This is a genomic window from Methylomonas koyamae, assembly GCF_006483455.1.
GTDB lineage: Bacteria > Pseudomonadota > Gammaproteobacteria > Methylococcales > Methylomonadaceae > Methylomonas > Methylomonas koyamae_B.
Genome location: NZ_PPPU01000034.1, coordinates 1 through 56,974, shown reverse-complemented (window position 1 = coordinate 56,974; position 56,974 = coordinate 1). Strand labels below are relative to the sequence as shown.

Below are 56,974 nucleotides of genomic sequence, written 5' to 3'. Positions count from 1 at the left end.
TGGACGGGGACCAGTATTTGATTCCCCGCCGCGACGGTAAGATTCTGGTAGGCAGCACAGTCGAACAGGCCGGTTTCGACAAAACCACCACGGAACAGGCTCGCGAACAACTCTATCGGTTCGCCACGCAACTGCTGCCAACCCTGCAGCAGTTCCCGGTCAGTCACCATTGGGCCGGCCTGCGCCCCGGCAGCCCGCAGGGCATCCCATTTATTGGCCGACATCCGGACATCGAAAATCTTTACATCAATGCCGGTCATTTCCGCAATGGTCTGGTCATGGGGCCGGCATCCGCCAAATTACTGGCCGATCTGGTTCTGCAACGGCCAACCGACCTGGATCCTTCTCCTTATTCGTTAAAACCTGCTACCGCATCATGAACCTATATCCCTACCTGCGCCCGCTATTGTTTTCGCTTGACCCGGAGACCGCCCATCATGTCACCCTAGACTTGCTCAAACTGGCGAAACAAACCGGCCTATCCACGCTAAGCCGGGCGAAATCGAGCAGCAAGCCGGTCGAGGTAATGGGCTTGAATTTTAAAAATCCGCTCGGACTGGCGGCCGGTCTGGATAAAAACGGCGACTATATCGACGCGTTGGCCGATTTGGGCTTTGGCTTTATCGAAATCGGCACGGTCACACCGCGCCCGCAACCGGGGAACCCCAAGCCACGGCTGTTTCGGCTCCCGGAACATGAAGCCATCATTAACCGGATGGGGTTTAACAATTTCGGCATCGACCATTTGCTGGCACAAGTCGGCAAATGCCAGTATCGCGGAATATTGGGTATCAATATCGGCAAGAACGCCGATACGCCCTTGGAAAACGCCACCGAAGACTATTTGATCGGCTTAAGAAAAAGCTATGCCGCGGCCAGCTATATCACCATCAACATTTCCTCACCCAACACCAAGAACTTGCGGCAATTACAGCAAGGCGACGAGATCAAACAATTATTGAGCGCTCTGAAAGAAGAACAATTAAAGCTGCAGACCGCGCAGGGTAAATACACGCCTATCGCCGTGAAGATAGCCCCCGATTTAACTGACGAGGAAATAAGCCATATTGCAGGCTTACTAATCGAATTTGCGATTGACGGTGTGATCGCCACCAACACCACCATCGCCCGCGACCACATTAAAGGCCATAAGCACGCCGACGAAACCGGCGGCTTGAGCGGCGCACCGGTCAGGGAAAGTTCGACGCGCGTCGTTAAAGGCCTGGCGGCGGAATTAGGCGGAAAACTGCCGATTATCGCCGCCGGCGGAATTTTGAGCGGTGAAGATGCCCAGGCGAAATTAGCCGCTGGCGCCAGCTTGGTGCAGATTTACAGCGGCTTGATTTACAAAGGGCCGCAACTGATCGAAGAGATATTGAACACCATCTAATCCGCTAGCCCCCTGACCTTATCAAACCCATCTATTTGAGGCTGTCGTAAAAGTCAAAATTTAGGTTGGGTTAGCGTAGCGTAACCCAACAAAATCAAAACGTTGGACTTCATAGCATGAAGCATAACCTACCTTTTACGCCCCCCTCTATTTGGCGCGGTCACTCGATCATTCATCGTCTTCGGCGCTTTCAGGGCTCGCTAGCCGATGCCAACTCGCCGCGAATCACCTTGCAGATGCATTTTCGAAGGCGCTCACCGACGCATCCATCGCCCAGCCGCCACCGAAAGCCCGATACAACGACACCATCGCCACGCCGATCGCCGTTTCGGCTTTGGCCCGCTCGTCGCTGACGGCCAGCTTGCTGCGCTGCGCATCCAGAACGGCCAGATAATTGCCTGCACCGCGCTGATACAGCGCATCGACCAGCCGGTAAGCTTTCTCCGCCGAGGCTTCCGCTTCAGTCAATCGGCCTAAGCTATCGGTTGCGGAACGATGGGCGACGAAGGCGTTTTCCACGTCTTCCAGGGCCAGCAAAAAAGTCTTCTCGTAACTGGCTGCGACTTGATCCAGCCGCGCATCCGCGGCGGCAATATGGGCGCGGATGCGGCCGGCGTTGAATATCGGCGCGGAAAGCCCCGAGCCCAAGGCATAGACGCTATCGGCCAGACTCGGAAAACCGCCGACCGCAATCGCGCCGAGGCCTCCGCTGGCCGACAGCACCAGCTTCGGATAAAGATCGGCTCGCGCCGAACCCAGGCTGGCCGCCGCGGCGCTGACTTCGGTTTGCGCCAATCGCAAATCGGGCCGTTGCGCCAATAGGTCGGCCGGTAACAGGTTGGGCACGGTCGGCGCTTGTTTCGGCAACGGGCCGGCGACGGCCAGCCGCTTTTCCAGGTTTTCCGGCGGCTCGCCCAGCAACACGCCCAAGCGATGGATGAGCTTTTGCCCGGCGTTGACCAGTTGCGGAAGTATCGCTTCGGTACCCTGCAACAACGTCTGCTGACGGGCAACATCCGCTTCGTTAGCCAGGCCGGCTTTATGAAATACCTGTAAAGTCCTCAGCCGTTCGCGCTGCAAGGCTATATTGTTTTGCAGAATGCCGGTACGTTGCTGCACGCCGCGCAGTTCCAGATAGTTGGTCGCCACTTGCGCCAGCAGACCGACTTGCGCCACATGCAAGCCTTCCTTGCTGCCTTCGGCTTGCGAGGCAGCGGCTTCCGCTTCCAAATGCCGACCACCGAACAAGTCGATTTCCCAGCGTGCCACCAATCCGCCGCTGACGGCATCGGCGGTCGGCGTGATCAATTTGATGCCTTGCCCGCTCGGCACGCCGACGATACGGTCGATGCGTTTTTCCCGGCCGCCGGAGAGTGAGAAATCCAGACTGGGATACAAGGCCGCTTCGGCGACGGTCACCATCGCGTTGGCTTCGCGAACGCGAGCGGCGGCGATTCTCAGATCGTGGTTGGCGGTTAAGGCTTGGTCTATCAATTCATTCAGCAAGGAATCATTGAAACCTTGCCACCAAGTCTTTAGATCAACCGCTTCGGAGGCTTGGGCGCTGGGCGCGTGTTGCCAGGTTGCCGGGCTGCTGAGCGCCACTTGGTCGCCCACGCGGGTTGGCGTGCAGGCAATTAGACTAACCAGGGACAGAAGGGTTAGCGGTGTTAAAACTCTATTATTCATTGCAAAACTCCGTGGTCGCATCGCGTGGTACCCGCGAGGATGATCCTAAAAGCGGGGGTTATTCCTTCTCCCCTTGGGAGAAGGTTAGGATGTGGGTATAAAAACAAAGCTTTATCCCCTCACCCCAACCCCTCTCCCTCGAGGAGAGGGGCTTTTAGGTCCTCAGCGGAAGAGAGAGCTTTGGCATCTCCACGCTCCACCCTAAACCAAGCCGCATACAACGCCGGCAGGAAAAACACCGTCAACGCGGTCGCCACCGTCAGTCCACCCATAATGGCGATGGCCTGCGGGCCGAAGAAATCGTTGCGCGATAACGGTATCATCGCCAGTATGGCTGCCGCCGCGGTTAGCATAATCGGCCGAAAACGCCGCACCGTGGATTCGACGATGGCCGACCAGGTGTCTAGTCCCGACTGTTCGTCTTGATCGATCTGGTCGACCAGAATCACCGAATTGCGCATGATCATGCCGGCCAGCGCCAGGATGCCGAGCAAGGCCACGAAGCCGAACGGCGCCCGGAACAACAGCAAGGCGAAGGCCGCGCCGATCACTCCCAGCGGCGCGGTGCTGAACACCATGAAAGTCCTGGACAGATTCTGCAACTGCATCATCAACAAGATCAGCGTGACAATCAGCACCAGCGGAATCCAGATCAGAATCGACTTCTGCGCGGTCACCGCATCTTCCTTGGAACCGCCGGTTTCGATGAAATAGCCGGCCGGCAGGCTATCCTGGATTGGTTTAAGTTTCGGGACGATTTGTGCTGCCACGTCCGGGGCCATCTTGCCGTCGGCCACATCGGCGCGCACCGAAATAGCCGGGAAGCGGTTACGCCGCCAGCGCACGCCGTCCTCGAACACGGTTTCGAACTTGACGAACTGCGACAGCGATACCGACTTGCCATTAGCCGTGCGAACCGCGACATCCGGCATTTCGTCGGCGGCAGTGCGCAGTTCGGGGCTGGCCCGCCAGACGATGTCGATTAATTTATCCTGCTCGCGCAACTGACCGACCGGGATGCCGGCGTAATGTGCCTGCAAGGCTTGCGACAGGCTGGCCGTCGACACGCCGAGGGCGCGGGCCTTGTCCTGATCCAGGACCAAACGGAACGAAGGCATGCGGTCGTGCCAGTCGTCGTTGACGTCCACGGTGCCGGGATGGTTACGCACTACGTCGGCCACCCGCTCGGCGATGCCGCGCACGATGTTGGGGTTTTCGCCAAGCACCCTGAACGCCAAGGGATAATCCATCGGCGGCCCAACATTAAGCCGCTTCACTCGGCCCCTGACATTCGGAAAATCCGTCTCAAGCATCTGCCGGATGCGTTGCATCACCCGTTCGCGTGCCTGGTTATCCTTGGTCATCACCACCAATTCGGCCAGATTGGTATTCGCCAGTTGCTGCACGATCAACATGAAAAATCTCGGGGTGCCGCTGCCGATATAGCTGGCGACATGTTCCACATCTTCGTCCTTGGCTAATAGCACTTCCATGCGCTTGGCGGCGGCTTCGGTTTGTTCGAAGGAGCTGCCCTCCGGCAGCCACAGGTCGACGATGACTTCAGGCCGGTTGGACAGCGGAAAGAACTGTTCGGGGACATGGGCCAACGCCACCACTCCGAGGCCGAACAAGGCCAGCGTGGCGATAATCACTTTCTTGCGGTGCGCGACACAGGCATCCACCCAGCGGCGCAGCCGGTTGTAGAACGGCGTATCGAACAAGTCGTGAGCCGCTTGGTTGCCGTTTGCATGCACCTTGAGTATCAAAAAGCCCAAATACGGAGTGAACACCACCGCGCCTATCCAGGACAGTATCAGGGAAATGCCGACCACCTGGAAAATCGCCACGGTGTATTCGCCGGCGGAGGATTGCGCCAGACCCACCGGCAAGAAACCGGCGATGGTGATCAAGGTGCCGGTCAGCATCGGAAAGGCGGTGGCGGTGTAAGCATAGGTCGCGGCGCGCATCCGGTCCCAACCTTCTTCCAGCTTGCGGGCCATCATCTCGACGGCAATCATCGCATCGTCCACCAGCAAGCCTAGCGCCAGAATCAAAGCACCCAAGGAAATGCGTTGCAAATCGATGCCGCACAGCAGCATGACCAGCAAGGTGGCGGCCAGCACCAGCGGCACGGTCAGCGCCACCACGGAACCGGTACGCCAACCCAGGCTCAAGAAACTCACCACCAACACCGTGGCCAACGCTTCGAAGAAGGTACGGCCGAATTCCGCCATCTGATTTTTCACCACACGGCCTTGATTGGCGACCGTTTCCACGTCCATGCCTAACGGTAACTCGCTGTTTATACGGGTCAGCGTCTCCTCCAAGGCTTTTTCCAGGTCGATCACGTTGCCTTTCTTGTTCATCGTCACGCCGAGACCAAGCGCCGGCTTGCCGTTGAAACGCATCTTGAATTCCGCCGGATCGACATAGCCGCGCGTCACCCTAGCAAAGTCGCTAACCTTGAAGGTGCGATTGGCGATGCGCACCGCCATATTGGCGACACTGTCTTCCGAGTCGAACGCGCCGGTCAGGCGTATCGGCAGGTTGCGCTGCGGAGAAAACACCGTGCCGGCCGGTGTCATGCCGTTCTGCGCCTGCAAGGCCTGGGCAACCGCCGCCGTCTCCAGGCCCAACTCGGCCAGCTTTTTATCGGAAAATTCGACGAATATCTTTTCATCCTGCACGCCGATCAAATCGACCTTCTCGACATCCTTGACCCGCAACAGCTGTTGGCGGACCGAATCGGCAGCCAATTTCAGCTCGGCATAGCTAAAGCCCTCACCGGAGAAGGCGTAGATCAAGCTATAGGTATCGCCGAATTCGTCGTTGAAAAACGGCCCGATGCTGCCAGGCGGCAGCGTCATGCGGATGTCGTCGACCTTCTTGCGCACTTGATACCAAAGCTCGGGAATGTCCTTGGGCGGCGTATCTTCGCGCGGCGTGACGAAAATCACCGATTCGCCGGGTTTGGAATAACTGCGCAAGTAATCCAGGTCAGGCAGTTCCTGGATTTTCTTTTCCAGCCTGTCGGTCAACTGCTGTTCCACTTCCAGCGCGGTGGCGCCGGGATAAAGGGTCTTGACCACCATGATGCGAAAGGTGAACGGCGGATCTTCCTGCTGGCCCAGTTTGTAATAAGCGAATAGGCCGCCGAGCACCACCAGTGCGAGCATAAAGCCGGTGAAGGAGCGGTGTTTAAGTACCCACTCGCTGAGGTTGAAGGCTTTCATAGCGATCCCTCTGTAGCGCCATGCGTACCCAATGCATTTTCTGCCGGCAAGCGGACGGCCTGCCCTTCGGCGAGACGCTGGACGCCGGCGCTGACCAGCAATTGGCCGGCGGCGAGTCCCTCGACGGCAATGCGTTCGCCGGCCAGCGTTTCGCCCAGCTTAACCGGCACGGATTTGACGGTAGCCGACTGCTCGTCGACCTGCCAGACTAGAGGATGATCCGGTTGATTTTGCCGGGTATAGATTGCAGAAAGTGGGATGGCGATGCCGGAAACAGTATTCGCCGCGAGTTGAACGGTCGCCGTCATGCCCAATTGCGCGGCTTCCAGGCCTTCGAGCAAGGTGGCCTTGGCGCGGTAGGTGCGGCTGGACGGATCGGCGGCCGAGGCGATCTCGCGAATTTTGGCCTTGATCCGCCGGTTGTCGTCGGACCACAAAGACACATTAACGTCTTGTTGACGCCGGATTTCCGACAAGCGATGCTCGGGAACGTCGAAATGAACTTCCTTTTCGTCGAGCTGGGCCAGCGTTACCACGGCCTGACCGGCGGCCAGCACTTGTCCGGCTTCGACAGCCAACGCCGTGACCACGCCGTCGCGGTCGGCATGCAGCTCGGTATAGGATAGCTGGTTAAGCGCCTCGCCCAATTGCGCTTCCAGCGCCGCCGTCCGCTCTCGCGCTGCGGTATAAGCGGTTTCATGCCGCTCGAACTCCGGCGGACTGATGACTTGCTGAGCCAACAGCTCGCGGTATCTAACAAGATCGTCGCGCAAGAAATTGCTGTCGGCCTGAGCGGAAGCCAGCTGAGCCTTAAGGCTTTGAACGGCGAGGTGGTAATCATTGCCATCCAGTATTGCCAGCAGCTGACCTTTCCGCACCCGGTCGCCGACATCAACTTTGCGCTCCAGCAGTTTCCCAGCCACCCGGAAGGATAACGGTGTCTCGATTCTCGCCCTGACTTCCCCGGCAAAATTTCTAGCGCTGGTTGCGACATGGTCCTGGATTCGAAACACCTTCACCGGCCGGGAAACCGCTTGAGCTGGTTTGTCCTGATCGCCGCATCCAGAGGCGACCATCAGAGGCAACAACACGGCCAACAACCGGCTTTTGTTTGTGTATCGGGACTGAAACCAGTCAAGTGGAATCGGCATAAACGGTATGTTGGGTTTCGGCATGTTGCTTCCTCCTTCGGTAAAAGGTTCGGTAATATTCGAAATAGTCATTCGATGTTGATTGCAATCAGTATCTCGGCGGCCAGCTTGGCGTAATTCCCCGCAACGGAATTTCGCTGCAATTGCTCGGATACAATGGCGCCTTGGAATAAGACGCAGAGTTGTCCGGCCAACCTTTCCGGAAACTGCGCCCCGGCTTGTCCGGCTAGATCGGTCATGTAACTTCGAAACTTGCGGTAAAACGCCGCGGATACTTGATGTACCGGATGACTTTGATCGGGAAACTCCACAGATGCCTTAATCAATGGGCAACCTTGAAAGTCAGGACTAACCAGCCATCCAGCATGAACATCGAAAATGGCGATTAGCTTGTCTTTTGGCGTCCGAGCGTTAACCTCGATTTGCTCGACAAACCAAGACCAAAATTCGCTATCGCTGTTTTGCAGATAAGCGACAATCAACGCCTCTTTGGAGGAGAAATGCTTGTACAGACTCATCTTGTTGATGTTCGCTGATTTGACAATCGTATCTACGCCAGTGGCTCTAATACCTTGGGTTGAAAACAGCTCTTTCGCCGCCAACAAGATTCGTGTACGCACATTTGCGGGTTTAGTCGACATAGTCATGCTTGAAATAAGTTTTGCCTCGGCAAAACAAAGCAATCTGACTGGGAGCGGCCGCTTCCTTGCATCGAAACGTCGCTCCCCTGGTTTTCAGTTCAGCTCAGGATTCAGAACTAGTTGGCGATCATGCTGGCGTTGAAGCCGTCGACAAACGCGTGCTCTTCGGGCCCTGGATTGGCCCTAAGCGCACGAACAGCCTCGACGACCACTTCCGGGGCTTCAGTTGCCAAGCCCTGCATGGTTTCGGCGATAAACACATCGACCGGCATGGCGCGAGGGTCGCCGCGCTTTTGGATAATATCGGTGTCCACCCAGGGCGGCGCGATTTCCTGCACACTCACATTGGTGCCGCGCAACAAGAAGCGTTGTGACAGCGCGTAGGAATGCAGCGCGGCCTTGGTGGCGGAATAGATCGCGCTGGGCGCCATCGGCACGAAAGCCAGGATAGATGAGTTGTAGATGATGGTGGCGCGCGACTGACGTTTCAGATGCTCGATCAACGCCGAGGTCAGTAAGACGGGCCCGAGCAGGTTGGTATCGATCAGGCGGCGCGACGCCGCTTCGTCGATTCGACCCGCCGCATCGTCGAAGGTCATGATGCCGGCATTGTTGATTAACACATTGAGTGCCGGATAACGGGCTATCAGAGTTTGCGCCACGGCATTGATGCTGGTCGGGTCGGCGACGTCCAGTTCGATGGCATCCATGCCGGGATTGGCCGCGACGACCTCATCAAGCCAAGCCTTGCGGCGTCCGGCAATGATGACTTTGTTGCCCAGCTTGTGGAAGGCCTCGGCTAGACCGCGACCGATGCCGGAAGCGCCGCCAGTGATGAGGATGGTATTGTCGTTCAGTTTCATGTTGTGTCCTTTGGCTTGGTGTAAAAGGGGTAATGCATTTATGCGCGGTCGAATCGCATCACGAGCCACGCCTATCGAATATCAATAAGGTTGATGTCGCCGAGGCATAGAGCCGGCCTCTGCTGTCGGTAAGTCGAGCTTCGGCAAATGCCGCTTGCCGAGCCAGGCTCAGAACGCTGCCTTCCGCCCGCAGTAGTCCTGTTTTTTTGGTCATCGCCCTGTGATAGGCAATTTTCAATTCCAGAGTCGTGTAGGTCTGTTTCTCGGTGAGCTGGGAGTGGACGGCGCAGCCGCAGGCAGAGTCCAACAAAGCGGCCGCATAGCCGCCATGAACGGTGCCCAGAGGGTTGTATGCATGCTCGCCCGGCTTGCCGGCAAATACGGCTTTGCCGAGGTCGACCTCCACCAGCTCGAAATCCAGCGACACCATGATTCCAGGCTTCAGCCCCGAGGCCATTAAGGCGCGCAGCTGGTCTAGGCCATTGAGCCCGGCACCGATTTTGTTTACGAGACTCATCGTACTGTCACCCTGCGACGAATTCCGAATACGCGGTAACCGGCTTGTTGCAGGGCCTTGGCCGTTACCAGCCCGATGCCCGAAGATGCGCCGGTGACCAGGGCTAGAGCATTGTCTTTATTGCTCATATCGAATCTCTTTTTGAGGGTGGATAGTCTGTCGACTAAGTGTTACTATCATTTTGAAAGCAATGTTACTATCAAAATGAAACCAAGTCACTACTAAAAATGTATGAACGATAAAAATAATTGCGCCGACCCTTGTCCGATCGCTCGCTGCCTAGCTTTTCTTGGCGACACCTGGAGTTTATTGATACTGCGGGACGCCCATTTCGGCCTAACCCGCTTCGACCAATTTCGGAAAAGCCTCGGTATAGCGCCGACGATACTGACCCGGCGCTTGGCGACGTTAACTGAGGAAGGATTATTGGAAAAACGGCTTTATTCGGAGCGACCGCCGCGCGAGGAGTATGTATTGACAGCCGCTGGCCGCGACTTTCTGCCGGTGCTTATGATGATTGGCGCCTGGGGGAGCCAGTATCGCGGCGACGGTCCGTTGGTGCGTATCCAGGATGTTCAAACGGGAGAGTATATTAAACCGGTGACCATCGACGAGGTGACGGGGGCAAAGATAGGCACGCGGCCGTTACGCTTTGTGTTGCCGGACGAAGGCTGATCAATTCACCCGGCACCCCCTTTTTAACAGATACAATAGCTGGCAATTTCTAAGGCGCATGTCGTCAGTCGTAGTGAGTCAGAAACGAAGTTCCACATGATTACGTTGTATCAATTTCCCAGAGCCTGGAACATTCCCAACCCCAGCCAGTTTTGCGTCAAGCTGGAAACCTATCTGCGCATGGCCGGCATCGAATACCGGATTGCCGAAACGTTGCCCCTCTTTGCGCCCTTCGGCAAGCTGCCCTTCATAGAAGACAACGGTCAAAAGCTTGCCGATAGCCGGCTGATTATCGGCTATCTGCGAGAGCATTACGGCGATAGCCTGGATGGGCATTTGTCGGCCGAGCAAAGTGCGCAAGCGCTGGCCTGGCAACGTTTATTGGAAGAACATTTGTACTGGGTGTGCATGTACAGCCGTTGGCAATACGGAGCGGAAAATTGGCACATCAATAAACAGGCGATCTTCCAAGGTTTACAGCAACCCTGGGCGGATGTGGTGGCCGCACTCTATCGGCTGCGGATTCGGGGGCAACTACGCGGCCAAGGCATTGGCCGGCTACCTGCCGCACATATTTTCGAATTGGGCCGGCACGATCTAGCGGCTGTGTCCGCCGCGCTTCAAAACAAGATGTTTTTACTGGGCGATCGGCCCTCTAGCGTCGATGCCTCGGCCTTCGGCGTATTGATCAATCTATTGGCCTGCCCGGTCAGTTCGCCGGTCAAGGATTATGCCTTAACCCAATCCGCCTTAGTCGATTATTGTCGGCGCATTCAAGAACGCTATTTTCCCGAATTGGGCGAACCTAAGTTTGGCGATTGATGGTCCAGCGTGGCGCAAGCCGCACGGATTTCTTCTCGTAGCCAGCGATTGGCAAACTCCTGGTCTTGCAGCGGATGCCAGACCATTACCGTGTCGTAATGCGGTAAATCCAGCGGCAAGGGCACCAATTGTAAAGGCAAAGTCTGAGCAAATTGTTCGGCCGTGCGTTTGGGAAAAGCCATGACCATGTCCGTTTGCGCCACAATCATCGACGCGGATAAAAAATGCGACACGGTCAGCGCCACACGCCGCTCACGGCCATGTTCCGCCAACCAGCTGTCTACCTGCCCGGTACTGGCGCCGGTTCTGGACACCAGAATATGCGGTAGGTCTATATAGTCTTCCAGCGTTAATGCCGCATTCACTCGCGGGTGGCCGATGCGCGCCACGCAGACCATGAAATCATCGAACAGCCGTTCGCAATGTAGATGCTTGGAGGGATTCAACATCACTTCAAAACCCAGTATCAGGTCTATCTCACCTTGCTCCAGCGCATGCGAAGGAAAATGGCTGCTGGTACGTTTGAAATGAATATCCACGCCCGGTGCCTGTTGAGCAATGCGAGGCGCCAGTATGGGTAAAAGCAAGGCTTCCACGTAATCCGTCGCCGCAATGGTAAAAGAGCGCCGACAAGTGGCGGGATCGAACGGCGCCGGCGCGCGAATCAAACCTTCCACATCTTTGAGTACCGCCGCTACCGGAGCCACCAGGGACAACGCGCGTAGTGTCGGCGTCATGCCCGCCGGGGTTTTCACCAGCAACGGATCTTCCAGTTGTTGCCGCAAGCGTTGCAGCACGTGGCTCATTGCCGACTGGCTAATGAACATTTTGTCCGCCGCCCGCGACACGTTGCGTTCCTTCATCAGCAGATCGAAGGCGATCAATAGATTCAAATCAAACGTTCTTAAGTCCGCCATGGCTGGGTTTCCGGGATGTAAAGGCGGGCTATGTTACCGAAATGCCGGGGGCGTTTGGCATCAATTATTTTCATAGGCGCATGAATACAAAGCATTTTACCGCCTGCGGTCTCAGGCATAAATTTATCCCCGACGCAGCCACCGGCGCTTAGTTTTCCCCCCCAAGGAATTTACAAGCCAACGCGGTGGCCCGTCTCCTTACTCTCAATCGTGCAGCAAGCGCGGAGTTTTGGCGGAATGCTGATTGAGAAAAACAAGGTGGTTAGCAAGATCACCAAAACTTACTCAAATATCAGGAGAATCATCATGCCTTTGTGGAAAGTCTATCATCCTACCAATGCGTTCAGTGCCGAAGACAAACAAGAATTGGCTGAGCAAATCACTAACGTCTATGCGGGCGTACCCATCCCAAGATTTTACGCCGTGGTCATTTTCGAAGAAGTGGCGAAAGGTAATTGCTTCGTCGGTGGCGTACGTAATGACAAGTTCGTTCGATTCAAGATCGACCAAATCGCCCGGACATTGCCTGGGCCTATCATACGAGAATGGTGGATGCGAACGCTTGACGAAGTCATTGCGCCTTTTGTGAAAGAGCGCGGATTCGATTGGGAAATTTCAATTGACGAAACCCCATTCGATCTTTGGTCGCTACAAGGCGAATTACCCCCGCCCTTCGAATCGATAGCCGAAAAACGTTGGGTTGCGGAAAACAAGGCCAGTCCTTACACATACCAAGAAAAACTACCCGCAGGCCACTTTTTACTGTCTCCAGGCGTAACCGGTTAGTTAATACGAGTGCCCCGTTCATGGTGAACCGGGCACTTTTTCCAAAATCATCGATACACGTTTCTGATCGCGCTATCGGTCTGGCTTTATGCCTCTTAGCAAGGCGGTATCGACTAAAACGAGATAGAAATATGGCTTATCAATCCATCAACCCCTCATCCGGCGAATTACTAGCAGCTTATCCTGAACTATCCGATTCTGATCTTGAGCTTGCCATTGCGAAAGCCGATCAAGCCTATCGGGAGGCGTGGCGCCGTTATTCGGTCGATGAACGCGCTAAGGTTCTGACGAAAGCAGCATCGATCCTGCTGGAAAGGAAAGAAGAGTACGCGCAATATTTGACGTTAGAAATGGGTAAGCTCATTGGCGAGGCATACGCAGAAGTAGACATTACCGCCGGGATACTCCAGTACTACGCCAAAAATGCGAAAAAGTATCTTGCACCGAAAGCCTTGCCGGAAGCACCGACCGCCCAAGTATCGATCGAACCAATAGGGGTAATTCTGGGCATAGAGCCCTGGAATTTTCCTTATTACCAAGTTGCGCGCGTTGCTGGCCCGCAATTGATGGCCGGCAACGTCTTATTGCTGAAACATGCGGAAAACGTCCCGCAGTCGGCACTGGCTTTAGCCAGGCTATTCGAAGACGCCGGCACTCCGGCCGGTGTGTACACGAATCTATTCGCGACTATCGAACAAATCGGCCGCGTCATCGACGATCCGCGGGTGCGTGGCGTCACCGTAACCGGTAGCGAAACTGCTGGCGCCGCGGTGGCGGGACGCGCTGGGCGAGCATTGAAAAAAGTCGTAGCGGAAATGGGTGGGAGCGACCCGCTACTGGTATTGGAAGACGCTCCGCTTGAGTCCACGCTCGATAGCGCCTTGTTCGGGCGCATGTTCAACTGCGGCCAATGCTGCGTTGGCTCGAAACGCTTTATTGTGGTGGGGCAAGCGCGCGGCAAGGCGTTTCTGGACGGTTTTGTCGAACGCATGTCGTCCTTGCACGCCGGCGATCCACTGCATCCGGCCACGACGTTGGCGCCACTATCCTCGGGAAAAGCGCTGAAGCTGCTGCTCGATCAGATTGCTCAGGCCCAAGCCGGCGGTGCCAACGTCGTACTTGGCGGTAAAAGAATCGACAGACCAGGCTACTTTCTTGAGCCTACGGTCATCACCGAAATAGACGCAAATAATCCGATCTATCAACAAGAACTGTTTGGCCCGGTCGCCGCCATTTACGTGGTTGATAGCGAAGCGCAAGCCATTGCTTTGGCCAACGCAACCTCGTTTGGACTCGGTGCATCCATTTTTACCGCCGATGTCGAACGCGGCCGAGCCGTCGCGGTGGAAATTGAAAGCGGCATGGTTTTCATCAACCAGCCCGCCTGGACGGCTCCGGAACTGCCGTTTGGCGGCATCAAAAACTCGGGGTTTGGCCGCGAGTTATCGGAGCGCGGTTTTTACGAGTTTGTAAACGAAAAATTGGTCAATGTCGCACCGCCCGGCGCTTCGCCGTGGGGGCCGGTCATCCCATCTTAAATAAACCCCATATGTTGGAGAGCTAAAGGAGATGCCTTAATCCGCCAGGCACCAAGAATGCGGAATTTGGTATCTCCAGGCCTGACTTCATTCAAGATAACTTCTAAACCATTACATGAAAAAGCCAAGGCTTTCAAAATTTAACGATCAGCAAATCCAGCACGGAAATAGTGATGATTGCTCCCAGCTGAAAATCCAGTCCAAATTGATATCAAACCGGGAAAAACATGTGACGATGATTTTATCGGGCCCCTTGTTTCCAGTATTGGTTAAATTGGCATTGCCGACGGTTGGTGTCATGTTTCTGTCCGCAATAGTTAGCGTTGCAGAAACTTATTTTGTCAGTTCATTAGGGGTGGATTCGATTGCGGGCGCATCATTGGTGATACCGCTGGTTATGTTGATGATAATGATGTCGAATGGAGGCATAGGCGGGGGAGTATCTTCCGCAGTCGCTCGAGCCATCGGTGCCAGTGATATAGAAAGTGCGGAACGATTGGCCTATCACGCTACCTTGATAGGTATCGCATTTGGCGGGCTATTTACCCTTGTGCTACTGGTATTTGGCCGCCCGATTTACGCATCGCTGGGTGGAACCGGAGATGCCTTACAACAAGCACTGCTTTATTCGGACATACTGTTTGGTTCGGCCACCATTAACTGGGTTTATATATTGCTGCAGTCTGCTTTACGCGGGGCAGGCAATGTCAAAGTGCCTGCGTTGATAACGCTGGGAAATGTCCTAGCCTGTCTATTACTATCGCCCGTATTGATATTGGGACTATTGGGTACGCCGAAGTTAGGAATTGCAGGTGCGGGCTATGCCCAACTGATTTGCAATGCTGCCTCACTGCTTTTAATTATTGGTTACATGCGCTCGTCAAGCAGTATTTTACGGTTACGGCGGCACCGAATTCGTTATCACTATTTCAAGCAAATTTTGGCCGTCGGCTTGCCGTCATCACTCAGTGCTATTTTTTCCAACTTGTCGGTCACTGCGATTACCTCGGTGGTCGGTGTTTTTGGCGTACCGGCCTTGGCTGGCTATGGCATTGCCTCGCGTATGGAGTATTTGCTAATACCGGTCATGTTTGGGTTTGGTACAGCGGTATTGACGATAGTGGGTACCAACATCGGTGCCGGCAATATCAAAAGAGCAAGGCAAGCGGCGTTACTCAATGCCCTGTTTGTTGGCGCTATGGTTGAACTGGTCGGTTTGTCCTTGGCATACCATCCAGGCATTTGGATGAACTTGTTCACTAGCTCGACGGATGTTCTGTTCGTTGGTGAAAAGTACCTAAAAGCAGTCGGACCGGTGTACGGTATGATTGCTTTTGTATTTGCGTTTTATTTTGCCGGGCAAGGTGCGGGCAAAGTGTTCTGGCCCATAACGGCAATTTTTACGCGCTTTGCATTCGCTGCATGCGGTTCCATCATTGTATTTCTTTATCACCAGAACATGGATGTCCTTTTCTCCATTATAGCGATTGGAGCATTGATCTCAGGCATGCTAAGCACAGTAAGCTTTTTAATGTTTTCTGAGAGATCTAAGCAGATTGAAGTCCAAAGGTACGAAAACGTGCGTTAGCTGTTCGTGTAGCCCTAAGGATTTACATCCTCGGACTCTCACGCCACCGTACCTGAATCTCTTGATTTATAAGGCACTGCTGCTTTCAAAGGCTAAGATTATTCGCCGGCAATCGCCATTTGCTCCAGCAAAATCGAACCGACTCTGATGTTGCCGCGCATATCCACGTCGTTGCCGATCGCCACGATATTTCGCAGCATGGACTTTAAATTGCCAGCAATGGTGATTTCTTGGACGGGGTATTGGATAACGCCATTTTCGACCCAAAACCCGGAAGCGCCGCGGGAATAATCGCCGGTCACCCGATTCACGCCCTGCCCCATCAACTCCGTTACCAACAAACCGGTCCCGAGCTGTTTCAGCATGCCGGCAAAATCGTTGCTGCCCGGCTCGACCGTCAGGTTATGTACACCGCCGGCATTGCCGGTGGTTTGCATACCCAGCTTGCGCGCCGAATAGCTACTGAGTATGTAAGATTGCAAAATACCGCTACTGACGATGTCTCGAGCCCGGGTCGCGACACCTTCCGCGTCGTAGCTCGCGCTTCCCAACGCCCGCTTTAACAACGGCTGCTCGTGTATCCGCACAAACTCCGGCAGAATTTGCTTTCCGAGGCTGTCCAATAAAAAAGATGACTTCCGGTACAGACTACCGCCGCTGATCGCGCCCAGCAACGCTCCGATCAAACTGGAGGCCATTTCCGGCGCAAACAACACCGGACATTGCCGGGTGCCGAGAGGCCGGGCGTCTAACCGCGCTAGGGTACGTTGCGCGGCTTTTCCGCCGACTTGTGCGGCAGCTTCCAGATCACTCGGGTTACGCGCCACACTATACCAATAGTCTCGTTGCATGGCGTCGCCGCTGCCGGCGAGTACCGAGCAACTCAAGGAGTGCCGGCTGGACTGGTAACCCTGCAAAAAACCCAATGAATTGCCGAACACCCGTGTGCCCTGATGGGTATTGACTGAAGCCCCCTCGGAGTTGCTGATCACAGAGCTATAACTGCGCGCCGCGTTTTCGCACTCGATCGCCAGCTCGATAGCTTGCTCGGCATTGAGCTGCCACGGATGGTTTAAATCGAGATCGGGAAATTCCGTAGCCAACCGCTCGGGATCGGGCAGGCCGGCAAACTCGTCTTCGCTGGCGTAGTGGGCGATACTGCACGCCGCCTTGACGGTTTCCTTCAACGATTCGCCGGAAATGTCATTGGTACTGGCAGAGCCCTTCCTTTTGCCGAAATACACGGTGACGCCAATGCCTTGATCGCAGTGGTACTCCACGGTTTCCACTTCCCCGAGTCGAGCCGACACCGACAGCCCATTGTCCACGCTGAATGCCGCTTCTGCGGCAGTGGCTCCCTGTAGTTTGGCTTCGTCCAACAATTGTTGAACCACATTTTTCAAACGATTGATTTCTTCCTGATTTTGCACGGCAAATCTCTTGTTTAGTCGTTACGCGCACAAGCCGAATGGCTGCACCCTGTATTTCAGACGCTGGTACCGCCAACCGTTAAGCCGTCGATTTTCAACGTCGGCTGGCCGACGCCGACCGGAACGCTTTGGCCGTCCTTGCCGCAAGTGCCGACGCCGCTATCCAGCGCCATGTCGTTGCCGACCATGGACACTTTGGTCAATACGTCGGGACCGTTGCCGATCAGCGTCGCCCCTTTCACCGGCCGGGTGATTTTGCCGTTTTCGATCAGGTACGCTTCGCTGGCCGAGAACACGAACTTGCCGGAAGTGATATCCACTTGGCCGCCGCCGAAGTTGCGCGCGTACAGGCCTTTTTTCACCGAGGCGATAATCTCTTCCGGATCGCTCTGTCCTGGCAGCATGTAAGTGTTGGTCATGCGCGGCATCGGCAGATGGGCATAGGATTCGCGGCGGCCGTTACCGGTCGGCGCCACCCCCATCAACCGGGCATTCAACTTATCCTGCATGTAGCCTTTCAGAATGCCCTTCTCGATCAACACGGTATTTTCAGTCGGCGTCCCTTCGTCGTCGATGTTCAACGAACCGCGCCGACCTTGCAACGTGCCGTCGTCCACCACGGTACACAGATCGGAAGCCACCCGCTCGCCGACTCGGCCACTGAAAGCCGAAGTCCCCTTGCGATTGAAGTCCCCCTCCAAGCCATGACCGATGGCCTCGTGCAACAAAATCCCCGGCCAGCCTGAACCCAGAACCACCGTCATATTACCCGCGGGGGCTTCCTCAGCCTGCAAGTTGACTTGCGCCTGACGGACCGCTTCTTTGCCGTATTCCAGGCCGCGGTCGCTCTCCAGAAAATAGGAATAGTCGCAGCGGCCGCCGCCGCCCATACTGCCTTGCTCGCGCCGACCGTTTTCGGCCATGATCACCGTGACATTCATTCGCACCAGCGGCCGAATGTCGGCCGCCAACGAGCCGTCTTGATTCGCGATCAACACGTGGTCATAGGCAGCAATCAGACTGACCATGACTTCTTCGATGCGCGAATCCAACTTTCGGGTTTCCCGATCGACGCGCATCAACAGTTCGATTTTTTGCCGATCGTCCAAAGACTTTAAAGGATTCACGGGGCGGTACAGACACGGCGCTGCGCGAAAGGTATCCACCTTGCGCTGCGCCTGTTGACCATGGCGGACAATGGCTTTCACGTTATTGGCCGCTTCCAGCAAAATCGGCAACTCGATCCGGTCGCTGTAGGCAAATCCGGTTTTATCGCCGCTGACGGCGCGCACCCCGGCGCCGTGCTCGATCGAATGACTGCCTTCCTTGATGATCCCGCCCTCCAAAGACCAGGATTCGAAGTGGCTAGACTGAAAATAGATATCGGCGGCATCGACCGGCGCGCTCAGCAACGCGGACATAACTCGATCGATATCCTGAGTTTGCAGGCCGTTGCCGGCCAAAATGGATTGCTTGACTTGTTCTAATGGCATCAGATAGCTCGAAACGGGATGGTAAAGCGCGTCCGGCTACATCACGAAAAACGACGCGATGTAAGCGACGAGCAATGCGGTTAGTGCGAGGGTCACTTTGTTACGCGTCGTGAGCGACAACCAATACAGTTGCAACTCGGTTTTGCGCCGGACCCAGATATTCAGTAGCCGTTGCTTTAAAAAAGCGTGTAACCGCGGAAGAGTCTTCCACAATTTGTAAAATCCGAAACCGAAAATTGAGAGCAGGATGTAAAACGTGACGACCTGACTGCCGTGGCGATCGGATTCGAACAAATATTCGACAATTTCGCCGATATCCAAAATGTGAAAAACCAACTCGACCGCTTCTTCTATTCCCAACTCGACGTATTCGAAAGCCACGTGCAGACCTTCGAACAGCAGATGCATCAATTCCCCCAGCAATTCCAGCGTCACGTCGTACATGACCAGCGCCAAAACGATGCAACCGACGATGATCAGGTCGAGATTCTTCTTCAACATGGCTAATTCCGCTACGCGCCGGTCTCGGGTACTGTCCACTCGACTTTCCAACGTCCTGCGCCGTCGGCCAGAACCCGGTCCAACCAAGGCAGCAGCGTTTCTGCCTGACTTGCCAACAACCACGGCGGATTGATAAACAGCATGCCAGACCCCGTCATTCCTCTTCCAGCACCGTCTTCTGCAACACAATGTTCGATGCGTAACTGTTTGGGAATACCGCTTCCGGCCAGTTTACCGATGAAAGCTTCGGTTGCGGCCCGCTCGATAACGGGATACCAGACCGCAAAGATTCCGGTGGCGAAATGCCGATGGCCACTGACCAGAGCAGCGACCACTTTTTTATATTCGTCTCTCATCTCGTAACTGGGGTCGATCAAAATCAATCCGCGGCGCTGAATCGGCGGCAGCTTTTTCGGCAACATTTGCAGGCCGTCTTCCTTACTGACGCTTACCTGTTTGTCCCCGGCGAACAATTGCTGCAACGCGGCAACGTCCGAGCCGTGCAATTCCGACAATAATAACCGATCTTGGGGGCGGGCCAAGCGCTTAACCAATTGCGGGGAACCGGGATAACGCGCCAATTGCCTGCCGGTATTTTCGGCGCGCACCGCCGCCAGATAATCGTGCAACTCGGCGGGAGGCTCAGGCTCGCGCCACACCTTGGAGATACCTTGCCGATACTCGCCGGTCTTTTCGGCGAATTCCGATTTAAAAGAGTACTTGCCGGCGCCGGCGTGAGTATCGATGTAGACAAAAGGCTTGGACTTTTGTTTTAACGCCGCAACGGTCAAGGCCAGCAGGCTATGTTTTAAAACATCGGCAAAATTGCCGGCGTGAAAACCGTGTCGGTAACTGAGCATATTTGGATATCCGTGGTGCCGGCGGCTGCCGTATACGTTTAATTGAATTTGGCCCTGAAGATAAAAAACACTGCCCCGAGCAAACACAATCCGGCCCAGAGATAGTCCAGTTTCAACGGCTCCTTCATGTAGTACACCGAGAACGGCACGAACACGCTCAACGCGATCACCTCCTGCATAATCTTCAACTGGCCCAGGCTAAGCGAGCTATAGCCGATGCGATTCGCCGGAACTTGCAACAGGTACTCGAACAAAGCCACGCCCCAGCTCAGCAGCGCCGCCACCAACCAAGGCTGGCCATTCAAATCCTTCAAGTGCGCGTACCAGGCAAAAGTCATAAACACGTTACTGCAAACGAGAAGGCCGGCGGAAATCAGCACGGCATTCATGAAACGGCCGATCGGTAGCATTTCTTAAAATCGTCGACGGCTTGTATCCGCGACCGGCGGATCGCCGCCCCGATCTGTTCGCCTTGCAGCCCTTGCCGCAAGGCCGCTCCAGTATCTACTCCGGCAGCCGCCGCGGCGGCGCCACGAATGTATTCGGCTTGAGGATAACTGCGGTCTTCGAAACCGCTGCGTCCTCTGGCATCCGCCTCGCAGGCCGACAAAAACTCGTCGAGCCGATTTCCCGGTTTGAAGGCAGCTATCGCCTGCAACATATCGGTCAAGGTATCCGAACGTAGTTCCAGAGCCCTATGGCAATGCGTGTGGTATTCCATGACTTGCATGCTCAAACTTTTGAAGGGTTTGGGAACCCGCAAACGTTCGCAAAAGCGCTCCAACACCCGCAAACCTTTTTTTTCGTGACCGTGGTGACTGGGCCAATGCTCTCTGGGCGTCAAAGCCTTGCCCAAATCGTGCAACAGCGCAGCCAAACGCACCTCGGCTTTCGCAGACAGACGAACGGCTTGCTCCAGCACCATTAAGGCATGTACACCGGTATCGATTTCCGGATGGTATTTTTCCGGTTGCGGTACACCGAACAGGGCATCGATTTCGGGGAACACAACGCCCAGTGCACCGCAGTCCCGCAAAACTTGAAAAAACGCCTGAGGCGTACGCTCCAACAGTGCTTTATGCAGCTCCGCCCAGACCCGCTCCGACACTAAGTAATCAGCCTCGCCGGCAGCAACCATATGCTTCATCAACATCATGGTTTCGTCAGCCACGCGAAATCCCAAATGCGCGTAGCGTGCGGCAAAGCGTGCCGCACGTAAAATCCGAACGGGATCTTCACTGAACGCGGGAGATACATGCCGCAACAGCTTTTGTTCTAAATCAAGCCGGCCGCAAAACGGATCGATCAGTACGCCATCGTCGCCGATTGCCATCGCGTTGATCGTCAAATCGCGCCGCTGCAGATCTTCTTCCAAGGTCACGTCAGGATCGGCGTGCACGGCAAAGCCTTTATAACCCATGCCGGTTTTGCGCTCGGTCCTGGCCAAAGCATATTCTTCGTGGGTTTCCGGATGCAAAAATACCGGAAAGTCTTTTCCTACCGGCCGAAAACCGCACGCCACCATCGCCTCGGCCGTTTCGCCGACCACCAGCCAATCGCGCTCCTCGACCGGATAATCCAGTAAACGATCACGCACCGCGCCGCCGACCAGATATGTTTTCATACCCAACAAATCCGCACTAAAAAAACGCACAGTATAAATGAGTCGCCAGCATAGCGTCCGGCTTATTCCACCTGCGGAAATCTCTGAAAACGCCACCGAGAGTGATTCAGCCCTAGCCTCATACGCCGACTTTCGCTGAGGTGTTAAGCTCCCCAACCAGCCCGGACCTTTTTTCTACACCAGCGAATCAAATACGCGAGCCCCGACTCAGCCCAACGGGTAAAACCTTACCGCCGGATACGGCTTCCAAGGCATTGCAAGCGGCGTAACCAACCGGGAACTTTTCGGAACGAAAACAGCTCGGAATCGTGCCGATAGTCTCGAATCCGCTTGGTTGCGCAAAGAAAAACTTCATCGTATACTTCGGTGCAGCTTTCTCGACCAAGCTATCGCACACAACAACAAAACCTCTGGAGGGTATACAAATGAAATGGGAAACACCAGCTTACAACGACATGCGTTTCGGTTTTGAAGTTACCATGTACATCTACAACCGTTAATTATTACGGTTGACCACAGAAAGGGGCAAATTCCTGCCCCTTTTTTTTGCCTGGCGTTTTTCAATCCCGTATCATGCGGCGCTCGTTCATCAATCCGAATCCGACATGAAAATCAGAGTTCTCGGCGCCGGCGCCGGCGGCGGCTTCCCGCAATGGAATTGCAATTGCGACAATTGCGGCCGTTACCGCAGAGGCGAATTCAACGGCAAGGCCCGCACCCAATCCTCGATCGCGATCAGCACCGACAACCGCAACTGGCTGCTGTTCAATACTTCGCCCGACATTCGCGCCCAACTGGAAGCGTTTCCGGCGATTCAGCCCAAACAAGGCATTCGCGATACCGGCATTAAGGCCGTCCTGCTGATCGACAGCCAGATCGACCACACCACCGGCATGCTGATGCTGCGCGAAGGCAAGCCCTTGAACGTATATTGCACCGAGATGGTTCGACAAGATTTAACGACCGGCTTTCCGCTGTTCACGATGCTGAAAGATTACTGCACCGTCAATCACCATCCGATTGCCTGCGACGAAACGCCGTTCGAAATTCCCGGCATCGACGACATCCGCATCTACGCCCACGCGTTAAAAAGCAAGGCGCCGCCCTATTCGCCCCACCGCCACGATCCGCACGACGGCGACAATATTGGCGTCATCGTCGAGCAAATCTCGACCGGTAAAAAGCTGTATTACTCGCCTGGCCTCGGCGAAATCGAGCCGCATGTGTTCAAGGCCATGCAAAACGTTAACTGCCTGATGGTGGACGGCACCTTCTGGACCGACGACGAAATGGTCACGCGCGGCATCAGCCAGAAACGCGCCCGCGAAATCGGTCATTTGCCGCAATCCGGCCCCGGCGGCATGATTGAAGTGTTGAACGGCGTGCCGAACGCTCGTAAGATTTTGATTCATATCAATAACACCAACCCGATTCTCGACGAAGATTCGCCGGAGCGTAAGACGCTGGCTGCCAACGGCATCGAAGTGGCTTACGACGGCTTGGAAATCGACTTATAACAAAGGTGTGACATGACTGCTGAAAATCAACCCTGGAGCCGCGACGAATTCGAAGCCAAATTGCGCGGCATGGAAAAGTACTACCACATTCATCATCCGATGCATGTGCTGATGAACGACGGCAAGCTGACCAAGGAACAACTCCAGGGCTGGGTCGCCAATCGCTTTTATTATCAGGTGATGATTCCGATCAAGGACGCCAACATCATGGCCAATTGCCCGGACCGCGAAACCCGCGCCAAATGGGTACAGCGTATTCTGGACCACGACGGCCACCCCGGCGATGCCGGCGGCATTGAGGCCTGGATACAACTTGGTATCGCAGTGGGTTTGAGTCGCGAGGACATTACATCACTGAAACATGTGTTGCCCGGCGTGCGTTTTGCCGTGGACGCCTACGTCAATTTCGCCCGCCGCGCCGAATGGCACGAAGCCGCCAGCTCGTCGCTGACGGAACTATTCGCGCCGAAAATCCATCAACAGCGGCTGGACAACTGGCCGGACGTCTATCCGTGGGTCGAACCGGAAGGTTATGCTTACTTCCGTAAGCGCTTGACCGAAGCCCGCCGTGACGTCGAGCATGGCCTGGAGTTGACGCTGGACTGGTACAAGACCCGCGAGCAACAAGAGCGTATGCTGGACATCCTGAAATTCAAGCTTGACGTGTTATGGACCATGGCCGACGCGATGTATCTGGCCTACGTCGCCGACATGCCGCCCTATTTCAATATCGAGCAATAACATGCAAACCGCCGAGCGACTACGTTTCAGTGCCGAAGATTACCTGGCTTGGGAAGCAACCCAGGCCGCGAAGCATGAATTCGTCGCCGGCGAGGTGTTTGCCATGGTCGGCGCGCGGCAGGATCATGTTGTCGTTGCCGGCAACATTTTCGCCGCGTTGAAACAACGTTTGCGCGGCACGCCATGTCGGCCTTACGTCGCTGATCTGAAATTAAAGGTCGAAGCGGCAGACGCATTTTTCTACCCCGACGTGATGGTGTCCTGTCACCCCGGCGACTTGGGTAACCAACACTATATTTCCAACCCATCGCTAATCGTCGAAGTGTTGTCCGACTCCACCGCCGACTACGACCGCGGCGGCAAGTTCGTCGCCTACCGCAAGCTGGATTCGCTGAAGGAATACCTGATCGTCGATATCGAAGCCCGCCGCGTGGAATGCTTCCGCCGCACTGCCGACAATGACTGGCTGTTGCACGATTACGTCGGCGAAGCCGATTGCGAATTGATCAGCCTTGGCGTGAGCCTGCCAATGGCGGAAATTTTTGAAGACATCGAAGCCGCGTAAACCGGCAATCACCTTTTCCAAATCCGAAGCCCAATGACGATCAACCCCGACCAAATCCTGCAATTCTCGCCGCTGCACCGCCTGCAATGGGAAGAAGCCCAGCAAAAATACGTGATTCTTTACCCGGAAGGCATGGTCGAACTGAACCAAAGCTCGGCGGAAATCCTCAAGCTGTGCGACGGCGTCCATAACTCGGCACAAATCGTCGCCGAACTGGAAGCCAAATTCGAAACCAGCGGCTTGAGCAACGACATCCACAACTTTCTGAACATCGCCCTGCAAAATGGCTGGATCAAACAAGGCTGACATTACCCCGCCGCGCTGGCTGCTGGCGGAACTGAGCTACAAATGCCCGCTGCAATGCCCGTATTGCTCTAATCCGCTGGACTACGCCAAATATCCTGAAGAACTAAGCACCGACGACTGGAAGCGGGTACTCAGTCAAGCCCGAAAAATGGGCGCGGTGCAACTGGGCTTTTCCGGCGGCGAGCCGCTCACCCGCCAAGACTTGGTAGAGCTGGTGGGCCATGCCCGCGAGCTGGGTTATTACTCCAATCTGATCACCTCCGGCTACGGCCTGACCGAACAGAAAATCGTCGATTTGAAACAGGCCGGCCTCGATCACATCCAGATCAGCATCCAGGCCAGCACCCAGGAACTGAACGACCACATCGCCGGCACCGCGACCTACGAGCAAAAACAGGAAGTCGCACGTTTAATCAAGAAACACGGCTACCCGATGGTGTTGTGCGTGGTGATTCACCGCGAAAACATCCACCAAATGCCGCAAATTCTGGAAATGGCCGAAAACCTCGGCGCCGATTATCTGGAACTGGCCAATACCCAATACTACGGCTGGGCCCACATCAACCGCGATGCGCTGCTGCCGACCAGAGAACAGTTCGAGGAAGCCGAGAAAATTGCCCAGGCCTATAAAGAAAAAGTCGCCGGCAAAATGAAGATTTATTACGTGGTGCCGGATTACTACGAAGACCGTCCGAAAGCCTGCATGAACGGCTGGGGCACGACGTTTCTGACCATCGCTCCGGACGGCACCGCGCTGCCCTGCCATTCCGCTCGCGAATTGCCGGGACTGGACTGCCCCAACGTCAAGGATTACAGCATCGAACAAATCTGGAACGAATCGAAAACCTTTAATTTCTTCCGCGGCACCGAATGGATGCAGGAGCCTTGCCGCAGCTGCGACGAAAAACACAAGGATTTCGGCGGTTGCCGCTGTCAGGCCTATTTGTTTAATGGCGACATGTACAGCACCGATCCGGTTTGCTCCAAATCGCCAGAGCGGCATCGCATAGACGAAGCAATCGCCTCAGCCCGCGCCGCGTCGTTGCCCGGCAACGAAAAGCCGCTGGTGTTCCGTAATTCCAAAAACTCGCGGCAGTTTTAATAGCCCAAGATTGCTCAGCCGATGCCCAGCTCAGGTTTCGGCCGAGCCGGAGGAGGCCACATCCTGAAATTGCATCTTGTGCAATTTCGCATAGGCGCCGTCCTCCCTCGCCAGCAAATCCCGATGGGAGCCTTGTTCGACAATTCGCCCCTTATCCATCACCAATATCACATCGGCATTTTCGATAGTCGACAGACGGTGCGCTACCACTAAGGTCGTCCGGCCTTGCATCACCCGATTTAATGCCGCTTGAATATAGCGTTCCGATTCGGTATCCAGCGCCGAGGTGGCTTCGTCCAGAATCAGAATCGGCGCATCCTTCAACAAAGCGCGGGCGAGCGCCAGACGCTGGCGCTGGCCGCCGGACAATTTCACGCCGTTCTCGCCGATCTCGGTATCCAGGCCCTGCGGCATGCGGGCAATGAAATCCATCGCATAGGCATCGATTGCCGCCTGTTCGACTTTCTGCCGGTCAGCACCCTGCAGACCGCCATAGGCTATGTTGTTGGCAACAGAGGCATTAAACAACGTGACGTTCTGAGTCACCAGCGCGATTTGCCGACGCAGGCTGTCCAACCGATACCGCTTCAGTTCGACGCCGTCGATCAGAATTTCGCCTTCCACATAATCGTAAAAACGCGGCAACAGATTGATCAACGTGCTTTTACCGCCGCCGGAAGCACCCACCAAGGCCACGGTCTGTCCGGGCTCAATGGTCAGATCGATGCCATTCAGAGCAGGCGTGTCGCTGCCGGGATAACGAAAACTTAAATTCCGAAATTCGATTCGACCTTGGCAGCGATCGATCTCTACATCGCCCTCATCAATCTCCGCCGGCTCGTCCAGCACCTCGAACAACGACTCGGCGGCGGCGATGCCGCGCAGGATTTCGGAATTGGCGTCACTCAATTGGCGGATCGGTTTAGGCAACAAAAAGGCCGCAGTAAAGAAACCAACGAACTCACCAGGGCTGGATGACTTCATCATGATCAAGGCCAGATACATCATGCCGGCCAAGGCAAAGGAAATCACCAATTGCATCAACGGATTGTTCAGCGAAATCGTCATCATCAACTTGCGGTGCTGGGCCCGGTTTTCCAGACTCGCGGCTTTAAAGCGCTGCCGCTCGTAAGGCTCGCCGACAAAGCTTTTGACGATGCGGTTGCCGGCCACGGTTTCCGAGGTTATTTGGGTCAAGTCGCCGACGGTATCTTGCATATTGCGGCTCAAACGTTTTAAGCGTTTACCTACATAGCGCACCATCGTCGCCACCACCGGCGCCAGCGCCAGGAACACCAGCGACAATTGCCAATTGGTATAAGCCAGATAAGCCAGCAGTCCCAGCGCGGTAAAGCCCTCCCGCACGAAGGAACGGATCGAATCGGACGTCGCTCTGGTCACTTCGCCGATGTTATTGGTGATCCGCGAAATCATATAGCCGCTGTTGTGGCTATCGAAATACTGGACCGACAGGCGCGTATATTGGTTGAAGATTTCGCAGCGCAATTTATGAATCAGATTGCCGGAGATCCTTGCTAGATAGTAGTTCCCCAAAAAAGAGCCGATGCCGCGTACCAGAAACAGCACCACAAACGCCAGCGGCAAATATTGGATGCTCGAACGGTCCGGAGCACCGAAGCTGTCTATGATGCGTTGAATGATCATCACCACAGCCGGCTCGGTACCGGCATAAATCGCAAAGCCAACTGCCACCAGCAAAAACAAGCGCCAGTAGGGCAGCACGAACTTCAGCAAGCGCCGGTAAACCTGGCTATCGGTCATCGTGCGTTGCGAATTTTGTAACGTGTCCAATATATTTACCTTTAAAATGTGCGCTTATGTCGATCAACCAGCGCTCAATGCCAAACCAAAAGCCGCTCAATATACATCCGAAACGCATTTTAGTAATAACCTTGCGTTACTTGGGCGACACTTTACTGGTTACCCCGCTGATTGGCGCTTTGAAACAAGCCTATACGGATGCCGAAATCGACGTATTGCTGCCCGCCGCCAACGCCGGCATGCTGGAAGGCAACCCGGATATCCGCCAATTGATCCGACTGCCGAGCAAACCTAGCCTGGGCCAATTCGTAAAACTGCTGTTCAGCGTCCGCCGCAACTATGATTTGGCGATCTCCACCCAAGCCGGCGACCGCCCGACCTTGATCGCGCGTGCCGCGGGCAAGACGGCGCTCGGTTTTGTGCCGGACGAAGCAGGTAAAGCTTGGTGGAAAAATCTGTTGCTGGACCGAACGCTGGTATTCGGCGCCGATTACGATCATGCCGTATTGGAAAACCTGCGCTTCTGCAGGGTGTTGAACATCGAACCCAGCTACCGGTTAACCCCGCCGCGCAGTTCAAAGCCAATGCCGCATCCGCCAACAAAACCTTACGTCGTACTGCACACTATGCCGCAATGGCGCTACAAGCAGTGGCACCGCGACGGTTGGCTTAGCCTAATGGAATTTTTGAATCGGTCAGGCTACCAAGTGGTACTGACCGGTAGCGGACAACCGGCCGAATTGGAAAGCTTGCGTGAACTGCAACAACACTTGGCCTTCCCTGTAACCAATATGGCCGGCCAACTGTCCCTGGCTCAGTTGGCGGAATTGATCGCGCAAGCGGCGCTGTTTATCGGGCCGGATACCGGTATCACCCATCTCGCTGCCGCCACCGGCACCCAAACCATCGCTTTATACGGCCCGACCGACCCGAAAAAATGGGCACCGTGGCCATATGGCTATGCCGGACCAACCAGCCCGTTTGCCAAGGTTGGCAGCAAACGCATCGCTAACGTTTACTTGTTGCAGGGATTTTCCGAGCGCAACTGCGTCCCATGCCAACTGGAGGGGTGCGACCGCCACCGCAATAGCCACAGCGCATGCCTGGACCGGCTGCCGGCAGATAAAGTCATCGACACCGTTGCCGGGGTTTTGAGGCAAAACCGCCCGAGCATATAAGATGCCAGGCGTTGCCGTTTGGCCTCCATTTACCGTACCAATCGGATAAACTTTATTCACAACCATGTAAAGTTTGATTGCAACAATCGACCCTACAGATAATCACAGTGACCAGATTCAATAAAATATTAGTCGTATGCCCGGCAGGTGCCGTGACCGGCGGACCTGAAGCTTTACACCAGTTGGTCGATCACATGAACCGGCTTGGCTTGCCGGCGTACATTACTTATTTGCCGTTCGATAAGGCGGCAAGCACACCGGAGCCCTACATGCGATATACGGCCCCGGTAGCGAATTACGAAGATGCGGCCGGCAACCTGATTATTTTTCCGGAGGTTTATCCGCAATTGGCCGATAAAGTACGCCATGCCAAAGCGGCAATCTGGTGGTTGTCGCTGGAAAACTTTCTGGAACGGCGCCATATCTGGCCACTACACGATAAGGTGCGTTATATAAAACGCGTATTTCAAGGACGACGGCCACTAAGGGGGGCAAAATCCTTGAAGCATATGATCCATTTCTCGCAGACCCAACACGCAACCGAATATCTCAATCAGTGCGGCATCGAACCGATACCGTTGATCGACTCCATCAACGAAGATTTTTTGAACGATAACCATCTGGCGTACGCCAGCACCAAACGGGACATCATCCTGTACAACCCGAATAAAGGTAAGAAGGTAACGGATAAATTGATTGCGGCGAATCCGCAATGGCAATTCGTCCCACTCAAAGGACTTGACCGCGAGCAATTGTCACAACAGTTGTATGCGGCGAAACTCTACATCGACTTCGGTCACCATCCGGGCCGAGACCGGATGCCGAGGGAAGCGGCTATGCACGGCTGCTGCCTGATCACCGGCGTCCTAGGATCGGCCGGTAACGATGTCGACCTGCCAATCCCCAGGCGCTATAAATTGGATAGCTCTGAAGCTGGATTCGTGGCGGAATTTTCAAAATTGGCCACAGACATATTGGCCGATTTTACAACTCATAACCGCAACTTCGACAGCTATCGCGCATACTTAAAAAGCGAACCCAATATTTTTCGAAAGCAAATAGCCGACTATTTTTTAGAAAAACAAGAATAACTTTCCAGACGGCCCGATATTGCGGATACCGAGTTTGATACCATAAATATGCGCCACACCGAACCGAGTTCACCGAATTCTGACTCAGCAGAACAACAACAAAAGGCCAGGTCTTGGATAATATATACAGCGTAATGCAAAAACCAATGCGAAAAATCGATATAACTCGCAACCAGTTTATCGAAAATCCCATGCTATCTTGGTTCGATTGGCCGGTTATCGTATTAACCGCCAGCAGCATCATTGCTTATTTATCGGTCCGAAGCTGGACCAATATTACAGTTTTCCTATTGTTAATCCCTGCGCTTGTTTTTTTTAAGAAGGCATGGAACGGCGCCAACAGCGAAAAACAAATAAACTCGATATTACCGTTCGTTGTCGTTATGACATTACCGATGCTGGCAATATTCATCAGCCAAACATTAAGACAAGAATGGGCGCTTAAACCCTACGACGGCCCGTTCCGGATATTGCTTTGCATTCCGGTATTGTTCTATTTTTTACATATAAAACTTAACTTTTCCAAAATCGTTACTCTTTCTGCGCCAATCGCATTATTCATTTTGATTCCGGTCGTTTATTCTCACCCGGAGGTATTGGAACGCTGGATCGGCAGATTCGCCACGCCGGCTGTAGACCCCACCGAATTCGGTACCTATACCTTGGTTTTGACAGCCTTTTGTTTGTTCAGCATAGAAACCCAAACCGATAACCTTAGCCCCAAACTCTTGGTGTACCAAATTACCGGAACCCTGGCCGGCATTTATCTGCTTCTGGGTTCCGGCACACGCGGCAGCTGGATTGCAATACCGCCTTTACTGGTTTTATGGGTGGTTTTAAACCGGAAGAATTTACCGCGTAAAACTCTGTGTTATCTGGGGTTTCTGACCGTTACCGGGTTCGCCGGTATTTGTTTATTAAAGCCTTATACTCTCGACAGAATATTCAGCGGCATTTACGAACTGAGCTCCTGGCTCAACGGCAGCAACACCGAAACCTCAACCGGCTTGCGACTGACGATGTGGCAAATAACCTGGGAGCTCTTCAAACATAATCCCTTAAAGGGATATGGCGACCACAATTTTCAAGCGTATCTCCATGCGCCTTGGATAGGAGCGTTTGCCAGCAACGAAGCGACCGAGACCATGCTTTATAACGGTCCACATAACGAACTACTGGCAAATTTAGTGCGCTCGGGAGTGATGGGCGGGATTTCCGTAGTGGGTTTATTCTTGGTTCCTCTTACAATTTTCTGGCGAAACAGACACATGGAAAAGTCAAAATTTGCCAGCCACTTAGGCTTGGCGTACGTCGGCAGCCTGATTTTATGCAGTATCAGCAGCGAAGTGCTGACCTTTAAATACACCAGTTCCTTTTACGGCCTGATCATCGCCGGAATTTCGGCGCAAATCATATCGGCCCAAACCCAAACCCCGCGCGATTAACATTTGCCCGCTCCCTATCATTCGAACGCATGAAACCCGATAAATACGCCATCACTTTCGCCTGCTACAACCAAATCGACTATACACGCCAATGCATCGACAGCATGGTCAGACACGGCTTGGATCTAAAACGCTTGGTGATCGTGGATAACGGGTCCAGCGACGGCACGTGCGATTATCTGAGCACACTGGATCTCGGCGGATTGATCCTGAACAAGTCCAACCTCGGCTGCGGCGTGGCCTGGAACCAGGGCGCCCTGGCGCTACAGGCGGAATGGACCGTAGTGATGAATAACGATGTGCTGGTCAGCGCCAATTGGCTGGAAAACCTGATCGAAACCGCCGAGCAAAATCGGCTGAAAATCATTTCACCGGCACTGGTGGAAGGCAAGCTGGATTACGACTTCGACGAGTTTGCCGGCCATGCCTCGCTAAAAATGGTCAATGCGCTGCGTCTGAGCGGAAAACATGCCGTCTGTTTGGCAATACACGATTCAGTCTGGCGGGAAATCGGCTATTTTCAACCGGTACCAAAATTACTCGGCTACGAAGATACGCTGTTTTTCCACGAGGCAGAGAAAGCCGGCATTGCTTGTGCGATCACCGGCGCATCCTGGCTACACCATTACGGGTCGGTAACCCAAACCGCGATGAAGCAGGAGCGGGGCTTATCCGACAAACAAGGCTTGGGCAACCGCTACAATTACCGTCTGCTGCAGCAAAGCTGGCTGGAACGGAAATTAAAGAAAATGGCCCGTATCCGCCAAGCCAATCAATGGCGTGACAGCGAACTGGCGCAATTCGGCATGACCATGCATGGCATTCGGCTCAACGGCGACTTTAACTGGCAATAGCGTGGCATTGACCAAAATTCGCTACCAAGCCTTAGACCTCAGTTCGAAGCACCATCAATAGAATTTTACGGCCACGTTATGACAGAAACATCCGCCAATCACGTTCAAACCGGGCCTCGTTCGAAGCTGAGCGTCTACATCATCGCCTATAACGAGGCCGACAAAATCGCCGCCGCGGTGGAAAGCGTGCTGTGGGCGGACGAAGTGCTGGTACTCGACTCCAATAGCAGTGACGGCACTGCAACAATAGCCGCCGACTTGGGCGCAACGGTGCAACAAATCCCGTTCACGACCTTCGGCAAATTGCGTAACGATGCGATTGCGGCCTGCAGCCACGACTGGGTGTTCAGCCTAGACGCCGACGAACGCTGCACACCGGAGGCAAGGGCCGAAATCGAGCGCCTGTTATCCGCACCCGAGGCAGACGCTTACTACGTACCGCGCCGCAATTGGTTCATGGGCCGTTGGATCGAGCATTGCGGCTGGTATCCGGATTATCGGCAACCGCAGTTGTTCCGCAAGCAAGCCATGGTTTTCGACGATCATGCCGAAGTTCACGAAGGCTTCACGGTAAACGGCAAAATTGGCTATTTCAATTCGGCGATCATCCAGGTGCCGTTTCTGAATCTGGAACAACTAATACACAAGATGCAGCGCTATTCGACACTAGGGGCACGCAAATTGGAACGTGCGGGTAAACACCCGACTATGACGACGGCTCTGTTGCACGGCTTATGGGCGTTCTTTCGAATTTACGTCTTAAAACTCGGCTTTCTCGACGGCTGGGCCGGATTCGTCTTGGCACTGGGCAATTTCGAGGGCACCTTTTACCGCTACGCAAAAGCAGCTACCGCGACAATGAATTGGACGCCTGACGAGCGATAAACCAAGCCATGTCGCAAGCCCCGCAATTGATTTCCGTCATCGTCACCACCTACAACCGGCCTCCTGCTTTGCTTGCTTGTTTGCGCAGCCTGCAAGACCAATTGGATAGAAATTTCGAAGTCCTAGTCGCGGATGATGGGTCTGGCGAAGCCACCCGCCAGCTAATCGAGCGGGAAGGTAAGGCCAGCCCGATACCGATCCGCCACATCTGGCATGAAGACAAGGGCTTCCGCGCCGGCACCATTCGCAATAAGGCGGCGGCTAATGCCAACGGTGACTATCTAATATTTATGGACGGCGATTGCATCGCCTTTCCGAGTTTTATCGCACGACACCGGCTGCTGGCCGAAACCGGGTATTTCGTGCCCGGCAACCGATTGCTCATCAACGCCCAGGGTACCGAAGATGCCTTGAACGGCAACGCGGCGTTACACATCAAGCCATTGGTCTTTTTCATCGGCTTATGGCTCAAACGGCAACTAAACCGCTTGCTACCCTTGATCAACCTGCCGTTGCACGCTTGGCGTTACCTCAATCCATACGGTTGGGAAAAAGCCATGACCTGCAACCTTGCGTTGTGGAAGTCCGATTTTCTGGCCGTTAACGGTTTCGATGAAAAGTTCGAAGGGTGGGGATATGAAGATTCCGATTTGGTGATTCGCTTGATTCACTTCGGCTGCAAACGCAAGGAGGGCCGCTTTGCCGTGCCGGTGCTACACCTTTGGCATCCCTACAACGACAGAAGCCAGCACGACCAAAATTATCGGCGGCTGTTGGAACGAGTTGCCGATCCGCGAATCATTCTTGCCGAACGCGGCGTCAGGCAACATTTGGAAGAAATAAACGATAGCCGTTAACGCTTACTACCACCGTGCAGGCGCATCAACAACAAAGCCTCATCTCGGGTCAGGCCGCAATCTCTGACTAATTCGTCTATCTCGGCCCCACGGCGAATTTTTTGGATGACATCTTCGTACCCTTGAGCTGAAGCAGGCTCATCCTGGACGGAATGGTGCTGATACGGCGCAGCAGGAGCCGGTCTGTTCACTCGATCCGCAATCGTGTCAAGCCGATTGTCGTTGGCCGCCAACCTACGGTCTACCGCGACGGCAGCCGAACACAAACCCGCCAGATCCTCGTTGCTGCGCTGCAAACGCTCTTGCAAAAGCTTGAGCTCCTGCTCCAGCCGTTTTTGGTTACCGATCAGGCGCAGTAACACTGCCAAGGTAACCAACACGCTTGCCGCCAAACCCCAAACTAAGTAATCGGTCATTACACTATTTCGTCTATGTGCTCGGCGGGACCTTGGTTCGCATCGTTTTGGCCGCGCTCTGCCTTTGCGCGCGGCGGCCGTTTATCCGGGTTACGCTTGTCGCGCGGCTCTCGTTCCACTTTCAAGGGCGCAGTTACCGGCGGATAAGCTGTTATCGGCGCGATCTCTGTCATAAAGCCCTCCCACCCTATTCAGCCGGTAGCTTCCTACTAAAACATATCCAACTCAGCCTTCTCGTCGTCACTAAGGAATTTGTTTAAATCCACCAAGATCAACAGCTGGTTATCGCGACTGGTCACACCTTGAATATACTTTGAGCTTTCTTCGTTACCGACGTTAGGGGCGGTTTCGATTTCCGATGCGCGCATTTCTACCACTTCGGCCACGCTGTCCACCAAGATACCGATAATATGCCGATCGGTTTCGATAATCACCACCCGGGAGGCATCGTCAGTCTCTTTCGACGGCAAACCGAACCGGTTGCGGGTGTCGATCACGGTAACCACGTTGCCGCGCAAATTGATAATTCCCAGAACGTAGGAAGGAGCACCCGGTACCGGCGCAATCTCGGTAATCCGCAATACCTCCTGAACCTGCATCACATTGATACCGTACTTTTCGTCGCCCAGACAAAAAGTCACCCATTGCATCACTGGATCGCCTTGTTTTCTATCTTCACTCATCTTGTTCATCCAAAGGCAGTTAAATTATTTTCGATGTGGCACCAATTGTTTAACATCGACAATTGCTGTCAGTTCATCTATTACCGTACCGATTAACCACGGCTTTTTTTGCCTGGCCGTGCGCCAACGAACACCGTCCGGCTTGACTCTACCGATAGACAATATTTCGTCGCAGATCAAACCCCATCTCTTGTCCTGCGTAATCAAGATGCGGCTAGCGGGAGAATCTTCGAAATTTCGCATCCTGGCGCGGCTTTTACCGAAGATTAACTGGCTGGTATCCAACACGCCGATACGGCTGTCGTGTTCGTCGACCAACCCCAGGAACCAGGAAGGCTGGCCGGGAATTTGGCTGGGTCTGCGATCGATTTTGATCGTTCGAGCCAATTCAACCAGTGGAGTAGCCAATATCAGCTGGTCGACTTTGAAAAACAACGCTTGAAACTCGTACTGCGACCAATCCGGCATTACCGACAACGCTTGAAGTTTAGCCGGATTTTCAGTGGCGACAAGCGTGGTGCTAGGTCGAACCTTTTGCGTCGCAACCACTTTTTCCAATGGCCGCACCACCGGCTGCGGCAGCGTCACCCCGGCAAGTGGTTTGGAAGACGGCGTTGCGACGATTACCGGTTTTTCTGTGGGCTTAGCTAGCGCCTCAAGCTCAAAATTTGCGTCCGCATCGGGTACGTCGTCGAGTAGGGTCTGCAGATATACGTCAAGCGCAAGTTGCTGTTTGACGATACTGGGAGGAGATTTTTGCTTCATGAACGCGGCGCCAAGGTTTTGTCTCCACTTTTCTCAAGCAATAACAATTCCAACAATTCGGTATAGGCTTCGGCTGCCCGCGCATTTTTATCCAACAGCGGCAGCGGCGCCCCCGCTTGGCTGGCATCCCTGACCTTGGTGTCCACTGGGATCACCGACCGCCAAGCATTTTCCGGATATTGCTGGTACAACGCTGCCAAGCTATCGCGGGCGGCCTTGGTCCGCTTATCGAACATGGTCGGCACAATGGTGAACTTGGGCGGAGTTTTACGCGAGTGAAACACCATTTTGATGGTATGCACCATCCGATCCAAACCTTTAAGCGCCAAAAATTCGGCCAACACCGGAATCACCAGATGGTCGCAAGCCGCCAAGGCGTTGATCATCAGCACACCCAACATCGGCGGGCTGTCGATAATCACGTAATCGTAGCGGTCGTCCATTTTGTGTAGTGCGGTCGAAACGACCAAGCCCATTCCGCCGATCGCCGCTACCTGCCGATCCAATGTCGCGATCGCAGTAGCAGCCGGCAACACGTCGATACCGTCGAAGCGGGTCTTGGCGACATATACCTGGGGATCGACATTCTTCTTCTTTTCGCTGGCATCGAGAAACAGATTGTAAACGCCCAACTCAACTTCTTCGGGGTTGATCCCAAAATAACTGCTCAAGGAGCCGTGCGGGTCTAAATCCACCAGTAAAGTCCGGAACCCCCAGGAGGATAGCAAGCCTCCCAGCGTCACCACGGTAGTCGTTTTGCCGACGCCGCCTTTTTGATTGGAAACAGACCAGATCTTCATAATTGTGGTACCGGTGCCGCCGGTGCGCTTTCGGTAATGGGCTCGGGCGTTGGCGATGACGAGTCCGACTGCGGCGCCAAATTCAATGCTCTGGCTCGCTCGTCGTCCGACATGCCATAACGGGCAAAGGCTTGCGACATCAAAACCAACACCACCCGACGATTCTTAAACCGCCCGTCTTCATCTTTGTTATCGGCAATAGGATGGAATTCTCCATAGCCGACCGCCGATAAACGCGTGGCCGGGATATTATTTTTCACCAACTCCTTAACGACACTGGTGGCGCGCGCCGAGGACAGGTCCCAATTAGACGGATATATTCCGCTGGAAATCGGCACATTGTCGGTGTACCCCTCAACGTTTATGACATTTGGCACGTCGCGGACCACTTCCGCCACCTTGGCCAGCACCGGAAGGGCTTTACTCGATAATTCAGCCTTACCGCTGGCGAAGAGCAATTCGCTATTCATCTCCAGCTCGACCCAAAAATCGTGCTTTTTAATACCAACCAGTTTGCTCTCGACGTAAGGCTGCAAAGCCCCCTGAAATTGTTCGGAAACCTCGCTCAACCGCTGCTTTTCCTGCAATATTTCTTCGCTGAGTTCGCGCTCTTCTGCGGTAGCCAGATTTGGCAGCTCGATCGGCTGGATCGCGGTGGGAATGGTGCCGATTTGGATCGGCTCCGCTTCCTTCTCCACTTTATCGTTGTGAAATAATGCCTGATCCAACGATTCGGAAAATGTCTCGTATTTGCCTTTGTTGACCGACGAAATCGAATACATCACGACGAAAAACGCAAACAACAAGGTGACAAAATCGGCGTACGACACCATCCAGCGGTCATGGTTGTCGGTCGGTAACGAAGATTTAACGCGTTTGCGCCGGCTCATGTCCAATTCCTTACTTCTCGATCAAAAACCCGGACAATTTCAACTCGATATTGCGCGGATTTTCGCCTTCGGCGATCGAAGAAATCCCCTCGATCACCATCTCTCGCGCTTGGGAGACCTCGAAAATCAGACTTTTCAGCTTATTGGAGATCGGAATGAACAGCAAATTGGCTAGGCCGACGCCGTATATCGTCGCCACAAATGCGGTGGCGATGCCGCTGCCCAATAACTCGGGTTTGGCCAAATTCTGCATCACGTGTATCAAGCCGATTACCGCGCCGATAATGCCGATAGTCGGCGCGTAGCCGCCCATGGCCTCGAATACGCGTGCGGCCTGGTTATCCAAGTGCTCCTTGGTCGTCAACTCCACTTCCAAACAATCGCGAATCACCTCCGGCTCGTTGCCGTCTACCAAAAGTTGCAGGCCTTTTTTGGCGAAGGTGTCTTTTTCGCTATCGATGACGGCTTCCAAACCGAGCAAGCCCTCTTTTCTGGCCAGCGTGCTCCAACGCACGATCTTATCGATCTGTTTTTTCAACTGCAGATTTTGCGGCATGAAAATCCAAGCCAAAATGCGCATGCTGCGCAGAAACACCTTGGGCGGAAATTGCAGCAAGGTCGCCCCCAAAGTCCCGCCCACCACGATGACGAAAGCGTGAAAATTGACCAGGGCACCGATCTCGCCGCCGCCCATCAGATTGCCGCCGATTATCGCGGCAAACCCGATCAAAACCCCCAGAACGCTAAGAATATCCATCAGTGCAATTTGTTAAATTGGTTCGCAATCTCGTCCAGCGAATAAACATGATCGGCCAGCCCGGCTTCGGCAATCGCTTTCGGCATGCCGTAAATCGTGCTGCTGGCTTCGTCCTGCGCCCAAATCTGCGCACCGTGCTGGCGCAATTTCATCGCGCCGAGTTTGCCGTCAGCCCCCATGCCGGTCAGCACCACAGCTAACACCCGGCCATTGAAGTTATCGGCCAACGAGCTAAATGTGATATCGACACTGGGGCTGTAGATTTCGCCGGATTGTTTGGGCCGCAAGGTTATTTGGCGGGAGCCCGGCGTTTGTTTGAGTTGCATTTGTGCGGCGCCGGGACTTAACAGCGCCAGTCCGGGTTGTAGCATATCGCCGTCCTGAGCCTCTCTGACTTCGATGTTGCATAGCGAGTTCAGCCGCTCGGCAAAGCTCTTAGTGAAGTTGGGCGGCATGTGCTGCACCAGCAGGATCGGCAACGAGCAGTCAGCCGGAATCCGACTCAACACATATTGCATAGCCACCGGCCCTCCGGTCGAAGCGGCGACGGCCAACAGATCGACTTTGCCGTGTCCGGCTGGCGTCGGTTTGGCCGCCAACCCAAAATCTTTGCCGGCAACCGGAGTGCGGGTCCCGGTCAGGAAACCGCTGTCTCTGCTGATGCCGGTCTCACCGATCGTTTTAGCAGAATTCAGTTTCACTCCCTGTCCCGCGACCATTCGGACCCGGTACCGCAACAGGTAGCGGGCGGTTTCCCGGTTGGCATCGATGTCCTCCAATTGCTTGGGTAGAAAATCAATGGCGCCGGCGCTAAGCGCATCCAGCGTCGCCTTGGCACCAACCTGGGTCATAGCCGAAAACATCAGAATCGGCACCGGCCGAGTACTCATGATGCGCTTGACGGCGGAAATACCGTCCATCACCGGCATATCCACATCCATGGTAATAACATCCGGCTGTAGCGCTGCCGCCATATCGACCGCTTGCCGCCCGTCGTTGGCCACGCCCACTACTTTGAATTCTTGGTCTTCTTCCAGAATTTCGGTGATTCTGTGGCAGATGAAATGGGAATCATCGACTACCAATACCCGAATGGCCATATCGCCAGATCAAACCGCGTACTTTTTCATCAAGCCCGGCACGTCCAAAATCAGCGCGATTTTACCGTCGCCGGTAATAGTCGCTCCCGCCAGCCCTTCCAGGCCGTGTAATTTGGCGCCTAACGCTTTGATTACCACCTCTTCCTGGCCGATTAACTGATCCACCACAAATCCGATATGACGGCCGCCGGCATTGACCACGACGACGTGGCTAGTGGCTTGGACTTCGCTGCTGGCGTAATAATCCTTAACCAACCATTCGCTGAGATAGAACAAAGGCAAGGCCTTGTTCCTGACCATAACCACCAACTGCCCGTCCACCTTGTTAGTTTTACTCAGATCCAAATCCAGAATTTCCAACACGCTGGCCAGCGGCAAAGCAAACGCCTGACCGCGCAACTTCACCATCAGCGTCGGCATGATCGCCAACGTCAACGGTACTTTGATAATGATCGTGCTGCCCTTGCCTTCGACCGAATCGATTTCGACCACACCGTTCATTTGCGCGATCCGGGTTTTTACGACATCCATACCGACACCGCGGCCGGAAACGTCGGAAATTTCGTTCTTGGTGGAAAATCCGGGCAGAAAAATCAGGTTGTAACATTCCTTATCGTCCAGTCGCGCGGCAGACTCTTCATCCATCAGGCCTTTTTCTACGACTTTAGCCCGCAATAAATCCGGGTTCATGCCTTTACCGTCGTCCTTGATCGAAAGTTGGATGTGATCGCCTTCTTGCGAGGCTTTCAGGATCACAACGCCCTCGCGCGGCTTGCCTTTGGCCTCCCGCTCATCCGGCGACTCGATACCGTGATCGACGGCGTTTCTGACCAGATGCACCAACGGATCGGCCAAAGCTTCGACCAGATTTTTATCAAGATCGGTTTCTTCCCCGACCAGCTCCAAGCGAATTTCCTTTCTTAGGCTGCGCGCCAAGTCGCGCACGACGCGCGGAAAACGGCCGAACACTTTTTTGATCGGCTGCATGCGGGTTTTCATCACCGCCAATTGCAAATCGGCGGTCACCACGTCCAAATTGGATATCGCCTTGGACAACTGTTCGCCGGCCTCGGCGTTGGCCTTTAAGGTCTGGAACCGATTACGCACCAACACCAATTCCCCTACCATATTCATGATGTCGTCCAGGATCTGGGTGTCGACCCTCACGGTAGTGTCGGCTTGCGGTGCGGCCTTGGCTTTATCCAGGCCTGGGTCCATCGCTGTAGCCTTGTTGGTCGGACGTTCGGCATCGTCGGCAGCTAGCGGAGTAACCGCAACCGGCTCTGGTTTGGCACGAGCGGCTGGCTTGGCAACAACCGGCTCAGCAGGCGGCTCCGCGCTCGGCGTATCCTCGCTGTGCAGCTCAGCGGCGGGGGCTGTGGATATATCGATGTTTTGCAGATTGGCGGCATCGAATTTACCTTTGCCGTGCAATTGATCAAGGATCTGATCGAACTCGTGTTCAGTGATGTCGCCGGAGTCGGCCGCCGGAGTACTTGGCTGCGGCTCTGTCGCAGTTTCGACTCCACCCGAAAACTTGCCTTTTCCATGCAATTCGTCGAGCAAATTTTCGAATTCTTGCTCGGTTATTTCCTCATCGGCAGCTGCCGGATCGGATACGGCGGATTGCGTTTTTGCCGTCGGCGAGCCGCCTTTACCGTGCAACGCATCCAATAAATTTTCAAACTCTTGTTCGGTAATCTCGTCGGAATCGGCTGCCGATTCGTCGCCGGCCAACAACTCCTCCGGATCAAGCATGGCGTCGAAATCCTGCATCGCAGAGCTTTGCGCGACAATCGGCGGCACCGGCTCCACGGGCGTTTCAACGGCTGCCGCCATCTCCCCCGGTCCGGCAGGCTCGGCGTAAGCCTTCAAACGGGTCAACAGGCCTTTGTCCGCGGGTCTGGGTGCATTGCCGGATCGGACCTGGCCGAACATTTCATTGACGATATCAACCACTTGCAGGATCACGTCCATCAAATCCGGCGTAACTTGGCGATCGCCCTGCCGCAATACGTTAAATACATCTTCGGCATTGTGGCAAACATCCACCAATTCGCTAATCGCCAGAAACCCCGCACCGCCTTTAATCGTATGAAAGCCTCGAAAAATCGCATTCAGTAAATCCAGATCGTCGGGCGACTGTTCCAGCTCAACCAGCTGCTCGCCCAGCAAATCCAGAATTTCTCCGGCCTCAACCAGAAAATCCTGCAAAATTTCATCGTCCAGATCGATCGCCATAACGTTTTTCCTCAAAAACCTAGACTAGACAATAAGTCATCGACATCGACCTGGCTCGTCGCAACATCGCCCTCTCTATCATCCACACCTGGCACCACCGGCCCCGGCAATTCGTTCTCGTGGGCCGGTTTCTGCGTATTTGGCCCGACTTTACGGCTGGAAATTTTGATCAGATTGACCATGCTGTTTTCCAGATCCTGCACCAAATCGATAACGCGGCGAATGATTTGGCCGGTGATGTCCTGGAACCCTTGAGCCATCAAGATATCGTTCAAGCCCGCCTGAATTTTGTCCAATTCCAGCCGCGACTGATTGAAATACTGGCTCAAATCGGCACTCATGGCCTTGAATTCGTCGAACGGCATTTCCCGATCGAGAAAACGGTTCCATTGCCCCGCCAGTTGATTGACCCGATTACTTAATTCGTCCGAAACCGGCAGCAAATCTTCCACCGCCGTCAACGTTTGGTTAGCGGCCTGTTCGGTCATCGCAATGACGTACTGCAAACGCTCCTTGGCATCCGGTATGTCGTGTTCGGTCATTTCGGTGATCTTCGAATCGACCGAGAAACTCACCATGGTGTCGTGCAATTGCCGAGTCAAGCGTCCGACTTCCTGGAACAACTGCGTCTCTCTGACGCCGGCAACCTGATCCAGAATCTGGTCGGCAGTCGCTTCGTCACCTTTTTCCAAGGCTGAAACCAGTTCCCGGGCCAATTGCAATAGCTCATTATTCATAGCGCGCTTCCTGGTGTTAGCCGTCGATACGTTCGAAAATCTTTTCGATTTTTTCTTTCAACGTCGCAGCCGTAAACGGTTTGATCACATACCCGTTTACGCCAGCTTGCGCGGCCATGATGATCTGCTCGCGTTTGGCTTCGGCGGTCACCATCAAAACAGGGAGATTGGCCAGACTCGGCGTCGATCTGACCGCCTTAAGCAGGTCTATGCCGGTCATACCGGGCATATTCCAGTCAGTAATCAGGAAATCGATCCCGCCTTTTTCCAAAATCGGCAGTGCGGATTTGCCGTCGTCTGCTTCTACCGTGTTGGTAAAACCGAGATCTTTTAACAAGTTTTTTACTATTCTCCGCATTGTCGAAAAATCGTCGACAATCAGAATGCGCATATTTTTATCCAAGGAAAATCTCCACCCAGATCACATTATTTATTAAGAAACAACCAGGCAAATTGCCGAAACTCACGAAAAAACCTTGAAATAACCGCAATTTAGCAGGACTTTTCATTATCTTTCCGTTCTATCCAATCCGCAAGCCTAGCACGCAAGCGCAACATGGCTTGGCTGCAGATTTGGCTGACTCTCGACTCGCTGACATCGAGAACCTTGCCGATCTCACGTAAATTTAGCTCTTCATCGTAATAAAGCGAGATCACCAGACGCTCCCGCTCCGGCAATTCCGCTATCGCTTTGGCCAAGGCCTTGCGAAAACTCTGCTGTAACAATAGTTCATCCGGCTGGTGATGGCCTTGAACATCGTCGATGATACTGTCTTCGCCCTGGATCAATTCTTCGACGCTAAAGGTCTTACAAGACACTGCGTCCTGCAAAATCTGGTGGTATTCGCCCAGATCGATCCCCATATGCTTGGCGACTTCGGCATCCTTGGCGTCGCGTCCCAAGGTATTCTCAAGCTCGCGTATAGCTTCCGCCACCATGCGCGCCTTTTTATGTACGGAACGCGGGGTCCAGTCCGAGCGGCGCAATTCGTCCAGCATCGCACCGCGAATCCGAATGCCGGCATAGGTCTCGAAACTGGCACCCTGGCCGGAGTCGTAATGTTTCAGCGCCTCCAGCAACCCCAGCATGCCGGATTGGATCAAATCGTCGAGCTGTACCGTATCCGGCAAGCGGCCCATCAAGTGGTAGGCAATCCGTTTTACCAATGGCGTATGCTGCGCCACCAAAGCGTCAATATTTGCGGACTGTACGGCCGCATACATTGCCGCTCCACTCATGCAACATCCTCTTTTGCACTGTACTGAATCATGCGTTCGACAAAAAACTCCAAGTAGCCGCCGGCTTTCGGTTTGATCGGCCAATGGTCGATCTTTCTCGCCAAATTTTTGATTGCCAGGGCCGCTTTGCTTTGCGGAAAAGCTTCCACCACCGGTACCTGTTTTTGCACCGATTTTTTCAAGTATTCGTCTTGCGGCACCGCACCGACAAATTGCAAAGCCACGTCCAGGTAGCGGTCGGTCACCTTGCTCAATTTATTGAACAACGCCTGGCCGTGCTCCGCCGACTGCACCATGTTGGTAATAATGTGAAAGCTGTTTAAACCGTAGTCTCGGTTCAGCAATTTGATGTAAGCATAGGCGTCGGCCAGCGAAGTCGGTTCGTCGCAAACCACGACGATAATTTCCTGGCAGGCGCGGGCGAAATTGACCACGCTGGCCGAAATGCCGGCCGCGGTATCGACAATCAGCACGTCCAGTTCTCTATCGATCTCGCTGAACGCGCGAATTACACCGGCCTGCTCGACACTGGACAGATCCGACATACGTTGTATCCCGGAAGACGCCGGAATAATTTTCAGCCCGGCAGGACCGGTCATCATGATGTCTTGCAAGCTTTTCTCGCCGTTCAGTACGTGCGACAAGTTAAATTCCGGAAACAGGCCCAATAGAATGTCGACGTTGGCCAATCCCATATCGGCATCGAGTATGGCGACCCGCCGGCCGATCTTGGCCAGCGCCACGCCAATATTCACGGAAAGGTTGGTTTTGCCTACCCCGCCCTTGCCGCTAGTCACGGCGATCACTCGTACCGGTTTCATATGTCTCATCTGTCTTATTCCAGCTGCTTGATCGAATGGCTTATGCATGGCTTTCCGCCAACCACTCGCCGTAATTCAATTCGCCGCCATACGGACTGTCGCCTTCGCTACCGCTCATGCACTGCCGAATCAAGGTGTCGGCTTCCGGCTGATAAATATCCTCCGGTACTTGTTGGCCATCGGTAATAAACGACACCGGCATCCGCCGTTCGATAACAGCCGACAACGCAGTTCCCTTACTGACAGCCTCGTCCATCTTGGTAAGTATAGTCGCTTGTGGCTCGAGTATTCGGAACGCATCCATAATTTCCAGCATCGCCTTGTATTGCGTCGTTGCCGACATCACCAGGTAAGAACGGATCGGCAAATCGCCGTGTTGTAGAGTTTTCAGCTGTTCGGCCAAACGCATATCGCGCTGACTCATGCCGGCCGTATCGATCAAAATCAGGCGTTTGTCGGCAAAGCTATCGATGTGCCGGCGCAACTCGTCCGCATCGCCCGCCACTCGCACCGGGACATCCAGAATTCGGCCGTAAGTGTTGATTTGCTCATGAGCCCCGATCCGATAATTATCGGTGGTGATCAATGCGATTTGGCGGGAGCCGTGCTTTAGAATGAATTGTGCCGCCAATTTGGCGACAGTCGTGGTTTTGCCGACGCCGGTAGAGCCGACCAACGCCGCGATACCGCCTTGCTCCAGCAAGCGATCGTCGGCAATCGGCACCAGCCCGGCCAACATTTCTCTGGCCTTATCCATCGCCAACTCGAGGTTTTTATGGCTACCCAGGCGGTTGGCAATTTTGCCGGACAAATGTCTGGAGAAACCGTAGTCACCCAGACGTTCGCGCAATTCCTCGTGCATGGTCTGACCATGCTGCGGCATTTGCATGACGATACCGGACAGCTTGGCGTCCAACATACTGCGCAGTTCCTTCATTTCCTGGCGCATTTCGTGGATGAATTTGTCCGGCGCAGTGGCTTGAACCGGCCGCGGATCGAGCGGCGCCGGTTTCAATTTCGGGTCGGCGCCGGCCCAAGCCGGTTTTTCCGCAGGACGGACTTTTTCAGCTATTTTCTGCGCCTGACTATTGCCGACCTGGAGTTTTTCAGCGTAGCCGATGTACTGGTCCATGTGGCGTCGAATCGGATTTTCCGGCAGCGAACCGTCCGCATTACGTTTTCTGGCGCTGGGCAACACATGTAACGGTTTTTTGTCACCATCGAAATCGGGCAAATCGACTTTCTTCGGTTCGCGCACCGGCGCCGGCGCCGGCGCCTTTTCTTCCTCGCGCTGTTTCAGATTCCGGTGGATCACCTGCTCGTCGAAATCGCGGGCCGCCACGATTTCGACACCGCCGTCCACCGACTTGTTGGACATAATCACCGCATCGGCGCCCAATTCTTCTTTGACCATGCGCATGGCCTGCCGTATGTCTGCTGCAAAAAAGCGTTTTATTTTCATTGCGCAACCTCTGTTTTATTAACGCTGCCCCACTGTCGAAACCACCCTGATCTGCCGATCTTGGGGAATTTCGTTATAAGCCAGCACATGTAGCCCCGGTATCGAATGGCGAACGAAGCGAGCCAACCAAGGACGGATGAAGGAAGACACCAGCAAAACCGGTGCTTGCCCTTCCATTTCCATCCGCTGCGCACTGTCCTCCAGGGATTTGTGCATCTGCTCGGCCAGACCCGGCTCCAAGCCGGCCCCGCTCTCGCCCGCCGTTTGCAATGACTTATGCAATATCTGTTCCAATCCTGGATCGAGGGTAATAACAGGAATTTCAACCTGTACCCCATTGATTTCATGCACAATTGACCGGCCTAACGAGGCACGCACCGCCGAAGTTAAGATGTCCGGATCTTGACTCTTGACCCCGTACTCCGCCAAAGTTTCGGCGATCGTGCGCATATCCCGAATCGAGACCCGCTCTTGCAGCAGGTTTTGCAACACTTTTACCAACACGCCCAACGGCAGGGTTTTCGGCACCAAATCCTCGACCAACTTCGGCGCCAGCTTGGCCAGATTATCCAGTAACTGCTGCGCCTCTTCGTAACCGAACAGTTCGTGGGCATTGCTTTGCAAGACATGGCTGAGATGAGTGGCAACGACGGTGCTCGGATCGACCACGGTGTAACCCAGAGTCTGCGCCTGGTCTTTTTGATTGCCGTCTATCCAGACCGCATCCAAACCGAAAGCCGGGTCCTTGCAAGGCGAACCAGGCAAACTGCCGAACACCCGACCGGGGTTAATCGCCATTTCTTTTTCCGGCATGATATTGGCCTCGCCGACGCTGACCCCCATCAACGAAATCCGGTATTCCGTGGGCGCCAGATCCAGGTTATCGCGAATATGTACCGACGGAATCAGGAACCCAAGTTCTTGCGACAATTTCTTGCGCACGCCTTTGATCCGCATCATCAACTGGCCGCCCTGGTTGCGGTCCACCAGCGGAATCAGCCGGTAGCCAACCTCTAAACCGATCGCGTCGACCGGCATCACATCGTCCCATCCGAGCTCTTTGATTTCGGCCTTAGCCGCTTGCGGCGAGGCGATATTCACCGCCGCCAAGGCGTTTTCCTCCTCCAATTTGCGGCGGCGATCGATCAAATAGGCGCCGCCGGCCAAAGTCGATGCCAGCAGGATGAATACCAGATTCGGCATACCGGGAATGATGCCGAGCAAACCCATCACTGCCGCGGTAACCAACAGCGTTTTCGGATCCTCGAACATCTGCGAGGTCAATTGCTTGCCGATGTCCTGTTTGGCGCCGCGTACCCTGGTTACGACCATCGCCGCGGCCACCGACAGCAACAAGGACGGAATCTGGGCGACCAAGCCGTCGCCAATCGTCAACAACACATAGACGTTGGCCGCATCGGAGAAACTCATGCCGTGTTGGCCGACACCGATCGCCAACCCGCCGATCATGTTAACGAACATGATGATGATGCCGGCCACCGCATCGCCGCGCACGAATTTGCTGGCACCGTCCATAGAACCGTAGAAGTCGGCCTCGGCGGCCACCTCTTCGCGCCGGGCCCGCGCCTCGTCCTGATTGATCAGGCCGGAATTCAAGTCCGCGTCGATCGCCATTTGCTTGCCGGGCATCGCGTCCAGGGTAAACCGCGCGCTGACTTCGGCCACCCGCCCGGCGCCCTTGGTCACCACCATGAAATTGATCACGATCAGGATCACAAACACGACGATACCGACTGCAAAATTGCCACCGATCACGAACGAGCCGAACGCCTCGATCACTTTGCCGGCCGCATCGCCGCCCTCGTGGCCGCGAATCAGCACGACCCTGGTCGACGCCACGTTCAACGCCAACCGCAGCAACGTCGCAATCAGAATCACGGTCGGAAACGAGGCGAATTCCAACGGCTTCAGGGTGTAAACCACCACCAGCAGGATAATCAGCGAAAACGCGATGTTGAAGGTAAAAAACAGGTCCAGCACGAACGGCGGTAACGGCAGGATCAATAGCGACAACAGCATGATGATCAGCAGCGGCGCACCCAGGCCGAGGCCGGCGACCATTTTCAAGGCATTGGTTAATTTGCTGAAATCCATAACGGGCTCGGTAAGGCGCTATTGTTTGAAATCATCGGGCACCGGGACGTCGCCCGGCGGCACCGGCTTGATCCAGCCGTATTGAGAGGAAGCGCGTAATTGGTAAACATAGGCCAATACCTGCGCGACCGCCAAAAACAGGCCGCGCGGGATTTCCCGGTTCAAATCGGTGGAATAGTACAAAGCGCGGGCCAACGACGGCGCCGCTACCAGCGGCACTTTGGCGCCTATCGCCAACTGCCGGATCTGCGCGGCAATCAAATCGACGCCTTTGGCGACCAGCACCGGCGCTCCGTTGCCGCTCTGGTCGTATTTCAATGCAACAGCAAAATGGGTCGGGTTGGTAACGATGACATCCGCACTGGGCACTGCGTCCATCATCCGCCGTTGCGCCGCTTCCATTTGCAGCCGCCGTTGCCGGCCTTTGACTTCCGGACTGCCCTCCTGCTCCTTGGATTCGTCGCGGACTTCCTGCTTGGTCATTTTCAGTTGCCGCTGGTAATTCCACAGTTGGTAAGGCGCATCCAGCATCACCAGCAACACGAACGTGGCGCTTAAAATCAGCAGCGAGACCGATATCATTTCGCCGGCCTGCTGCACCGACTGCGCAATCGGCAGCCTGCTCAATGCCATGAATTCGTCGAAATTCCATTTGAACAGATTCCACGCCACCAGCGCCACCAATACGGTCTTCAACACCGCCTTGACCAATTCGACCACACCCTGGACGCCGAGAATTTTTTTGACGCCGGTCAAAGGATTCAATTTGGCGAAATTAAAGGCAAATCCTTCGCTGGTAAAGTTCCAGCCGCCCAACAGCGTCGCCGCCACCAGATCGAAAACCGCCAACACCGCCAAGAACGGCAGAATGATCCAAACGCCGTCGGCAAAAGCCGTTTTTAGGTAGGTGGTCAAGGTCACCGGGTCGAAAATTTGCTCGCGCGATACCCGCAACGGCCGCTTCATCACCTCCAACAAACCATGCCACATGCCCTGGCCGGCATAAAAGAACAGCGCCGAACTGACCATCAGCGTGACAAAGGTATTCAGTTCTTTGGAGCGGGGAACCTGGCCTTTTTTACGCGAATCGGTGAGCCGCTTGCCGGTGGGGTCTTCGGTTTTGTCCTGACCGGATTCTTCCGCCACTTACTGCAACCTCAACAACTCGTTCACCAACGCGAAGCCCTGGTGCAACATATCGGCGAAGACTTCCAGCAAGGTCGGCAATCCTACCCAAATCAAGACCATCCCCAACATGATGGTTACCGGAAAGCCGACGCCGAAAATCTGCAATTGCGGCGCAGCTTTGGAAGCCACGCCAAAACTGATATTGACGAACAGCAACGCTGCCATCACCGGCATTGCCAACAATAAGCCGTCGGCGAATATGGTGCCGCCCCATAACGCCACCCGCCACAAATCGGCTTTTCCGATTCCGGTTGCCGCAATCGGCAGAGTATGGAAGCTTTGCGCCAGCATTTCGATCAACAGCAAATGACCGTCCACCGCCAAAAACAACAGACTACCGCTAATCACGAACAATTGCGCCACGACCGGAACTTGCACGCCCGAGACCGGATCGACCATCGAGGCAAAACCAAGCCCCATGCTATAGGCGATGGCCTGACCGGCGAACAGCATGATTGAAAACACCATTTGCAGAATGAAGCCGGCAGTAGCGCCCAGGGCGACCTGTTGGACGGCGACCAGTAAACCTTGGTAACCGAATACGTCGATTGTCGGCATGGCCGGCAAAGTCGGAAATATCGCCAAAGTGATCAGCAGGCTGGCGATCACGCGGACCCGGGCCGGCAAGGCGTTAACGCTGAAAACCGGGATGGTGATGAACATCGAACTAATGCGAAAGAATGGCCAGATGAAACCGGCGAGATAGCCCAATATCTCGTTTTCGGTGACGTTCATCCGATCAAGGAGGGAATATCGCGCATCAAGTCCTGGAAATAATCGATCAGCATTTGCAGCATCCCCGGACCCGCAATCATTAGTACCGCGATAATCGCGACCAACTTGGGGATGAAGGTCAGAGTCTGTTCCTGGATCGAGGTTGCCGCCTGAAACATCGAAACCAGCAAGCCCACGACCAGGGAAGCGATCAATATCGGCCCCATCAGTTTCAGGCCGATCAATACCGTGTCCTGCGCTACGTTTGAGATCGTTTCCGGAGTCACATTCAGGCCTACACGTAAAAACTGGCCGCCAGCATTTCCATGACCATGGTCCAACCGTCGGCCAGCACGAACAACATGATTTTAAACGGCAAGGACACGATCATAGGCGACAGCATCATCATCCCCATCGACATCAGTACGCTGGCCACAACCAGATCGATCACCAGAAACGGCAGGAAAATCAGAAAGCCGATCTGAAATGCGGTTTTCAATTCACTGGTGACATATGCCGGCACCAACAACGAAAACGGCACGTCTTCGGGTTTGTTGATTTGCTCGCGGCCGGATATCCGGACGAAGGTATCCAAATCCGCCTCGCGCGTTTGCTTTAACATGAATTGTTTGAACGGTTCCGACGCGTTTTGCAACGCGGTGACGGCATCGATCTTTTCTTCCAGGTAAGGCTGTACCGCGGTTTCGTTCACCTTGTCCAGCACCGGGGTCATAATGAAAATCGTCAGGAATAACGACAACCCCAGCAAGACTTGGTTGCTGGGAGCTTGCGCTGCGCCGATCGCCTGCCGCAATAGCCCCAACACGATCATGACCCGGGTAAACGCCGTCATCGACAACAATAACGCCGGCAGCAGCGTCAATAGCGTCATCAGCGCCAAAATCTGGATTGTGACCGTATAGGTTTCGCCGCCTTTGGGATTATTGGTCACCGTAATCGCATCCACACCGGGCACAGCCTGCACCCCCGCAGCCCACAGTAATCCACAGCCTCCCAGCAAAACCAAAATCAGCTTACTAGGCCCGTTCATCAGCTTTACTTTGCATGGCTTGCAATAATTTCTTCGCAAACGGGCTGACACTTTGCGGGTCGGACTGGTCGGCGAATAAGCGTTGCTCGCCTTCCAACTCGAGTAATTTGTCGATACGGCCGCTGCTGACACCTAACAATAATTCTTTTTCGCCGACGCGGACCAAAATCAGCTTTTCCCTCAAGCCCAGTGACAGCCCGGCCAGTACCGCTAATTTGCTTTTGCCGGCAAAACCCAATCCGCCGGTTTTTTTCAACGCCCAGGCCAACGACAAAAACAGCGCCAACACCAACAGCAAGGCCAACACCCATTGCGCCACGTCCGCTGAGGTCACGAGTTTGGCCCCCGCCTTGGGCGCGGTGGGCGAGTCTTCGGCCCAAGCACAGGACACCAGCCCCATCGCAAATATCAACCTTGCCAGACTTTGCACAATGTTCAACCCAGTTTTCGCACCCGTTCCGAAGGGCTGATAATATCGGTCAAACGGATACCGAATTTGTCGTTTACCACAACCACCTCGCCGTGGGCCACAAGCGTCCCGTTAACCAGCACGTCCATCGGTTCGCCCGCGAAACGGTCCAATTCCACTACCGAACCCTGGTTAAGCTGCAACAGGTTACGGATATTGATCTTGGTTCTGCCGATTTCCAGCGACACGGTAACCGGCACATCCAAAATTACGTCCAGCTTCACCTCTTCGCCGCCAGCGGTCGGCTTGGGCTTACTGTCGCCCAAGTCCGGAAATTCGGCGGTGGAATAGCCGCTTGACCCCTTCGACACAGCCGCTTGTTCCTTCAAGGCATCGCCCCAATCCGCTTCCGCTTCGGCTTCCGCCTGCTCGTTCATGGCCGCGGCCCAATCGTCACCAATTTCGTCGTTCTCGCTCATCTCAATCCCTTCCCATGTCTCAAATATTATCGAGCGTCATTTTGTCAATAATTTCAATAGCATAATTACCATCCGACAAGCCTAGCTTACCGCGAAATACCGGCACGTTCTCAACCTCCAACAACACGGTCTCCGGCAATTCGATCGGTATTACATCGCCTTTTTTAAGCGCGATGACTTCGCTGATAAACATTTCTTTTTCAACTAATTTGCTGTTCAATGTGACTTCGCTACGCATGATTTCGACCCGTAACGATTCCTGCCAACGACCATCGACTTCTCCTCGGTCGCTGGTGACAGCGTCTAATAACTCTCTGATCGGCTCGATCATCGAATACGGCATCGCGATGTTGATGTCGCCGCCGCCGCCCTCCAATTCCACGTGTATCGTCGATATGACTACGATCTCGGAAGGGCTGACGATATTGGCAAATTGCGGGTTTACTTCGGAGTTAATGTATTCGAACTCGACATCCATCACCGGCTTCCAGGCTTCAGCCAAGTCCTTGAAAATCATGTCGATAATCAAGCGAATGATCCGCATCTCGGTAGGCGTGAACTCGCGACCTTCGACCTTGTTGTAAAACTGGCCGCCACCGCCAAAAAAGTTATCCACGGCAGTGAATACCAAGCGCGGTTCCATCACAATCAACGCCCGGCCGCGCAATGGCGACATCCTGATCACGTTCAAATTGGTCGGAACGAACAAACCCTGAATGAATTCGGAAAACTTCTGTACCTGTATCCCGGATACCGATATCTCGGCCGCACGGCGCAAAAAGTTGAACAACGCGATACGGAAATGGCGAGCGAAACGCTCGTTGACCATTTCCAAGGTCGGCATCCTGCCGCGAACGATTCGTTCTTGGCTATTGAAATCGTAAAGTCTGGTCGCCCCGCGACCGCGTTCGTCGTCGTCGGCCGCCGTTTCGACATCGCCGTCGTCTACGCCGTGCAACAGCGCATCAATTTCATCCTGGGAGAGTAAATCGGCGGTAGACATTTATTGCATTATGAAATCAGTGAAATAGACTTCTTTAAGCGTATTCTTGCCTGCCATCTTTTCCAAAACCTTGCCAATCTCTTGTTGCATCATTGCCCGCAATTCCTGCTTACCTTCCAATGTCTTCGCTTTGTCGGCACCCACCGAGCTAATGACCATCAGTAAATTGTTCCGGATCATCGGCTCGTGTTTTTTCATGGCTTCTATGCTGGCTTCACCTTTGGTTAAAACGGTCAGCGAAATTTTGATGACCCGGGCACTCGCCCCGCTCGGATAGTCGACCAGTAGAGGGGTAGGAAACGCGTAATACACATCGGGCTCTGGCGGCTTGTCGTGATCCGTTTCGGCTTCATGCGCGGACGACTCGGCATGTTTATTCTCGCCATGTTTTGCGTCGGCCGCTTCTTTGCCATTCTCGGCCGGTTTGGCCAAGAAAAAATAGGCGGCTCCACCGCCAGCCAACGCCAAGACAACCACCGCAATGATGATTATCAGTTTTTTGGATGATTTTTTTCCTTCGTCTTTTCCTTGAGTTTCAGCCATTTTTCACCTTTTTTACTCTTAAAGCACAACGCATGCCACGTTATTGGTCAAACCGAAAACCAAGAGTATGCCGACTCAGTGTTTTTCGATCATACAAGAAAAATCATGGTTTTAGAATGATAGTATAGTCGGCCGAACGAATACGGCGAGGCTACAAAACCGAATTTAGCGTGCTGAGACAGCATGGACTGACGGAACGGATCGTCAACAATTTGACTAATTGCCAACGACGGGTAAGCGGGAAAGCTGCAAAAGCAGAATGCTTTTGCAGCTGGATAGCACTCGTTACAAAGAGTTGACGGCGTTCAGTTCTTGGAACGCTTGCTGCAGACGGACAACCATGCCTTCTTGGCCGGCGCGTTGCCATACCCGAGGATCATAGTATTTTTTGTTCGGCTTATCGGCGCCTTCCGGATTGCCGATTTGGCCTTGCAAATAGCCTTCGTTCTTCTTGTAGTAGTTCATCACGCCTTCCCATGAAGCCCATTGGGTATCGGTGTCGATATTCATTTTGACGACACCATAGCTGATGGATTCTTTGATTTCCTCCGGAGAAGAACCCGAGCCGCCGTGGAAGACAAAGGTCAATGAGTTATTCGGCAGGCCGAATTTTTCGGACACGTATTTTTGCGAGTTGTCCAAAATTTTTGGGGTCAGTTTGACATTACCGGGTGAGTACACGCCGTGAACGTTACCGAATGATGCGGCAATGGTGAAGCGGTGGCTGATTTTGCTCAAGCGCTCGTAAGCGTAGGCAACATCCTCCGGTTGGGTGTACAACGCAGAGTGGTCCATGCCGCTGTTATCGACGCCGTCTTCTTCGCCGCCGGTGCAACCCAATTCGATTTCCAGCGTCATGCCCATTTTCGACATGCGCTCCAGATATTTACCGCAAATTTCGATATTTTCTTCCAGGCTTTCTTCGGAAAGATCCAACATGTGCGAGCTGAATAGCGGTTTGCCGGTCGCTGCGAAATGTCTTTCACCTTCATCCAGCATACCGTCTACCCAAGGCAGCAATTTTTTAGCGGCATGGTCGGTATGTAAAATCACAGGCACGCCATAGAGTTCCGCCATCCGGTGAACATGGTGCGCGCCGGAGATTGCACCGTGAATCGAACAGCCTTGGCCTTCCAATTTCAAGCCTTTGCCGGCAACGAACGCCGCACCGCCGTTGGAAAACTGGACGATAACAGGTGATTTGGCTTTGGCCGCCGCTTCTAAAACGGAGTTAATGGTATCGGTGCTGATTACGTTAACCGCTGGCAGTGCAAATTTGTTTTCTTTGCAGATCGCAAAGACTTTTTGCACATCTTCACCGGTGACGACTCCAGGTTTTACTACATCTAAAATTTTTGCCATGAATTTTACCTATATAACAATGAACAAAGGCCGCGTACTCGATTCGGCGGCCTTGCATATCAACTTAAGTCGCGCACAACATTGATTGTGCGCGATTACAGCGCTTACGCTTCCAGCGCCGCCAAACGGTCGGCCAACAATTTCTCTAGAGTTTCCAATGCCTTGGCGAAACCGTCGATACCTTCTTTCAATTTCTCATTTGCCATGCGGTTTTCTTCGTGCATACGCTCGAAAGTCGCTTTATCAACACTGATTTTCTCGATAGAAGCGGACGCAGCTTTGGCCGGATCCAGTTTGCGCGGCAGTTCGCCTTCAACAGATTGCAGCTCAGCCAGCAAGGAAGGCGCAATGGTCAACAAATCGCAACCAGCCAGTTCGGTAATCTCGCCGAGGTTACGGAAGCTTGCACCCATTACTTCAGTCTTGTAGCCGAATTTTTTGTAATAGTTGTAAACTTCAGTTACCGACAAGACACCTGGATCTTCATCCGGTGCGTAAGAATCGCGACCGGTGTCTTTTTTGTACCAGTCCAGGATACGGCCGACGAAAGGCGAGATCAGCTGAATACCATTTTCCGCGCACGCGATCGCTTGATGCATGCCAAACAGCAGGGTGAGGTTGGTATGAATGTTTTCCTTTTCCAGCACCGCGGCAGCTTGAATGCCTTCCCATGTCGCAGCGATCTTGATCAGAATCCGCTTCTCGGTGTCGATACCGGCAGCTTTATACTGAGCGATAATGTCGCGAGCCTTGGCCAGAGTGCCTTCGGTGTCGTAAGACAAACGAGCGTCAACTTCGGTTGAAACGCGGCCTTCAATGATTTCCAGTATTTTTAAACCGAATGAAACCGCCAGACGATCGAAAGCCAACGAAGCGACTTCCGCAGGAGAAGCGCTAGCGCCCAAAGTTGCGCGAGCCGATTTCAAGGTATCGTCGACGATGCCTTGATATTGTGGCATTTGTGCTGCAGCGGTAATCAAAGATGGGTTGGTAGTCGCATCGCGCGGCTTGAAAGTTTCGATTGCTTGAATGTCGCCGGTGTCGGCCACCACGACAGTCATTTCACGAAGTTGTTCTAATAAGTTTTTTGCCATAAAAATATCCTCGGTTAATGTATTCCCTTTGCGTCGGCAAAATCGTTGCTGAACTGGAACGCTTCAGCTACCGATTCGCACTTGATGCTTGATGGGGAGTTTTTCCAAAATTGGGTATATGAGACTGAATCGCCACTTGACATATTTTGAGGCCATTCGGCTCTCCAAAACACGCTAAGTGGCGATTCCGCAGATAACGGCGGGACAATCACCCCACCGGACTTCTACCTAAGAATAATTCGCGATAAATTACACTTTATCGCGCAAATACTTTTCCACGCCTGTGGCTTTCGCCGCAGCGCCTTCTCTGTCCTTGATGATTTGCTTCGCCATATATTTAGCAACACCGGTTGCAGGAGTGGAGTCTTGTTTCTCCAAATACTTAGCAACGCCGGTTTTATTAATACCCAGTCTGTCGATATATTTTTCGACGCCTGTAGAGCCGTTAGCATCGCCGTAAGTCGCGTCTGAGCCACCGCCGGAAGCGGAACCGGCTCCACCTTTCTTGTTAAACAGGAAGAAGCCAACAGCGGCCAAGGCGACCAAGCCCAACAAGCTGTTGTTGGACGAACCTTTTTCTCCGGCACTTGAACTTACCTCCTCGCTAGCGTCGCTGCTCGTTGCCGACGCAGACGATGCGGAAGACGAACGGGCACCAGGTGCTTGCGGAGCGGTCTTATCGTGTTTATAAGCCGAGTCGCTGAAAACTACTTTGGGCTGGAAATTGGTCGCAGGATAATTTGGATCGTTTTCTACGACTTCTACAGCTTTAGCAGCCGGCGCAGGCGCGGCTGCTTTAGCGGCGGGAGCTGCTTCCGGTTTGTAATCCGGATTGGTATACAGAACTTTTGGCTGATAATCAGCCGCCGGATAATCCGACTCTGCCATTGCTACGGAACTGGTCAGCAATAACGCCGCCATTACGCCTTTTGTCAATTCATTCATTTTCACGTCTTTCACCTATAGCTGTTGGAAAAGAGAAGCCCGGCCATTTGATATTTCAAAAGCCGGAGCTTCGCCTACTGATTATCAAAATTAAAGAACGGCTTCGACGTTAGCGACGA

The 56,974-nt window shown here is 54.1% G+C and carries 59 protein-coding genes (1 of these 59 cut by a window edge); 19 read left to right on the top strand and 40 right to left on the bottom strand.

Annotated elements, in window-relative coordinates; translation table 11 throughout:
- Positions 1 to 380 carry the 3' end of a glycine oxidase ThiO gene (thiO, locus tag C2U68_RS17030; RefSeq protein ID WP_140913661.1) on the top strand. 724 nt of this gene lie to the left of the window's left edge, so 380 of the gene's 1,104 nt are visible here — the last part of the coding sequence; the start codon falls outside the window, past its left edge; its stop codon occupies positions 378 to 380.
- Positions 377 to 1,390: a quinone-dependent dihydroorotate dehydrogenase gene (locus C2U68_RS17025; RefSeq protein WP_140913660.1), complete on the top strand. Its 1,014-nt coding sequence runs from the start codon at positions 377 to 379 to the stop codon at positions 1,388 to 1,390. The genes thiO and C2U68_RS17025 overlap by 4 nt, the downstream gene beginning before the upstream one ends.
- 225 nt (positions 1,391 to 1,615) lie before the next feature.
- Here C2U68_RS17025 and C2U68_RS17020 read toward each other — a convergent pair whose 3' ends face one another.
- From C2U68_RS17020 to C2U68_RS16990, 7 genes are all read right to left on the bottom strand, one after another.
- Entirely contained in the window at positions 1,616 to 3,079 is a 1,464-nt protein-coding gene (locus C2U68_RS17020) for an efflux transporter outer membrane subunit (protein WP_140913659.1), read from the bottom strand.
- A gap of 119 nt (positions 3,080 to 3,198) precedes the next feature.
- Positions 3,199 to 6,312, bottom strand: a complete 3,114-nt coding sequence (locus tag C2U68_RS17015; protein ID WP_140913658.1) for an efflux RND transporter permease subunit — start codon at positions 6,310 to 6,312, stop codon at positions 3,199 to 3,201.
- Positions 6,309 to 7,487: an efflux RND transporter periplasmic adaptor subunit gene (locus C2U68_RS17010; RefSeq protein WP_260839386.1), complete on the bottom strand. Its 1,179-nt coding sequence runs from the start codon at positions 7,485 to 7,487 to the stop codon at positions 6,309 to 6,311. The genes C2U68_RS17015 and C2U68_RS17010 overlap by 4 nt, the downstream gene beginning before the upstream one ends.
- Positions 7,488 to 7,531: 44 nt before the next feature.
- On the bottom strand, positions 7,532 to 8,104 hold the full coding sequence (locus C2U68_RS17005) for a TetR/AcrR family transcriptional regulator (protein ID WP_140913657.1): 573 nt from the start codon (positions 8,102 to 8,104) through the stop codon (positions 7,532 to 7,534).
- Between the two features lie 116 nt (positions 8,105 to 8,220).
- A complete protein-coding gene (locus tag C2U68_RS17000) occupies positions 8,221 to 8,967 on the bottom strand; it encodes an SDR family oxidoreductase (protein ID WP_140913656.1) in 747 nt (248 codons plus the stop codon).
- Positions 8,968 to 9,025: 58 nt separating this feature from the next.
- Entirely contained in the window at positions 9,026 to 9,484 is a 459-nt protein-coding gene (locus C2U68_RS16995; RefSeq protein ID WP_140913655.1) for a PaaI family thioesterase, read from the bottom strand.
- Entirely contained in the window at positions 9,481 to 9,612 is a 132-nt protein-coding gene (locus C2U68_RS16990; protein ID WP_260839385.1) for an SDR family NAD(P)-dependent oxidoreductase, read from the bottom strand. Before C2U68_RS16990 ends, C2U68_RS16995 begins: the two co-directional genes overlap by 4 nt.
- A gap of 103 nt (positions 9,613 to 9,715) precedes the next feature.
- On the opposite strand from C2U68_RS16990, the gene C2U68_RS16985 reads away from it, so the two are divergent.
- Positions 9,716 to 10,159, top strand: coding sequence for a winged helix-turn-helix transcriptional regulator (locus C2U68_RS16985; protein WP_140913654.1), 444 nt, complete (start codon positions 9,716 to 9,718; stop codon positions 10,157 to 10,159).
- 96 nt (positions 10,160 to 10,255) lie between these two features.
- The gene (locus C2U68_RS16980; protein ID WP_140913653.1) at positions 10,256 to 10,981 is read left to right on the top strand and encodes a glutathione S-transferase family protein; all 726 of its coding nucleotides are present in this window, start codon (positions 10,256 to 10,258) and stop codon (positions 10,979 to 10,981) included.
- On the opposite strand, the gene C2U68_RS16975 is transcribed toward C2U68_RS16980, so the two are convergent.
- Positions 10,942 to 11,898, bottom strand: coding sequence for a LysR family transcriptional regulator (locus C2U68_RS16975; protein ID WP_140913652.1), 957 nt, complete (start codon positions 11,896 to 11,898; stop codon positions 10,942 to 10,944). The genes C2U68_RS16980 and C2U68_RS16975 overlap by 40 nt on opposite strands.
- Positions 11,899 to 12,135: 237 nt before the next feature.
- On the opposite strand from C2U68_RS16975, the gene C2U68_RS16970 reads away from it, so the two are divergent.
- The 3 genes from C2U68_RS16970 (at position 12,136) to C2U68_RS16960 (ending at position 15,810) form a co-directional block, all read left to right on the top strand.
- Complete coding sequence (locus tag C2U68_RS16970) at positions 12,136 to 12,684, top strand: tautomerase family protein (RefSeq protein ID WP_260839384.1); 549 nt, start codon at positions 12,136 to 12,138, stop codon at positions 12,682 to 12,684.
- A gap of 20 nt (positions 12,685 to 12,704) precedes the next feature.
- Positions 12,705 to 14,222: an NAD-dependent succinate-semialdehyde dehydrogenase gene (locus tag C2U68_RS16965; RefSeq protein ID WP_260839383.1), complete on the top strand. Its 1,518-nt coding sequence runs from the start codon at positions 12,705 to 12,707 to the stop codon at positions 14,220 to 14,222.
- A 115-nt stretch (positions 14,223 to 14,337) separates the two neighbouring features.
- A complete protein-coding gene (locus tag C2U68_RS16960) occupies positions 14,338 to 15,810 on the top strand; it encodes an MATE family efflux transporter (RefSeq protein WP_140913651.1) in 1,473 nt (490 codons plus the stop codon).
- A gap of 98 nt (positions 15,811 to 15,908) precedes the next feature.
- On the opposite strand, the gene pmbA is transcribed toward C2U68_RS16960, so the two are convergent.
- The 6 genes from pmbA to C2U68_RS16930 are packed head-to-tail and all read right to left on the bottom strand — an operon-like array spanning position 15,909 to position 21,718.
- The gene (gene pmbA, locus C2U68_RS16955; protein WP_140913650.1) at positions 15,909 to 17,240 is read right to left on the bottom strand and encodes a metalloprotease PmbA; all 1,332 of its coding nucleotides are present in this window, start codon (positions 17,238 to 17,240) and stop codon (positions 15,909 to 15,911) included.
- Positions 17,241 to 17,296: 56 nt separating this feature from the next.
- Complete coding sequence (gene tldD, locus C2U68_RS16950) at positions 17,297 to 18,733, bottom strand: metalloprotease TldD (RefSeq protein WP_140913649.1); 1,437 nt, start codon at positions 18,731 to 18,733, stop codon at positions 17,297 to 17,299.
- Positions 18,734 to 18,769: 36 nt separating this feature from the next.
- Positions 18,770 to 19,234 carry a hypothetical protein gene (locus C2U68_RS16945; protein ID WP_140913648.1) on the bottom strand — a complete coding sequence of 155 codons (465 nt, stop codon included), beginning with the start codon at positions 19,232 to 19,234 and terminating at the stop codon, positions 18,770 to 18,772.
- A gap of 11 nt (positions 19,235 to 19,245) precedes the next feature.
- Positions 19,246 to 20,094 (bottom strand): 23S rRNA (adenine(2030)-N(6))-methyltransferase RlmJ, encoded by an 849-nt coding sequence (locus tag C2U68_RS16940; protein ID WP_140913647.1) that lies wholly within the window; start codon positions 20,092 to 20,094, stop codon positions 19,246 to 19,248.
- A 38-nt stretch (positions 20,095 to 20,132) separates the two neighbouring features.
- Positions 20,133 to 20,504, bottom strand: coding sequence for a DMT family protein (locus tag C2U68_RS16935; protein ID WP_409563863.1), 372 nt, complete (start codon positions 20,502 to 20,504; stop codon positions 20,133 to 20,135).
- Positions 20,480 to 21,718 carry a multifunctional CCA addition/repair protein gene (locus C2U68_RS16930; RefSeq protein ID WP_140913646.1) on the bottom strand — a complete coding sequence of 413 codons (1,239 nt, stop codon included), beginning with the start codon at positions 21,716 to 21,718 and terminating at the stop codon, positions 20,480 to 20,482. Before C2U68_RS16930 ends, C2U68_RS16935 begins: the two co-directional genes overlap by 25 nt.
- 425 nt (positions 21,719 to 22,143) lie before the next feature.
- Here C2U68_RS16930 and pqqA point away from each other — a divergent pair, with 425 nt between their 5' ends.
- From pqqA to pqqE, 6 genes are all read left to right on the top strand, one after another.
- Positions 22,144 to 22,218 (top strand): pyrroloquinoline quinone precursor peptide PqqA, encoded by a 75-nt coding sequence (gene pqqA, locus C2U68_RS16925; RefSeq protein WP_054760176.1) that lies wholly within the window; start codon positions 22,144 to 22,146, stop codon positions 22,216 to 22,218.
- 105 nt (positions 22,219 to 22,323) lie between these two features.
- Positions 22,324 to 23,235, top strand: a complete 912-nt coding sequence (pqqB, locus tag C2U68_RS16920) for a pyrroloquinoline quinone biosynthesis protein PqqB (RefSeq protein ID WP_140913645.1) — start codon at positions 22,324 to 22,326, stop codon at positions 23,233 to 23,235.
- A gap of 12 nt (positions 23,236 to 23,247) precedes the next feature.
- Entirely contained in the window at positions 23,248 to 23,976 is a 729-nt protein-coding gene (gene pqqC / locus C2U68_RS16915; RefSeq protein ID WP_140913644.1) for a pyrroloquinoline-quinone synthase PqqC, read from the top strand.
- 1 nt (position 23,977) lies between these two features.
- Entirely contained in the window at positions 23,978 to 24,541 is a 564-nt protein-coding gene (locus C2U68_RS16910) for a Uma2 family endonuclease (protein ID WP_140913643.1), read from the top strand.
- Positions 24,542 to 24,574: 33 nt separating this feature from the next.
- Positions 24,575 to 24,847, top strand: a complete 273-nt coding sequence (gene pqqD / locus C2U68_RS16905; RefSeq protein WP_140913642.1) for a pyrroloquinoline quinone biosynthesis peptide chaperone PqqD — start codon at positions 24,575 to 24,577, stop codon at positions 24,845 to 24,847.
- Positions 24,825 to 25,949: a pyrroloquinoline quinone biosynthesis protein PqqE gene (pqqE, locus tag C2U68_RS16900; protein ID WP_140913641.1), complete on the top strand. Its 1,125-nt coding sequence runs from the start codon at positions 24,825 to 24,827 to the stop codon at positions 25,947 to 25,949. Before pqqD ends, pqqE begins: the two co-directional genes overlap by 23 nt.
- 30 nt (positions 25,950 to 25,979) lie before the next feature.
- Here the strand turns inward: pqqE and msbA are convergent, their stop codons facing one another.
- Complete coding sequence (msbA, locus tag C2U68_RS16895) at positions 25,980 to 27,731, bottom strand: lipid A export permease/ATP-binding protein MsbA (RefSeq protein ID WP_140913669.1); 1,752 nt, start codon at positions 27,729 to 27,731, stop codon at positions 25,980 to 25,982.
- A gap of 77 nt (positions 27,732 to 27,808) precedes the next feature.
- Between msbA and C2U68_RS16890 the strand changes: the two genes are divergently transcribed.
- The 6 genes from C2U68_RS16890 (at position 27,809) to C2U68_RS16865 (ending at position 34,041) form a co-directional block, all read left to right on the top strand.
- A complete protein-coding gene (locus C2U68_RS16890) occupies positions 27,809 to 28,909 on the top strand; it encodes a glycosyltransferase family 9 protein (protein ID WP_260839382.1) in 1,101 nt (366 codons plus the stop codon).
- 347 nt (positions 28,910 to 29,256) lie between these two features.
- On the top strand, positions 29,257 to 30,000 hold the full coding sequence (locus tag C2U68_RS16885; protein WP_140913639.1) for a hypothetical protein: 744 nt from the start codon (positions 29,257 to 29,259) through the stop codon (positions 29,998 to 30,000).
- Between the two features lie 146 nt (positions 30,001 to 30,146).
- Complete coding sequence (locus tag C2U68_RS16880; RefSeq protein WP_186289649.1) at positions 30,147 to 31,445, top strand: O-antigen ligase; 1,299 nt, start codon at positions 30,147 to 30,149, stop codon at positions 31,443 to 31,445.
- A gap of 29 nt (positions 31,446 to 31,474) precedes the next feature.
- Positions 31,475 to 32,299 (top strand): glycosyltransferase family 2 protein, encoded by an 825-nt coding sequence (locus tag C2U68_RS16875; protein WP_140913637.1) that lies wholly within the window; start codon positions 31,475 to 31,477, stop codon positions 32,297 to 32,299.
- Positions 32,300 to 32,377: 78 nt separating this feature from the next.
- Positions 32,378 to 33,184, top strand: coding sequence for a glycosyltransferase family 2 protein (locus C2U68_RS16870; protein ID WP_140913636.1), 807 nt, complete (start codon positions 32,378 to 32,380; stop codon positions 33,182 to 33,184).
- Positions 33,185 to 33,192: 8 nt separating this feature from the next.
- The gene (locus tag C2U68_RS16865; RefSeq protein ID WP_140913635.1) at positions 33,193 to 34,041 is read left to right on the top strand and encodes a glycosyltransferase family 2 protein; all 849 of its coding nucleotides are present in this window, start codon (positions 33,193 to 33,195) and stop codon (positions 34,039 to 34,041) included.
- Here the strand turns inward: C2U68_RS16865 and C2U68_RS16860 are convergent.
- The 25 genes from C2U68_RS16860 to C2U68_RS16740 form a co-directional block, all read right to left on the bottom strand.
- On the bottom strand, positions 34,038 to 34,457 hold the full coding sequence (locus tag C2U68_RS16860; protein WP_140913634.1) for a DUF2802 domain-containing protein: 420 nt from the start codon (positions 34,455 to 34,457) through the stop codon (positions 34,038 to 34,040). The genes C2U68_RS16865 and C2U68_RS16860 overlap by 4 nt on opposite strands.
- Positions 34,458 to 34,666: 209 nt before the next feature.
- Entirely contained in the window at positions 34,667 to 35,140 is a 474-nt protein-coding gene (locus C2U68_RS16855; protein WP_054760137.1) for a chemotaxis protein CheW, read from the bottom strand.
- A 24-nt stretch (positions 35,141 to 35,164) separates the two neighbouring features.
- Positions 35,165 to 35,905, bottom strand: coding sequence for a chemotaxis protein CheW (locus C2U68_RS16850; protein WP_140913632.1), 741 nt, complete (start codon positions 35,903 to 35,905; stop codon positions 35,165 to 35,167).
- Positions 35,902 to 36,705: a ParA family protein gene (locus tag C2U68_RS16845; protein WP_140913631.1), complete on the bottom strand. Its 804-nt coding sequence runs from the start codon at positions 36,703 to 36,705 to the stop codon at positions 35,902 to 35,904. The genes C2U68_RS16850 and C2U68_RS16845 overlap by 4 nt, the downstream gene beginning before the upstream one ends.
- On the bottom strand, positions 36,702 to 37,595 hold the full coding sequence (gene motD, locus C2U68_RS16840; protein ID WP_140913630.1) for a flagellar motor protein MotD: 894 nt from the start codon (positions 37,593 to 37,595) through the stop codon (positions 36,702 to 36,704). Before motD ends, C2U68_RS16845 begins: the two co-directional genes overlap by 4 nt.
- Positions 37,596 to 37,605: 10 nt before the next feature.
- On the bottom strand, positions 37,606 to 38,352 hold the full coding sequence (locus C2U68_RS16835) for a flagellar motor protein (protein WP_140913629.1): 747 nt from the start codon (positions 38,350 to 38,352) through the stop codon (positions 37,606 to 37,608).
- Positions 38,352 to 39,452, bottom strand: coding sequence for a chemotaxis response regulator protein-glutamate methylesterase (locus tag C2U68_RS16830; RefSeq protein WP_140913628.1), 1,101 nt, complete (start codon positions 39,450 to 39,452; stop codon positions 38,352 to 38,354). Before C2U68_RS16830 ends, C2U68_RS16835 begins: the two co-directional genes overlap by 1 nt.
- Before the next feature lie 9 nt (positions 39,453 to 39,461).
- Positions 39,462 to 41,693 (bottom strand): chemotaxis protein CheA, encoded by a 2,232-nt coding sequence (locus C2U68_RS16825; RefSeq protein ID WP_140913627.1) that lies wholly within the window; start codon positions 41,691 to 41,693, stop codon positions 39,462 to 39,464.
- A gap of 11 nt (positions 41,694 to 41,704) precedes the next feature.
- Entirely contained in the window at positions 41,705 to 42,430 is a 726-nt protein-coding gene (locus C2U68_RS16820; RefSeq protein ID WP_140913626.1) for a protein phosphatase CheZ, read from the bottom strand.
- A gap of 16 nt (positions 42,431 to 42,446) precedes the next feature.
- The gene (gene cheY / locus C2U68_RS16815) at positions 42,447 to 42,833 is read right to left on the bottom strand and encodes a chemotaxis response regulator CheY (RefSeq protein WP_140913625.1); all 387 of its coding nucleotides are present in this window, start codon (positions 42,831 to 42,833) and stop codon (positions 42,447 to 42,449) included.
- 89 nt (positions 42,834 to 42,922) lie between these two features.
- A complete protein-coding gene (locus tag C2U68_RS16810) occupies positions 42,923 to 43,669 on the bottom strand; it encodes an RNA polymerase sigma factor FliA (RefSeq protein ID WP_140913624.1) in 747 nt (248 codons plus the stop codon).
- Entirely contained in the window at positions 43,666 to 44,499 is an 834-nt protein-coding gene (locus C2U68_RS16805) for a MinD/ParA family protein (protein WP_222101925.1), read from the bottom strand. Before C2U68_RS16805 ends, C2U68_RS16810 begins: the two co-directional genes overlap by 4 nt.
- A 31-nt stretch (positions 44,500 to 44,530) precedes the next feature.
- Entirely contained in the window at positions 44,531 to 45,952 is a 1,422-nt protein-coding gene (gene flhF / locus C2U68_RS16800; RefSeq protein ID WP_140913622.1) for a flagellar biosynthesis protein FlhF, read from the bottom strand.
- Between the two features lie 18 nt (positions 45,953 to 45,970).
- Positions 45,971 to 48,067 (bottom strand): flagellar biosynthesis protein FlhA, encoded by a 2,097-nt coding sequence (flhA, locus tag C2U68_RS16795; protein WP_140913621.1) that lies wholly within the window; start codon positions 48,065 to 48,067, stop codon positions 45,971 to 45,973.
- Between the two features lie 18 nt (positions 48,068 to 48,085).
- A complete protein-coding gene (flhB, locus tag C2U68_RS16790) occupies positions 48,086 to 49,213 on the bottom strand; it encodes a flagellar biosynthesis protein FlhB (protein ID WP_140913620.1) in 1,128 nt (375 codons plus the stop codon).
- The gene (fliR, locus tag C2U68_RS16785) at positions 49,214 to 49,990 is read right to left on the bottom strand and encodes a flagellar biosynthetic protein FliR (RefSeq protein ID WP_140913619.1); all 777 of its coding nucleotides are present in this window, start codon (positions 49,988 to 49,990) and stop codon (positions 49,214 to 49,216) included.
- Positions 49,987 to 50,196: a flagellar biosynthetic protein FliQ gene (locus C2U68_RS16780; RefSeq protein ID WP_409563864.1), complete on the bottom strand. Its 210-nt coding sequence runs from the start codon at positions 50,194 to 50,196 to the stop codon at positions 49,987 to 49,989. The genes fliR and C2U68_RS16780 overlap by 4 nt, the downstream gene beginning before the upstream one ends.
- 68 nt (positions 50,197 to 50,264) lie before the next feature.
- The gene (fliP, locus tag C2U68_RS16775) at positions 50,265 to 51,020 is read right to left on the bottom strand and encodes a flagellar type III secretion system pore protein FliP (RefSeq protein WP_260839381.1); all 756 of its coding nucleotides are present in this window, start codon (positions 51,018 to 51,020) and stop codon (positions 50,265 to 50,267) included.
- Positions 51,007 to 51,450, bottom strand: coding sequence for a flagellar biosynthetic protein FliO (gene fliO / locus C2U68_RS16770; RefSeq protein WP_260839387.1), 444 nt, complete (start codon positions 51,448 to 51,450; stop codon positions 51,007 to 51,009). Before fliO ends, fliP begins: the two co-directional genes overlap by 14 nt.
- A gap of 5 nt (positions 51,451 to 51,455) precedes the next feature.
- Positions 51,456 to 51,908, bottom strand: coding sequence for a flagellar motor switch protein FliN (fliN, locus tag C2U68_RS16765; protein ID WP_140913617.1), 453 nt, complete (start codon positions 51,906 to 51,908; stop codon positions 51,456 to 51,458).
- Positions 51,909 to 51,927: 19 nt separating this feature from the next.
- Entirely contained in the window at positions 51,928 to 52,911 is a 984-nt protein-coding gene (fliM, locus tag C2U68_RS16760) for a flagellar motor switch protein FliM (RefSeq protein WP_140913616.1), read from the bottom strand.
- On the bottom strand, positions 52,912 to 53,454 hold the full coding sequence (locus tag C2U68_RS16755; protein WP_140913615.1) for a flagellar basal body-associated FliL family protein: 543 nt from the start codon (positions 53,452 to 53,454) through the stop codon (positions 52,912 to 52,914).
- 285 nt (positions 53,455 to 53,739) lie between these two features.
- Entirely contained in the window at positions 53,740 to 54,816 is a 1,077-nt protein-coding gene (fbaA, locus tag C2U68_RS16750) for a class II fructose-bisphosphate aldolase (RefSeq protein WP_140913614.1), read from the bottom strand.
- 104 nt (positions 54,817 to 54,920) lie between these two features.
- Positions 54,921 to 55,910 carry a transaldolase gene (locus tag C2U68_RS16745; protein ID WP_140913613.1) on the bottom strand — a complete coding sequence of 330 codons (990 nt, stop codon included), beginning with the start codon at positions 55,908 to 55,910 and terminating at the stop codon, positions 54,921 to 54,923.
- A gap of 249 nt (positions 55,911 to 56,159) precedes the next feature.
- Positions 56,160 to 56,870 (bottom strand): LPXTG cell wall anchor domain-containing protein, encoded by a 711-nt coding sequence (locus C2U68_RS16740; protein ID WP_260839380.1) that lies wholly within the window; start codon positions 56,868 to 56,870, stop codon positions 56,160 to 56,162.
- Between the last annotated feature and the right edge of the window lie 104 nt (positions 56,871 to 56,974).

What these genes read in the sequence shown, in the direction of transcription:
- C2U68_RS17025 (WP_140913660.1), top strand. Translation starts at nt 377, where the DNA reads ATGAACCTATATCCCTACCTGCGCCCGCTATTGTTTTCGCTTGACCCG.
- C2U68_RS17020 (WP_140913659.1), bottom strand. Translation starts at nt 3,079, where the DNA reads ATGAATAATAGAGTTTTAACACCGCTAACCCTTCTGTCCCTGGTTAGT.
- C2U68_RS17015 (WP_140913658.1), bottom strand. Translation starts at nt 6,312, where the DNA reads ATGAAAGCCTTCAACCTCAGCGAGTGGGTACTTAAACACCGCTCCTTC.
- C2U68_RS17010 (WP_260839386.1), bottom strand. Translation starts at nt 7,487, where the DNA reads ATGCCGAAACCCAACATACCGTTTATGCCGATTCCACTTGACTGGTTT.
- C2U68_RS17005 (WP_140913657.1), bottom strand. Translation starts at nt 8,104, where the DNA reads ATGTCGACTAAACCCGCAAATGTGCGTACACGAATCTTGTTGGCGGCG.
- C2U68_RS17000 (WP_140913656.1), bottom strand. Translation starts at nt 8,967, where the DNA reads ATGAAACTGAACGACAATACCATCCTCATCACTGGCGGCGCTTCCGGC.
- C2U68_RS16995 (WP_140913655.1), bottom strand. Translation starts at nt 9,484, where the DNA reads ATGAGTCTCGTAAACAAAATCGGTGCCGGGCTCAATGGCCTAGACCAG.
- C2U68_RS16990 (WP_260839385.1), bottom strand. Translation starts at nt 9,612, where the DNA reads ATGAGCAATAAAGACAATGCTCTAGCCCTGGTCACCGGCGCATCTTCG.
- C2U68_RS16985 (WP_140913654.1), top strand. Translation starts at nt 9,716, where the DNA reads ATGAACGATAAAAATAATTGCGCCGACCCTTGTCCGATCGCTCGCTGC.
- C2U68_RS16980 (WP_140913653.1), top strand. Translation starts at nt 10,256, where the DNA reads ATGATTACGTTGTATCAATTTCCCAGAGCCTGGAACATTCCCAACCCC.
- C2U68_RS16975 (WP_140913652.1), bottom strand. Translation starts at nt 11,898, where the DNA reads ATGGCGGACTTAAGAACGTTTGATTTGAATCTATTGATCGCCTTCGAT.
- C2U68_RS16970 (WP_260839384.1), top strand. Translation starts at nt 12,136, where the DNA reads ATGCTGATTGAGAAAAACAAGGTGGTTAGCAAGATCACCAAAACTTAC.
- C2U68_RS16965 (WP_260839383.1), top strand. Translation starts at nt 12,705, where the DNA reads ATGGTGAACCGGGCACTTTTTCCAAAATCATCGATACACGTTTCTGAT.
- C2U68_RS16960 (WP_140913651.1), top strand. Translation starts at nt 14,338, where the DNA reads ATGAAAAAGCCAAGGCTTTCAAAATTTAACGATCAGCAAATCCAGCAC.
- tldD (WP_140913649.1), bottom strand. Translation starts at nt 18,733, where the DNA reads ATGCCATTAGAACAAGTCAAGCAATCCATTTTGGCCGGCAACGGCCTG.
- C2U68_RS16945 (WP_140913648.1), bottom strand. Translation starts at nt 19,234, where the DNA reads ATGTTGAAGAAGAATCTCGACCTGATCATCGTCGGTTGCATCGTTTTG.
- C2U68_RS16940 (WP_140913647.1), bottom strand. Translation starts at nt 20,094, where the DNA reads ATGCTCAGTTACCGACACGGTTTTCACGCCGGCAATTTTGCCGATGTT.
- C2U68_RS16935 (WP_409563863.1), bottom strand. Translation starts at nt 20,504, where the DNA reads ATGCTACCGATCGGCCGTTTCATGAATGCCGTGCTGATTTCCGCCGGC.
- C2U68_RS16930 (WP_140913646.1), bottom strand. Translation starts at nt 21,718, where the DNA reads ATGAAAACATATCTGGTCGGCGGCGCGGTGCGTGATCGTTTACTGGAT.
- pqqB (WP_140913645.1), top strand. Translation starts at nt 22,324, where the DNA reads ATGAAAATCAGAGTTCTCGGCGCCGGCGCCGGCGGCGGCTTCCCGCAA.
- pqqC (WP_140913644.1), top strand. Translation starts at nt 23,248, where the DNA reads ATGACTGCTGAAAATCAACCCTGGAGCCGCGACGAATTCGAAGCCAAA.
- C2U68_RS16910 (WP_140913643.1), top strand. Translation starts at nt 23,978, where the DNA reads ATGCAAACCGCCGAGCGACTACGTTTCAGTGCCGAAGATTACCTGGCT.
- pqqD (WP_140913642.1), top strand. Translation starts at nt 24,575, where the DNA reads ATGACGATCAACCCCGACCAAATCCTGCAATTCTCGCCGCTGCACCGC.
- pqqE (WP_140913641.1), top strand. Translation starts at nt 24,825, where the DNA reads ATGGCTGGATCAAACAAGGCTGACATTACCCCGCCGCGCTGGCTGCTG.
- msbA (WP_140913669.1), bottom strand. Translation starts at nt 27,731, where the DNA reads ATGACCGATAGCCAGGTTTACCGGCGCTTGCTGAAGTTCGTGCTGCCC.
- C2U68_RS16890 (WP_260839382.1), top strand. Translation starts at nt 27,809, where the DNA reads ATGCCAAACCAAAAGCCGCTCAATATACATCCGAAACGCATTTTAGTA.
- C2U68_RS16880 (WP_186289649.1), top strand. Translation starts at nt 30,147, where the DNA reads ATGCGAAAAATCGATATAACTCGCAACCAGTTTATCGAAAATCCCATG.
- C2U68_RS16875 (WP_140913637.1), top strand. Translation starts at nt 31,475, where the DNA reads ATGAAACCCGATAAATACGCCATCACTTTCGCCTGCTACAACCAAATC.
- C2U68_RS16870 (WP_140913636.1), top strand. Translation starts at nt 32,378, where the DNA reads ATGACAGAAACATCCGCCAATCACGTTCAAACCGGGCCTCGTTCGAAG.
- C2U68_RS16865 (WP_140913635.1), top strand. Translation starts at nt 33,193, where the DNA reads ATGTCGCAAGCCCCGCAATTGATTTCCGTCATCGTCACCACCTACAAC.
- C2U68_RS16860 (WP_140913634.1), bottom strand. Translation starts at nt 34,457, where the DNA reads ATGACCGATTACTTAGTTTGGGGTTTGGCGGCAAGCGTGTTGGTTACC.
- C2U68_RS16855 (WP_054760137.1), bottom strand. Translation starts at nt 35,140, where the DNA reads ATGAGTGAAGATAGAAAACAAGGCGATCCAGTGATGCAATGGGTGACT.
- C2U68_RS16850 (WP_140913632.1), bottom strand. Translation starts at nt 35,905, where the DNA reads ATGAAGCAAAAATCTCCTCCCAGTATCGTCAAACAGCAACTTGCGCTT.
- C2U68_RS16845 (WP_140913631.1), bottom strand. Translation starts at nt 36,705, where the DNA reads ATGAAGATCTGGTCTGTTTCCAATCAAAAAGGCGGCGTCGGCAAAACG.
- motD (WP_140913630.1), bottom strand. Translation starts at nt 37,595, where the DNA reads ATGAGCCGGCGCAAACGCGTTAAATCTTCGTTACCGACCGACAACCAT.
- C2U68_RS16835 (WP_140913629.1), bottom strand. Translation starts at nt 38,352, where the DNA reads ATGGATATTCTTAGCGTTCTGGGGGTTTTGATCGGGTTTGCCGCGATA.
- C2U68_RS16830 (WP_140913628.1), bottom strand. Translation starts at nt 39,452, where the DNA reads ATGGCCATTCGGGTATTGGTAGTCGATGATTCCCATTTCATCTGCCAC.
- C2U68_RS16825 (WP_140913627.1), bottom strand. Translation starts at nt 41,693, where the DNA reads ATGGCGATCGATCTGGACGATGAAATTTTGCAGGATTTTCTGGTTGAG.
- C2U68_RS16820 (WP_140913626.1), bottom strand. Translation starts at nt 42,430, where the DNA reads ATGAATAATGAGCTATTGCAATTGGCCCGGGAACTGGTTTCAGCCTTG.
- C2U68_RS16810 (WP_140913624.1), bottom strand. Translation starts at nt 43,669, where the DNA reads ATGAGTGGAGCGGCAATGTATGCGGCCGTACAGTCCGCAAATATTGAC.
- C2U68_RS16805 (WP_222101925.1), bottom strand. Translation starts at nt 44,499, where the DNA reads ATGAGACATATGAAACCGGTACGAGTGATCGCCGTGACTAGCGGCAAG.
- flhF (WP_140913622.1), bottom strand. Translation starts at nt 45,952, where the DNA reads ATGAAAATAAAACGCTTTTTTGCAGCAGACATACGGCAGGCCATGCGC.
- flhA (WP_140913621.1), bottom strand. Translation starts at nt 48,067, where the DNA reads ATGGATTTCAGCAAATTAACCAATGCCTTGAAAATGGTCGCCGGCCTC.
- fliR (WP_140913619.1), bottom strand. Translation starts at nt 49,990, where the DNA reads ATGAACGTCACCGAAAACGAGATATTGGGCTATCTCGCCGGTTTCATC.
- C2U68_RS16780 (WP_409563864.1), bottom strand. Translation starts at nt 50,196, where the DNA reads ATGGGGCCGATATTGATCGCTTCCCTGGTCGTGGGCTTGCTGGTTTCG.
- fliP (WP_260839381.1), bottom strand. Translation starts at nt 51,020, where the DNA reads ATGAACGGGCCTAGTAAGCTGATTTTGGTTTTGCTGGGAGGCTGTGGA.
- fliN (WP_140913617.1), bottom strand. Translation starts at nt 51,908, where the DNA reads ATGAGCGAGAACGACGAAATTGGTGACGATTGGGCCGCGGCCATGAAC.
- fliM (WP_140913616.1), bottom strand. Translation starts at nt 52,911, where the DNA reads ATGTCTACCGCCGATTTACTCTCCCAGGATGAAATTGATGCGCTGTTG.
- C2U68_RS16755 (WP_140913615.1), bottom strand. Translation starts at nt 53,454, where the DNA reads ATGGCTGAAACTCAAGGAAAAGACGAAGGAAAAAAATCATCCAAAAAA.
- fbaA (WP_140913614.1), bottom strand. Translation starts at nt 54,816, where the DNA reads ATGGCAAAAATTTTAGATGTAGTAAAACCTGGAGTCGTCACCGGTGAA.
- C2U68_RS16745 (WP_140913613.1), bottom strand. Translation starts at nt 55,910, where the DNA reads ATGGCAAAAAACTTATTAGAACAACTTCGTGAAATGACTGTCGTGGTG.